Source organism: Pseudomonas sp. IB20, from assembly GCF_009707325.1.
GTDB lineage: Bacteria > Pseudomonadota > Gammaproteobacteria > Pseudomonadales > Pseudomonadaceae > Aquipseudomonas.
In genome coordinates this window covers 5,195,221-5,252,891 of record NZ_CP046103.1, presented here as the reverse complement: position 1 = coordinate 5,252,891, position 57,671 = coordinate 5,195,221, and the positions used below count along the sequence as shown (strand labels likewise).

The following is a 57,671-nucleotide window of genomic DNA, read 5'->3' as shown; positions in this document are numbered from 1 at the left end:
GATGCGCAACGCGAGACGCTGGCCAGTGCCGGGCTGTTGGTGTTGAACAAGGATGAGTCGCTGGATGCCGCGCAGCGCCAGGCCATTGAACAGCAATTACCCGACTGCCCGCTTTACTGGACGCGCCAGGCGCAATTGCCGCTCGAACGGTTGCCGGGCCTGAATGCGCAGGCCAACGCGGCTGTGGATAACTTCGACGTGCCCAAAGGCTTGGCGCAGCTGCCGGCTATCTGGGCCGACCCCGCGCAGCCCATCTGCCTCAGCCAGGCTCAAGAAGGCGGGTGGAGTATTGGATGGCGCTGGCACCCGAGCCAGTACTTTGCCACCCAGCGCTTGCATCACTGGCTGACAAGTCTTGAGTGGCGCCGTGCCAAACTGGTTATCCACAGCACCGAAGGTTGGGTCAGCGCCAATGCTGTGGATAACAGCACCCTCACCTGGAAACCCAGCGAATGGCGTCGCGACTCACGTATTGAATTGATCTTTGGCCAGCCACAGGACGTGGCCGCCTTGCAGCGTGCGTTAGCGGCCTGCCGTCAGTGACGGTTCTTGCTGGCGTGGTCCTGGCGCCATTGGCTCAGCTCGATCACTTCAGCGCTGGGCAGCGGCGTTTTGATCTCGAACGGGTAGGGCGCCAGTTCGATCTGCGCGCTGTGGGCGCCAAATTGGGTGATTGTCCCAGGATGGCGGGCTTCGCCGGTCACGGTGAACTCAAAGTTATAGATGCGCGCCAGACGGCGCCGACCATTGGCATCTTTCACAAAACCGATGCGCTTTAGCGCTACTGCGCCGTCGAGCAGTTCGATATCAAGCTTGGCGCAATGCTGCTTGACCCGCTCCAGCGCCCGCTCGCGCAGGCCGTGGTTGTGCCACACCCAAGCGGCGCAGGTCGCCAACAGCATCAATACGAAGATGTTTCCCAGGGTCAGCATGCAGTGAACTCCAACAAAGTGAGAGCAGCTTAACTGTGTCGCCGGCCTGTCGTATAGGCTGTGTTTAGTCGCATACTGCGCGGCCAGAATTTCAACGGCTTTACGGAAATCTCCCGCATGAAACGCACACCTCATCTGCTTGCGATCCAGTCTCATGTGGTCTTTGGCCACGCCGGAAACAGCGCGGCCGTATTCCCCATGCAGCGGGTCGGGGTGAACGTCTGGCCGCTCAACACGGTGCAGTTCTCCAACCACACCCAGTATGGTCAGTGGGCGGGCGAAGTGTTGGCGTCGCAGCAAATTCCGGCGCTGGTGGAAGGCATTGCCGCGATTGGCGAGCTGGGTAACTGCGATGCGGTGCTGTCCGGCTACCTGGGCAGTGCCGACCAAGGCCGTGCGATTCTTACCGGCGTGGCGCGCATCAAGGCCATCAACCCCAAGGCCTTGTACCTGTGCGACCCGGTGATGGGCCACCCGGAAAAGGGCTGCATCGTGCCCCAGGAAGTCAGCGATTTTCTGCTGGACGAGGCGGCGGCCATGGCGGATTTCCTCTGCCCCAACCAGCTGGAGCTGGACAGCTTTGCCGGGCGCAAGCCGCAATCGCTGTTTGATTGCCTGGGCATGGCCAGGGCGCTGCTGGCTCTCGGGCCCAAGGCCGTGCTGGTCAAGCACTTGGATTATCCGGGCAAGCTACCGGATGGCTTTGAGATGCTGCTGGTAACGGCTGAAGGCAGCTGGCACTTGCGTCGGCCGCTGTTGGCCTTCCCGCGTCAGCCGGTGGGCGTGGGCGACTTGACGTCGGGATTGTTCCTGGCGCGGGTGCTGTTGGGCGACAGCCTGTTGGCGGCCTTTGAGTTCACGGCGGCGGCGGTGCATGAAGTGCTGCTGGAAACCCAGGCCTGCGCGAGCTACGAGCTGGAACTGGTGCGCGCCCAGGACCGCATAGCCCATCCTCGAGTACGTTTTGAGGCGACACCGATCAGCTTTTAGGGATTAGTCTGATCGAGTACCGCAAGGGGCAGCGATAGGCTCGTGGCATGAACCAGCTGGATCAGCGCTTCGGCGTGTGTGCTCACTTTCCTCTTTGCGTGTTGGAATGAGCCTTACGGCCCGTCGGCTTTGATTTCCTGGTAGCGTTTTTCCAGCTCTTGGCGAATCTGCCGACGCTGCTGCGCCTGCACGAACCGGCGTTTGTCTTCGCTGTTCTGCGGCTGCAGCGGCGGTACGACGGCGGGTTTGCGCTGGTCGTCCACGGCCACCATGGTGAAGAAGCAGCTGTTGGTATGGCGCACCGAGCGCTCGCGGATGTTCTCGGTCACCACTTTGATCCCCACTTCCATCGACGTGTTGCCGGTGTAGTTGACCGAGGCGAGGAAGGTCACCAGTTCACCGACATGGATCGGCTCACGAAAAATCACCTGGTCGACCGACAAGGTCACCACATAGCGGCCGGCATAACGGCTCGCGCAGGCGTAGGCCACTTCGTCGAGGTACTTGAGCAGGGTGCCGCCGTGCACATTGCCTGAGAAGTTGGCCATGTCAGGGGTCATCAATACCGTCATCGACAGCTGGGCGTTTCCGGGTTCCATAGCACACTCACGGGTTGTAGGCATCGGTTGGGGAGGCACCTCTGTGGGTGCTGGAATCTTTGCAGCGCTCTCCCTTACGGGACGCCAGTGGGCGGCTTGCCGTCACGCGGTCACCGATCTGTTTCCATATATTGCACCGGCTTTTTGCCGGAAGTCGCGGTGTTAACCTTCAAAAGCCCGTCTCAGGGCATTTCTTACGACAAAGGCCGACTTTTCCTTCCGCTTATTGCGACCGTTCCAAGGTCCGGGTGGAAGTGGGAAAAGCGCCAGTACCCTTAAGGAGCCCCTCGCCATGCACGCCATCAGTTTTATCCAGGACTTGGCCGTGATCATGCTGGTGGCGGGGGTTGTCACCATCCTGTTTCACCGCCTCAAGCAGCCCGTGGTGCTGGGGTATATCGTTGCCGGGTTCATCATCGGCCCCCACACCCCGCCCTTCGGCCTGATCCACGACGAAGACACGATCAAGACCCTCGCCGAGCTGGGGGTGATCTTCCTGATGTTCTGCCTGGGCCTGGAGTTCAGCCTGCGCAAGCTGTTCAAGGTTGGCGCCACGGCGTTTATCGCCGCGTTCCTCGAGATCATTCTGATGATCTGGATCGGCTACGAAATCGGCCGCTGGTTCGACTGGAACACCATGGACTCGCTGTTCCTCGGCGCGATCCTGGCGATTTCCTCGACCACCATCATCGTCAAGGCGCTCAACGACCTGAAGATGAAAAACCAGCGCTTCGCCCAGCTGATTTTCGGCGTGCTGATCGTTGAGGACATCCTCGGTATCGGCATCATCGCCTTGCTGTCGAGCATTGCCGTGAGCGGTACGGTCAGTTCCGGCGAGGTGTTCTCCACGGTCGGTAAGCTCTCGCTGTTTATGATCGTCGCGCTGGTGATTGGCATTTTGCTGGTGCCGCGCCTGCTGGCCTACGTGGCCAAGTTCGAAAGTAACGAGATGCTGTTGATCACCGTATTGGGCCTGTGTTTCGGCTTCTGCCTGCTGGTGGTGAAGCTTGAATACAGCATGGTGCTGGGCGCGTTCCTGATTGGCGCGATCATGGCCGAATCTCGTCAGTTGATTAAGATTGAGCGTCTGATCGAACCCGTTCGCGACATGTTCAGCGCGATCTTCTTTGTGGCGATTGGCTTGATGATCGACCCACAGATCCTGCTGCAATACGCGTGGCCGATCGCGGTCATTACCGTGGCGGTGGTGTTGGGCAAGATGTTGTCCTGCGGCCTGGGGGCGTTTATCGCCGGCAACGACGGCCGCACCTCGCTGCGGGTGGGCATGGGGCTGTCACAGATTGGCGAGTTTTCCTTCATCATCGCCGCGTTGGGCATGACCTTGCAGGTGACCAGCGATTTCCTCTATCCAGTGGCCGTGGCCGTGTCGGCAATCACCACGTTGCTCACGCCGTACCTGATTCGCGGCGCCGACCCGTTGTCGTTGAAGATTGCGGCGGTGATGCCCAAACGCATGAGCCGGGTGTTTGGCATGTATGGCGAGTGGCTGCGCAGCATTCAGCCTCAGGGTGAGGGTGCAATGCTTGCGTCGATGATTCGCAAGATCATCCTGCAAGTGGGTGTAAACCTGGCGTTGGTGGTGGCGATCTTCTTTACTGGCAGCTTCTTCGCGGCACGCATCGGTGGGTACCTGGAGGGTTGGATCAGTGACCCAAGTTGGCAGAAGGCGTTGATCTGGGGCGGGGCGTTGTTGTTGTCGCTGCCGTTTTTGATTGCGGCGTATCGCAAGCTCAAGGCGCTGTCGATGTTGCTGGCGGAGATGAGCGTGAAGCCGGAAATGGCCGGGCGGCATACCCAGCGCGTGCGACGAGTGATCGCCGAACTGATCCCCATCCTCTCGCTGCTGGTGATTTTCCTGCTACTGGCAGCCTTGTCGGCCAGTATTTTGCCGACCAACAAGTTGCTGGCGCTGATCGCCGTGGTGGCGGCAGCGGTGGCGGCGGTGCTCTGGCGGTGGTTCATCCGCGTGCATACGCGGATGCAGGTCGCCTTGCTGGAGACCCTGGATAACCACAAAGATACGCCGGAGCACTAGAGGCCGGGGTGTGGGGCTCAGCTTTCCAGCCAGACGTCCCGCGCCCAGTGCCACACCGATTCCCAAGTTTCTTCGGTGACCAGTTCTTCTTCGCCGGACCACAGCACCACGGTGCCGTCTTCTTCGACGCAGTAGTAGTCGTCGCCGTCCTGGCAGATCGGGATCATGCTGCGGTCAACGCCGGCATCCCAGGCGTTGGCGGCAACGTCTGGCAGGTAGGTGTGGGACTGCGGGTCGGTGACGGTCACCGGCTCCAGGCTGCCATACACCACGTCGCTGACGGTCAGCAGGAATTCGCGGAAGACAAACGGGATGTCGATGAACAGTTGTTCCTCGATTTCCACCAGTTGGTCTTCGTCAGGCAGCTCCAGAGGCACCGGGACCGGTTCGTTGGCTTCACGCAATTGTTCGATGATTTCTTCCACGGCCGGGATCCTCTTGCTAGATGGCGCGGTTAATAGGGGCGTTTTATACAGTAGCTCGCTATAAGTGCAACCGTGAAATAGAAAACCCCGGAACATGTCCGGGGTTTTTATTACCAAGTGCTCAAACGCGCAGCGATCAGCCGTTCTGGCGGATACCGGCAACCAGCCATGGCTGGTTGTCGCCTTGCGGGCGTTCCATGTTCCAGCTTTCGCTGAACACTTCACCCTGGTCGAAACGCGAAGTCTTAGACACGCCGCTGAAGGTCAAAGTTGCGATGGTCTTGTCGGCGCGATCATCCACACCTTCCAGCTGTACGCGCAGGTCGTCGATGTAAGTCGACTGGAACGCATCGCCCAGGTCAGCGCGTTCGCGCTTGAGGAACTCCAGCAGTTGCGGGGTCACGAACTCGGAGATCTTATCCATTTCGTTGGCGTCCCAGTGTTGCTGCAGGGACTGGAAGTGGCTGCGTGCCGCTTCGACGAAACGCTCTTCGTTGAACCAGGCCGGTGCGTTGATAACCGGACGAGCGGCAGCAGGTGCAGCCGAACCGCCGAAGATCGAACCCATGGCTGGTTTTTGCTCGAACGCTTCACGCTGCATCGGCGCGCCGGCTGGAGCCAAGTGCTCCTGCTGCTTGCGGCGACGGGCGGCGATAAAGCGGAAGATCAGGAAGGCGATGACCGCCATGATCAGGATGTCGAAGATCTGCATACCCTGGAAGCCGCCGCCCATGAACATGGACGCGAGCAGGCCACCGGCAGCGATACCGGCCAGAGGGCCCAACCAGCGCGAAGCACCGCCAGCTTTGGCTGCTGCGCCAGCCGCACCGGTTGCACCCGCCGTTGCCGCTGCACCGCCGGCACCGGCGGCTGGAGCCATTTGGCTGGTCTGGTGAGTCGGCGCCGAGCCCATGCTTTTGCCGCCACCGAAGCGCTTGGCGTTGGCGTCGAGGCTCATCGTCAGGCCGATGCACAACGCCATGGCGATGCTAAGAAAACGTTTCATCAAGGGAATTCCCATTTGTGGATTGCACGCGCGCCATGTTGCACAGGTGTCGTGACACTGGCTAGCGGCATAATGTTTCGGGCTTTTACGTAAGACAAATCCCGAAAGGTCTGTAGGACTAGTTACAGATATTGGCCCGCGTTCCTCAAAAACAAGGACCGGAGCGTGGGAATGCTCAGGTCAGAGGGCTTCGAGCTTCGCGTAGCCCATCATCAGCCACTTGCTGCCTTCGGCGAAGTTCACCTGCACCCGTGCCTGGGCACCGGCGCCTTCGAAGTTGAGGATCACACCCTCGCCGAAGACCGCATGCTTGACCTGCTGGCCAAGGCTGAACGGCGTTTCCGGAATTTCGGAGCCGGCAAACATGCTGCTGGAGTTCTGCTGCTGGCCGCCGCCGAACGGGCGGCTGACGCTGTTGGACAAGCGCACTTCCTGGATCAAACCTTTCGGCACTTCACGTACGAAGCGCGACACCTTGTTGTAGGTCTCGCTGCCGTACAGGCGTCGGGTCTCGGCGTAGGTCATCACCAGGTTCTGCATGGCCCGGGTGATGCCCACGTAAGCCAAGCGGCGTTCTTCTTCAAGGCGGCCGGGCTCTTCCAGGCTCATCTTGTGCGGGAACAGGCCTTCTTCCATGCCCACCAGGAACACGTAAGGGAATTCCAGGCCCTTGGCGCTGTGCAAGGTCATCAACTGGACGCTGTCTTCATGCTCATCGGCCTGGGTATCACCCGCTTCCAGCGAAGCATGGCCGAGGAAGGCGGCGAGCGGGGTCAGCTCTTCATCGTCCTCAGTGTTCTCGAACGCGCGGGCGGCGCTGACCAGTTCCTCAAGGTTTTCTACCCGGGCCTGGCCTTTCTCGCCTTTTTCCGCTTCGTGATAGGCAATCAGCCCGGACTGTTCGATCACGGTCTGGGTCATCAAGTGCAGGGGCATTTCTGCGCACTTGGCGGCCAGGTTCTCGATCAGCTCGACAAACACGCCCAAGGCACCGGCGGCGCGGCCGGTCAGGCCTTTATTGGCGATCAGCAAGCGCATGGCTTCCCACATCGACACATCGGCGTGGCGTGCGTGGTCGCGAATGGCCTCGACGGTCTTCTCGCCAATGCCACGCGCCGGGATATTGATCACCCGCTCCAGCGCCGCGTCATTGCCACGGCCTTCCAGCAGGCGCAGGTAGGCCATGGCGTTCTTGATTTCCGCACGCTCGAAGAAGCGCTGGCCGCCATAGATGCGGTACGGGATGCGCTCGCGCAGCAAGGCTTCTTCCAATACCCGCGATTGGGCGTTGGAGCGGTACAGAATGGCGATATCGCTGCGCGCCAAGCCGGTTTTCAGCGCGCTTTCGATGGTTTCCACCACATAGCGCGCTTCATCGTGCTCGTTGAACGCGGCGTACAAGTTGATCGCTTCGCCTTCGCCGCCGTCCGTCCACAGCTCTTTGCCCATGCGCCCGGTGTTATTGGCGATCAGTGCGTTGGCAGCCTTGAGGATGCCGGCGGTGGAGCGGTAGTTCTGCTCCAGACGGATAGTGATCGCGTCCGGGAAGTCGTCGGAATACTGGTAGATGTTCTCGATCTTCGCGCCACGCCAGCCGTAGATCGACTGGTCGTCATCGCCCACCACCATCAGGCTGTCGCCGCCTTTGGCCAGCAAGCGCAGCCAAGCGTATTGCACGGCGTTGGTGTCCTGGAACTCGTCCACCAGAATGTGCCGGAAGCGCTTCTGGTAATGGGCCAGCAAGCCTGGGTTGTCTCGCCACAGGTCGAGCGCGCGCAGCAGCAGCTCGGAAAAGTCGATCACGCCGGCGCGCACGCAGGCGGCCTCGTACGCTTCATAAATGCTGCGCATGGTGGCCAGGAACAAATCGCCGCTGGCCTGGATATGTTGCGGGCGCAGGCCTTCGTCTTTCTGACCGTTGATAAACCACTGCGCCTGGCGGGCGGGCCAGCGCTGTTCATCGAGGCCCAGCTCGCGGATCACGCGCTTGACCAAGCGTTGCTGGTCATCGCTGTCGAGGATCTGGAAGGTCTGGCTCAGCCCCGCTTCCTGCCAATGCGCCCGCAACAGGCGGTGCGCCAGGCCGTGGAAAGTGCCCACCCACATGCCGGCCGGGCTGATGCCCATCAGCTGCTCGATGCGGTGGCGCATCTCGGCAGCGGCCTTGTTGGTGAAGGTCACCGACAGGATGGAGTGTGGGGACGCGTTTTCGACCTGGATCAACCAGGCGATACGGTGCACCAGCACACGGGTTTTACCGGAACCAGCACCGGCCAGGACCAACTGACGGCCAACGGGGGCTGCTACGGCCTGGCGTTGGGCATCGTTGAGGGAGTTCAGCAAAAGGGAGAGATCATCGCGCATCGGCGCATTCTAGGGTGCCCGGGGGAGTGGGGCAAATCCCAATGCCGGGTGGTCGCAAGAAACCTCAGGAAGCACTTCGGGCGGGGGGAAACATTCTGCCGAGATGGATGACCGGTTGGTCATAGGCTGCAGCCCGCGCAGTGTCTCGCTCGAGGTGTCTGGCTCCGGAGTTTGCGGCGGTTTGTCGCGCGGGTTTTATGACGTGGGGCAGTTTGGCCCACGCGCTTGCTTGTGTATGCTCCGTGCACGTTTCGGGCTCACCATTATAAGAACACTGCCTATGACTCTCAGTCCCGACCTGTTCGGCCCCTCGGCGGCGCCTGCGCAGATCATCCGTAAACATTACGCAACCGAGATGGCGGTCGAACGCACTCGCCTGCTGTACCAAGGGTCATTGCTGCCGACTTTATTGATGTTGGTGAATGGCCTGGTCTGCGCCTGGTTGCTGTGGAACCCCAAACAATATCTGTTGGACAGCGTCTGGCTGATCTGGCTGCTCGCGCTGGTGGCGTTGCGCGTGATCCAGGTGGCGGCCTTTGATTCGGCGATGCCCAGCCGTCAAGCCCAACCGATCTGGCGGCGCATGTTCATGCTCGGCTCGGCGGTCAGCGGCCTGACCTTAGCCACTGCCGCCATCGCCCTGGTGCCGGCGGACAGCTTCATGCAGCAGGCCTGGGTGTTCGGCCTGCTCGGTGCGGCGACGCTGTCGGCCAGCGTCGCCTATGCAGTGAGCCTGCCCGCGTTCCTGTCCTTTGCCGTGCCGTGTCTGGTGCCGGCCATCCTTTATCTGTTCTGGAAGGGCGCGCCTGCGCAACAAGGTTGGGGCGTGCTCGGCCTAATCCTGCTGGGCTCTTTGAGCCTGGTGGCGTGGCAGGTCAACCGCCTGACCCAGCGCGGGTTGTTGCGACGTTTCCAGAACCAGGCACTGATCGAGCATCTACAGCAGGCGCAGCAGCGCAGCGAACGGTTGAATCAGGAGCTGGTGCGCGAAGTTGAGCAGCGGCGCCAGGTCGAACAGGAATTACGCGAAGCCCAGACCGGCCTGCAAGACCGCATGGCGCAACGCAGCCAGGAACTGGACGCCGCCAGCCTCGCCCTGAATAAAAGTGAAGCGCGCCTGGCCATGGCCCTGCAAGCCAGCGAACTGGGGCTGTGGGACTGGAACCTGCAAACCGACGAAGTCCACCACACCCAACTCAAGGAACTGTTCGGCCTGGAACCTGAATACGTCACGGCGATGCTCAGCCACCTCAAGCCGCGCCTGCACCCTGACGACTTGCCGCTGCTCAAGCGCGCGCTGGTGGAGCACCTTAAGGGCCGCAGCGAGGACTATCAGGTCGAATACCGCGTGCGTCATGGCGATGGCCACTGGGTGTGGATCGAAGACCGTGGCCGCGCCGTGGAGCGCACGCCCGGCGGACGGGTCACGCGCATGCTCGGTACTCGCCGCGACATTAGCGCCGGCAAGGTCCTGGAGGAACAGCAGCGTCTGGCGTCGACCGTGTTCGAAGCGGCCAGCGAAGGCATCGTGATTCTTGACCCGGACTACGCGCTGATCGCCGTTAACCAGGCCTTCAGCCGCGTCACCGGTTTTGAAATCGATGACATGCTCGGGCGCAACGTGGTGGAGCTGCCCAGCACTCGCGATGCCCGCCGCCATTTCCCGGTGATTCGCCAGGCATTGCTCAGCCACGGCACCTGGCAGGGCGAGCTGGTGGAAACGCGCAAGAACGGCGAGCTGTACCCGCAATGGCTGCAACTGAACGTGGTGCGCGATGCTCGGGGAAAAGTTAGCCATATTGTCGGCTTCTTCGCCGATCTTTCGGCGCGGCGTGAATCCGAGGAGCGCATGCGCTACCTCACCCACTACGACGAGTTGACCGGCCTGGCCAACCGTTCGCTGTTCCGCGAACGCCTGCGCGAAGCCCATGCGCGCGTGCGCCAAGGCGGGCGCAGCCTGGCGCTGCTGCATATCAACCTGGACCGCTTCAAGTTGCTCAACGACAGCCTCGGCCATGAAGTCGCCGACCAGTTGTTGCAGAAAATGGCGCGCCGGCTGATCAACGCCTTGCCCGAAGCCGACACCATCGCGCGTCTGTCCGGGGATGAGTTCGCCGTGCTGTTCGACGCCTATGGCAACCTGTCGAGCCTCGCGCGTGTGGCTACTCGGCTTCTCGCCAAGCTGCGCGTGCCGGTGACGGTGGAAGGGCATGAGCTGGTGGTCAGCGCCTCTATTGGCGTCAGCCTGCTGCCGGATAATGCGCGGGAAATTTCCGCACTGGTCACCCAGTCGAACATGGCCATGCAACACGCCAAGCACTTGGGCGGCAATAACTTCCAGTTCTACACCGAGAGCCTGCAGGCCAGCACGCTGGAGCGTTTGCAGCTGGAGAACCACCTGCGCAAGGCCATCGAAGAACGCCAGTTGGCGGTGTTCTACCAGCCGAAACTGTGCCTGGCTACCGGCAAGCTGAACGCCGCCGAGGCGCTGATTCGCTGGGAACACCCGCAGTGGGGCATGGTGCCGCCGGCGGACTTTATCGGCCTGGCCGAAGAAACTGGCTTGATCGTACCGCTGGGCGAATTCGTGCTGCGCCAAGCCTGCTGGCAAGCCTGTGAGTGGCAGCGCCAGGGGCTGGCGCCGATTCGGGTGTCGGTGAACCTTTCCGTGCATCAACTGCGCCAAGGCAAGCTGGTCAGCCTGGTGCGTCAGGTGCTCGAAGAGACCGGCCTGGACCCGCAATACCTCGAGCTGGAGCTGACCGAAAGCCAACTGCTCGACAGTGTCGAACACATCATCGCCACCTTCCAGCAACTGCGCGACCTGGGCGTGAAGCTGGCCATCGATGACTTTGGCACCGGCTATTCGTCCCTCAGCTACCTCAAGCGCATCCCCGTGGACTACGTGAAGATCGACCAGACGTTTATTCGCGGGCTGGGCCAGGGCCGCGAGGACGCCGCCATTACCCGCGCCATCATCGCCATGGCCCATGGGCTGGCGCTCAAGGTGGTTGCCGAAGGAGTGGAAGATCAGCAGCAGTTGGATTTCCTGCGCGGGGAACACTGCGATGAAGTGCAGGGCTACCTGATCAGCCGGCCGATGGAGGCGCAAGGGCTAGCAGAATTGTTACGCAAAAATGCAGACTTTCCTTAAAGCGCGCCAGGCCGCCCGTGTGGCTACATGCCGGCCCCCCGCTGATTCAAAGGGCATCAGGGCGATTTAGTGATGCATCGGACGGGCAAAACGGTAATTCTTGTAGTATAACTACAAGCTTGCTACATCCCTGGCACCTGCCAATAACAAGAGTCCTGCCCTTTGAACCTGTTGCAACATATCGCCCAGTCGCGCCACCTGTTACGCAAATCGGAACTCAAGGTTGCCGATCACGTGCTGCTTGACCCTGCGGCCGTGATGCACAGTTCCATGGCCGACCTGGCCCACAGCGTGGGCATCAGTGAGCCGACCATCGTGCGCTTTTGCCGCGCCATCGGTTGCTCCGGGTTCCAGGACTTGAAACTCAAGCTGGCCCAGAGCCTGGCAGCGGGGGCGAGCTTCGGGCAATTTGCGATTCACGAAGACGATTCTGTTGCTGACTACAGCCTGAAAATCTTCGACACCACCTTGCACACCCTCATGGAAGTGCGCGAGAAGCTCGACCCGGTGGAGTTGCAGAAGGCCGTGACCGCGATGTCCCAGGCCCAGCGCGTCGAGTTTTACGGCTTCGGTGCTTCCGGCGCCGTGGCTGCCGATGCCCAGCACAAATTCTTCCGCCTGTTGCTCACCGCAGCGGCCTACAGCGACCCGCACATGCAGGCGATGTCGGCGGTTACGTTGAAACCGACCGATGTGGCCATCTGCATTTCTCAGTCCGGCCGCTCCAAAGACCTGCTGATCACCGCCAACCTGGTGCGTGAAAGCGGCGCGACGCTGATTACCTTGTGCCCAAGCCAGACGCCGTTGGCGGAGCTGTCTACCGTCAACCTTGCGATCGATGTGCACGAAGACACCGAAATCTACACGCCACTGACCTCACGCATCGCCCACTTGGTGGTGATTGACGTGCTGGCGATGGGTGTAGCCATGGCGCGCGGGCCGAGCCTGGTCAACCACCTCAAGAGCGTGAAGCGCAGCTTGCGCAGCCTGCGGTTGTCGCCTAAGTCCGTCAAAGCCCTCGACGACTGATCAAAGGCTGAGCGCGGTCAAAAATGTGGGAGCTGGCGTGCCTGCGATTACGGTCTGCCAGTTGCCATATTGGGTGGCTGATGCATCGCCATCGCAGGCAAGCCAGCTCCCACATTGGCTTTGCGCCAATTTCCGAATATTCATCGTCCTGTAACCCGCGCGCCGCCAAACCGTCATCCCCCGCGCCCATCCTGACCTCCCCGTACTCGCATTGGGAGACTCAACATGGCCCGGCAATACGAAGACAGCAGCACCGTCAAAACCCGTCGTCAGCAGGAAGACCAGCGCCGCATGGCGTTCCGTCGTGCAATCGAAGACCGTTGTGAGGAGCGCCAATTACTCCAGAGCATCAGTGACTACCCGGAACTCCACTGGCAGGCACCCGCGGCTGCCCAGCGAAGCGTTCAGCCAACGCGCTGATCTGCACCCGCTCGCTGCGGATAAAGCCCAGGAACGCATGGGCCACTGGTGACAGGCGCTTGGCCTTGGCCTGCACCAGGCACCAACTGCGGTACAGCGGCAGTTCTTCCACCGGCAGCTCCTTGAGCCCGCCGATGGCCAGTTCCAGGTTGACCGCGTGGCGCGTCAGCAGCGCCACGCCCAACCCCGCGCTCACACACTCACGCTGCGCCTCGGCCGAGGCCACTTCCACCGTCTGGGTGAAGTGCACGCGTTTCTCCTTGAAGTACTCCTCGCAAGCCAGCCGCGTGCCGGAACCCGGCTCGCGCAGCAGCAGCGTGTAAGGCTCCAGGTCCTGCAAGCGCAGCGGGCCTTGCAGGCTCAAAGGATGATCGAGCGGCGCCACGGCGACAATCGGGTTGTTCAGAAACGGCAGAAATTCCAATCCCATGTCCTGGGGCACCATGGACATGATCACCAGATCATCGCGGTTATCCGAAAGCCGGCGAATCACCTGGGCGCGGTTGACCACCGTCAGGTGCAATTGCACTTCCGGGTGCTGGCGCTTGAAGGCGGCAAACAGGTGGGGCACGAAGTACTTGGCGCTGGATTCGATCGCCAACTTCAGCTGGCCCTGCAGCGAGCCTTGCATGTCCGACAGCTGCATATCGAGGTTTTCCAGGCGCCCGAAAATGTCGCGGCTGGCCCGTTGCAAGGCTTCGGCGGCTTCGGTCATGTAGAGCTTTTTGCCGACGTAATCGAACAGCGGCTGGCCGACCAGCTCTTCTAGCTGGCGAATTTGTAGGCTAACGGCTGGTTGTGTGAGGGACATTTCCTCGGCGGCACGGCTGTAGGAACGCAAATCACAGACTTCATTGAAGATCTGCAATTGCCGTAATGTCATACGCATCAATGACTTACGCACTATTTAAATCCTCTCGCCCCAAGCTGTCCGGCCAACTATAAGTCTTTACTTATACACAACCCAATAATTATTGATTTTTGTTAATCCTCCGGTGCGCATAGTGTGTGTCTCGCGACTGTCATGAAACATTTGGTCACGCGCCGACTCGGATCCAGCGGGTCGAAGAACGCAGCAATCGGCTCAAGGGAATTTCCAAGTGATAAAAAAGATCCTGATCGCCAACCGGGGTGAGATTGCCGTACGAATCGTGCGTGCCTGCGCCGAGATGGGCATTCGCTCGGTCGCGGTTTACTCGGACGCCGACCGCCATGCGTTGCACGTAAAACGTGCTGACGAAGCCCACAGCATTGGTGCCGAGCCCCTGGCCGGCTACCTGAACCCGCGCAAGCTGGTGAACCTGGCCGTGGAAACCGGTTGTGATGCGCTGCACCCCGGTTACGGTTTCCTATCGGAAAACGCCGAGCTGGCAGACATCTGCGCCGAACGTGGGATCAAATTCATCGGCCCGTCGGCGGAAGTGATCCGCCGCATGGGCGACAAGACCGAAGCGCGCCGCAGCATGATCAAGGCCGGCGTGCCAGTGACGCCCGGCACTGAAGGCAACGTTGCCGACATCGCTGAAGCCCTCACCGAAGGCGACCGCATTGGTTACCCGGTGATGCTCAAGGCCACCTCCGGTGGCGGCGGTCGCGGTATTCGTCGTTGCAACAGCCGCGAAGAACTCGAACAAGCCTTCCCTCGCGTGATCTCCGAAGCCACCAAGGCATTCGGCTCGGCGGAAGTGTTCCTGGAAAAATGCATCGTCAATCCCAAGCACATCGAGGCGCAGATCCTCGGTGACAGCTTCGGCAATGTGGTGCATTTGTTCGAGCGCGACTGCTCGATCCAGCGCCGTAACCAGAAGCTCATTGAAATCGCCCCAAGCCCGCAACTCACCCCGGAACAGCGCGCTTACATCGGCGACCTGTCGGTGCGCGCGGCCAAGGCCGTGGGCTACGAGAACGCCGGTACCGTGGAGTTCCTGCTCGCCGAGGGCGAGGTGTACTTCATGGAAATGAACACCCGGGTGCAGGTGGAACACACCATCACCGAAGAAATCACCGGCATCGACATCGTTCGCGAGCAGATCCGCATCGCCTCGGGCCTGCCGCTGTCAGTGAAACAGGAAGACATCCAGCACCGTGGTTTCGCGTTGCAGTTCCGTATCAACGCCGAAGACCCGAAGAACAACTTCCTGCCAAGTTTCGGCAAGATTACCCGTTACTACGCGCCCGGCGGCCCCGGCGTGCGTACCGACACGGCGATCTATACCGGCTACACCATCCCGCCGTTCTACGACTCCATGTGCCTGAAACTGGTGGTGTGGGCGTTGACCTGGGAAGAAGCCATGGACCGCGGCCTGCGTGCCCTGGACGACATGCGCCTGCAGGGCGTGAAGACCACCGCCGCCTACTACCAAGAAATCCTGCGCAACCCGGAATTCCGCAGCGGCCAATTTAATACAAGCTTTGTGGAAAGCCACCCTGAGCTGACCAACTACTCGATCAAGCGCAAACCCGAAGAGCTGGCCCTGGCCATCGCCGCCGCCATCGCCGCCCACGCAGGCCTGTGAGGAATATTCCAATGTCTAAAAAAATCTTCGTAACCGACAAGCTGGCCATCGCCGCCGCCATCGCCGCCCACGCAGGCCTGTGAGGAATATTCCAATGTCTAAAAAAATCTTCGTAACCGACACCATCCTGCGCGACGCCCACCAATCGTTGCTGGCGACCCGCATGCGCACCGACGACATGCTGCCGATCTGCGACAAGCTCGACAAAGTTGGCTACTGGTCTCTGGAAGTTTGGGGCGGCGCAACCTTCGACGCCTGCGTACGCTTCCTCAAAGAAGACCCGTGGGAGCGCCTGCGCCAGCTGCGCGCCGCGTTGCCCAACACCCGCCTGCAGATGCTGCTGCGCGGCCAGAACCTGCTGGGCTACCGCCACTACAGCGACGACGTGGTCAAAGCCTTCGTCGCCAAGGCTGCCGTGAATGGCATCGACGTGTTCCGCATCTTCGACGCGATGAACGATGTGCGTAACCTGCGCGTGGCTATCGAGGCGGTGAAAGCCGCCGGCAAACACGCCCAAGGCACCATCGCCTACACCACCAGCCCGGTGCACACCATCGAAGCCTTTGTGGCCCAGGCCAAGCAACTGGAGTCGATGGGTTGCGACTCGATCGCGATCAAGGACATGGCCGGCCTGCTGACCCCGTACGCCACCGGTGAACTGGTCAAGGCGCTGAAAGCCGAACAAAGTCTGCCCATCTTTATTCACTCCCATGACACGGCCGGCTTGGCCGCGATGTGCCAACTCAAGGCCATCGAAAACGGTGCCGACCACATCGACACGGCGATCTCCAGCTTCGCTTGGGGCACCAGCCACCCGGGCACCGAGTCGATGGTTGCCGCCCTCAAAGGCAGCGAATTCGACACCGGCCTCGACCTGGAACTGCTGCAGGAAATTGGCCTGTACTTCTACGCCGTGCGTAAGAAGTACCACCAGTTCGAAAGCGAGTTCACCGCCGTCGACACCCGCGTGCAAGTCAACCAGGTACCGGGCGGGATGATCTCCAACCTGGCCAACCAGTTGAAAGAGCAGGGTGCTCTGAACCGCATGAGCGAAGTGCTGGCCGAAATCCCACGGGTACGGGAAGACCTCGGCTTCCCGCCGCTGGTGACGCCGACCTCGCAGATTGTCGGCACCCAGGCGTTCTTCAACGTGCTGGCCGGCGAGCGCTACAAGACCATCACCAACGAAGTGAAGCTCTACCTGCAAGGCGGCTACGGCAAGGCGCCGGGCACTGTGAACGAAAAACTGCGTCGCCAGGCCATCGGCAGCGAAGAAGTGATCGACGTGCGTCCAGCCGACTTGCTCAAGCCGGAAATGACCAAGCTGCGCGGCGAAATCGGTGCGTTGGCCAAGTCCGAAGAAGACGTGCTGACCTACGCAATGTTCCCGGACATCGGCCGCAAGTTCCTCGAAGAACGTGACGCCGGCACCCTGACGCCCGAAGTGCTGCTGCCGATTCCGGAAGCCGGCGGCGTTGCCCGTGCCGGTGGCGAGGGTGTACCGACTGAGTTCGTTATCGACGTACACGGCGAAAGCTACCGCGTCGATATCACCGGTGTCGGCGTCAAGGCCGAAGGTAAGCGCCACTTCTACCTGTCCATCGATGGCATGCCGGAAGAAGTGGTGTTCGAACCGCTCAACGAGTTTGTCAGCAGTGGCGGCAGCAAGCGCAAGCACGCCACCGAGCCCGGCCATGTCAGCACGGCGATGCCGGGCAACATCGTCGACGTGCTGGTCAAGGAGGGCGACGTGGTGAAAGCCGGCCAGGCCGTGTTGATTACCGAAGCCATGAAGATGGAAACCGAAGTGCAGGCTGCGATTGCCGGCAAGGTCAGCGCCGTTCATGTGGCCAAGGGCGACCGGGTAAACCCTGGCGAAATACTGATTGAAATCGAAGGCTGATTAACAGTCTTCGAGGCTAACGTTTAATCCTCGGGGGGGCAGGTGCCCCCCTTTTTTTTCGCCTGCGTATTGAGGGCGTGCTCGGTTAAGTGTGGCTTGCCTGCGAGCCCCAGGCCTGGCTGCGGCTGTTGGTACCGGCTTGGGCGCTGTAGGTTAGACCGACGCTATGTTGTGTCGACAAGGCAAGGTCCAGGCCGGTTTGCAGGTCCAGGCTGTTACGGTCCAGAGACGTACCTGTGATGGTGAACGCGTCAATGAGCGGCGCAGCGCGAGAGGATTGGCGTACTTGGCTTTCGACTTCGCCGTAGAGGTGTTTCCAGCTCGTACTCAAGTGTGGTGTGAGGCTCATCCGGTTGTCGAAGTGGTACACCGTGGCCAGGCGCAGGCCGAAGGTGCTGCTCAGGTTTTTCTGAGTTTGTGAGCCAACGTTCAGCGCGGCCAGGCCACCTGTTTCCTTGAAGCTGTCGCGGTGATAGCGCTGAAACCCAAGGCCTGCGAAGGGCTCCATGTACAAGTCTTCACTGCCCAGTAGATAGCCCAGCTCGGAGAACACGGTTTGGCTTTGGGCGTTGTAGTTGCCCTTGAGCTGCTCCTTGTATTCAAACAGGGTGACGTTGCGCTTGTTCTGCCCGGTATGGTCGCTGTAGACCGCACCCAGGCGCAGGGCCAACGGCCCATCCTGACGCACGGCGTATCCACCCAGGTGCCAGCTGTCCAGGTCGGCGGAAAAGCGTTTTGCGTCAAAGTGGCTGGTGGATTTTGCGCCCATCACACCTACGCGCCAGGCGTGATCCAGCGCCCAGTCGGCGCCCAGCAACAAACCTTGGGTGCCATATTTCAGACCGGCGCTGCCGCGTTGTTTGTCGAGGCTGGCGTCGTTGCCAAGGCCTTGCGCCCAGAAATGTCCGTTGTCGTCAGTGGGCAGGGTGCGCAGGGTTGAGAGCAGTTGGGTACCGAGCTGCTGCGTGGCGTTTTGGGTGGCGGCAGCCAAGTTGGCATTCTGGCTGCCGGCTAACTGTTCGAGGATGGCGCCGATCCCACCGGGGTGTTTGCTCAACGTGTCCGTGAGTGTCTCTAAGTCCTTGAGGTCTTGCGAGTCCAAATCATCAGGCTCCAGCAAGCCCATCAACGCAGGTTCCAGAACCTTCGCGATTTGCAGGCCATTGTACGAGGTGGCCTGGCCGGTAAGGTCCCCTTTGACCGGTGCTGCTTGCTGTGGGGGCCTTTGCAGCCAGTTGTCGTCAATCGCGTCGTAGGGGTGAGATGTGTACGGCGCGTACTCGATATCGCCTCGCGCCTGTGCGTAGGGAAGGCTGGTGGCGCTGAGCGCAAGGGCCAGGACAAGGGCAAGTCTGTGATGTGTAAAGGGCATGTAATCCCAACCTCTGATGAGTGAGGCCGGGAATTTAGCGAGATGGCGAGGTGATAACTGTCAGGTCATCGACCCCTGTTTTGCGGGAGTTGTCTCTAGTACGGCGCGATTAAAAACGCATCAGCCATTGGCCTGTCAGCGCATGGTTGCGGCTGTTGCTGCCCAGTTCGCCGGTGTAGCCAAGGCCCAGGCTGGGCGGGAAGCGCGAGCCCAAAGCTTGGAATCGCTACTATCTAGAGTGTTTTGCAACGTCAGGCTCGGCACTCGGCCAGTGTTTTCAGTTGGCCGGAACCACTCTGGTTCGCCTGCGACAACCACTCCTCAAACCCTGCCCCAACCGTCGGCCATTCCGAATCCAGGATCGAATACCACGCGGTATCGCGGTTCTGCCCTTTGACCACCATGTGCTGGCGGAACACGCCTTCAAAACTGAAGCCCAAGCGCTCCGCCGCGTATTTGGAGCGGGCATTGCCGTTGTTGCACTTCCATTCCAGGCGACGGTAGCCCTGCTCGAACGCGTACTTGGCCAGCAGGTAGACCGCCTCGGTGCTTTTCGGCGAGCGCTGCATCGGTGCGCCGAAGGTGACGTGGCCGATTTCGATGCGGCCCTGGGCCGGGACGATGGACATCAGGCTGAGGATGCCCTGCACGTCGCCGCTTTGGCGGTCGATCACGCTGAAGAAATACGGTTCGCTGTGCTGGGCATGGTTGTTGAGCCAGGCATCGAACGCGGTGCGTTCGGCAAACGGGCCGTAGGGCAAATAGTCCCAGAGCTTCGGGTCGGCGCCGGGGCCTTCGAGGGCTTGCCACAGGCCGTCGCCATGGCGCGCGGGGTCGAGTTTTTCCAGGCGGATAAAATGCCCTTCGAGCAGTTCAACGGTGGGCGCTGGGACGCCTTTCCAGTCGGCGGGTGAGATAGGCATGCTGCGCTCCTTAAAGACCTTTGCGAAATTGGATAAAGCCAGGACGTTCGGCAATGCGTTCGTAGAGTTGGATCGCCGTGGCATTGGTCTCGTGGGTCAACCAGTGGACCTTGCAGCAACCATCGGCCTTGGCGGTGGCGTAGACGAATTCGATCAGCTTGCGGCCCACGCCGGTGCCGCGTTGGGCCGGGTCCACCAGCAGGTCCTGCAGGTAGCAGGAATTCTCGATGCTCCAGTTGGAGCGGTGGTAGATGAAGTTGACCATGCCCACCGCCTTGCCGTCCTGCCAGGCCAGGGCCGAGTGGGTCGGCTCGTTGGCATCGATCAAGCGTTGCCAGGTGCTTTGGCTAACGGCGTCGGGCAGTTCGGTGTTGTAGAACGTCAAGTACGCCTGCCACAGCGGCAGCCACGCGGCGTGGTCGGCGGCAGTGACCTGGCGGATGTCGATCTGGCTCATTCTGAAGCTCCTTGGGGAATAAAGCGCGCGAGGGTCTGGTCGCGCACATCGATGCTGGCAGCCAGGCCCTCGCGCACGCCGTTGATATCAGCTTGGCTGCGGTTCTGGCTGAGTTTGCGCTTGCCGATCAGGCGCTCGATGGGCAGGGCGAAACCGACGATGGCCTTGAGCATGCCGTCAATGTAGTCGGCCGGGGCGTCGCTGACTTTCCACGGCTGGGCGCGGCCGCCTTCGTGGCGATCGGTGAGTGCCGTGACCAAGGCGAGTAAACGCTCGGCGTCGGTAAATACTTCTGCCTTGCCGTACGCATGCACCGCGATGTAATTCCAGGTCGGCACCACTTTGCCGTGCTCGGCCTTGGCCGGGTAGAACGCCGGGCTGATATAGGCATCGGCGCCGGCAAAAATGACCAGGGCTTCGCTGCCATTTTGCAGGTCACGCCACTGCGGGTTGGCTTTGGCCAGGTGCCCGTAGAGCGTGCCGTTCGGGCCTTCATCAGGGTTCAGCAGCAGCGGCAAGTGGCTGGCTTGCAGGCCTTGCTCACCAAAGGTCACCAACTGCGCCAAGCGCGCGTGCTGGATCAGCTGGTGCAGTTCGGGCAAATCGTCGAGAGCAAAAGCGCGGGGTCTGTACATGGAAATATTCCTTGGCGAATGCCTGCATCCTAGGCAGGCTAATGGTTCGTTGTAAGAGCCATCTAGCGCCAATTTCATAGGTCCAATATGCCGTCGATCTCGCCGCCACTGTCATTCAACCCTGCAGGTATCGAGCTGGATCGCCGCCAGGGGCTGACGCGCCAGCTGTATGACGCCTTGCGCCAGCGGGTGCTGGATGGGCGGCTGGTCAGCGGCACACGCTTGCCCGCCACCCGTGACTTGGCGGCGGCGCTGTCGATCTCGCGAAACAGTGTGGTGCGCGCCTACGATCAGCTGTATGCGGAGGGGTTTATTGAGAGCCGGGTCGGCGATGGTACTTATGTAGCCCAACTGCCCACGGCAAAAAAACTATCCACAAAACTATCCACAGGGTTTTCAACAGGCTTATCCCCAACCTTATCCACAAAGTGGGCGGATTTGCCGGAAGATCTGGACAGTGAAGTTATCCACAGCGCGGGTTTGACGCGGGTAAAAAATAACCACCTGTCCCTGCCTCCCTCGGGGCCGCCTCGGGCGTTTCGTGTGGGTGTGCCGGCCTTTGATCTGTTTCCGTTTGAGGTATGGGCCAAGCTGAATGGGGCGTTCTGGCGCAAGCCTGACTTGCAACAGCTCTGCTACGGTGACCCGGCTGGTGACGGCCGTCTGCGCGGTTTGATCGCCGCTTACCTGCGCAGCTCGCGAGGCATGCAGTGCACCGCTGAGCAAATTGTGATCACCTGCGGCGCGCAACAGGCAATTAGCCTTTGTGCACAGTTGCTGGTAGAGCCCGGCGATGGGGTGGCGGTGGAGAATCCAGGCTATCGCGCGGCAGGCCATGCGTTCGCTTTGGCCGGCGGGCGATTGCAGGGTGTGCCGGTGGATGGCGAGGGTATCGATTGCCAGGTGCTCAACACGCTCAAGGATTGCCGTGTGGCCTATGTCACGCCGTCCCATCAATACCCATTGGGCGTGGTAATGAGCCTGGCGCGGCGTTTGGAGTTGCTGGCCTGGGCCGAGCGTGCAGGCGGCTGGATCATCGAGGACGACTACGACGGCGAATACCGCTACAGCGGCGCGCCTCTTTCACCTTTGGCGGCGCTGGATCGCAGTGGGCGAGTGCTGTACGTCGGCACCTTCGGCAAGGTGGCGTTCCCCGCCTTGCGTCTGGGTTACCTGGTACTGCCGCAAGGATTGGTGGACGCCTTTACCCGCCGGCGCGCCGTGGACATGCGCCATTCCGAAGTCAGTACCCAGGCGGTGATGGCGGAGTTCATGGCGGCCGGGCATTTCCAGCGGCACATTCGCCGGATGCGGCGTGCCGCATTGAGCCGACGCAACGCCTTGCTCGCCGGTTGGCCCAGTGGCTTGCCAGGTGTCGGCGAACTGCCCAGTGTCGCCGCCGGGCTGCACTTGACGGTGCGCGTGGACAGCTTGGCGCGCGAGCAGCAATTGCTGGCCCAGGCGCATGCGGCGGACGTCGAGGTCAACGGTTTGAGCAGCTATTGGCTACCCCAATCCACCACGCCCGCCGATCAGCGTGCCGGGCTGGTGCTGGGCTTCGCCGCGGTGCCTGAGGCGGACATCGCCCTGGCGCTGGAGCGCTTACGGCAGGCATGGGGCACCCGCCATTCGCCTATCGGTTCAGGTCCCTGACTTGATCTTGGTCCAGGCCCGCGTCCGGGCTCGTTCCGCGTCACGCCCCAGTGGTTTGAGGGTGTAGAGCGTGTTCATGGCGGCTTCGGTCGGGTACAGGTTGGGGTTATTGCGGATCGCCGGGTCGACCAGTTCGGTGGCGTCCTTGTTCGGGTTGGGGTAGCCGACAAAGTCGCTGACCGGTGCGATCACCTGCGGTTGCAGCAGGTAGTTGATAAAGGTGTAGGCGTCCTGCGGGTTTTGCGCGCCCTTGGGAATGGCGAGCATGTCGAACCAGATCGGCGCGCCTTCTTTGGGCAGGCGCATGTCCACGGTCACGCCATTTTTGGCCTCTTTGGCGCGGTTGGCGGCCTGGGAAAAACTGCCCGAATAACCAACAGCCACGCAGATGTCGCCGTTGGCGATATCGGCCATGTATTTGGACGAGTGGAAGTAGGTGATGTACGGGCGGATCTTCATCAGCAGCGCTTCGGCCTTGACGTAATCCTTGGGGTTGCTGCTGTTGGGGTCCAGGCCCAGGTGCTGCAAGGCCAGGGGCAGGAGCTCCGAAGGTGAATCCAGCAACGCCACACCGCATTGCTTGAGCTTGCTGATGTTCTCTTCCTTGAAGATCAGGTCCCAACTGTTTACCGGCGCGTTATCGCCCAGCGCTGCTTTTACTTTGGCCGGGTTGAAGCCGATGAGGATGGTGCCGTACATGTAGGGCACGGCAAATTTATTGCCAGGGTCGTTAGCCTCGATCAGCTTCATCAGCTTGGGGTCGAGGTGGTTCCAGTTCGGCAACTGGCTGCGATCCAATGGCTGGAACACGCCGGCTTCGATCTGTTTGGCCAGGAACACATTGGAGGGCACCACCACGTCATAGCCGGAGTTGCCGGTGAGCAGCTTGGCTTCCAGGGCTTCGTTAGTGTCGAAGATGTCGTACACCAGCTTGATCTTGGGGTTCTGTGCCTTGAAGTCTTCAAGCGCCTTGGGCGTGATGTAATCGAACCAGTTGTAGACCTTCAGGGGTTTCTCTTCGGCGTGGGCCGCGCCGCCGATAACCGCAGCACAGAGGACGAGCGACTTGAGCATGTTCATTGGGCGGACTCCTCAAAACCTTCGAGCACGTTGACGGCGTTGATGCCGATTTCTTCCACGGCGTAGCCACCTTCCATCACAAACAGCGTCGGCTTGCCCAGTTGGGCGATGCGCGCACCCATCGCCAGGTAGTCGGGGCTGTCGAGTTTGAACTGTGAAATGGGGTCGTCCTTGAACGTGTCCACACCCAAGGACACCACGATGACATCGGCGCCGTAGCGCTCGATCTCCCGGCAGGCTTGCTCTAGGGCTGCGCTCCAGCGCTCCCAACCGGAACCTGCGGCCAGCGGATAGTTGAAGTTGAAACCAACGCCTGCGCCTTCACCCAGCTCATCGGCGTAGCCCAGGAAGAACGGGAACTCCGCCTCCGGGTGGCCGTGGATCGAGGTGAATAGCACGTCGCTGCGGGCATAAAAAATCGACTGGGTGCCGTTACCGTGGTGGTAATCCACATCGAGGATCGCGACTTTTTTATAGCCTTGGTCGAGAAACGCCTGGGCGGCAATCGCCGCGTTGTTGAGGTAGCAATAACCGCCCATCAAATCGCTGGCGGCGTGATGCCCCGGCGGGCGACACAGGGCAAAGGCGGCGTTGGCACCTTGCGCGATGGCCTGTTGTGCCGTGAGCGCCACTTGCGCCGCGCTATACGCCGCTTGCCAAGTGCCGGCGGTAATCGGCGCACCGCCATCAAAGCTGTAATAACCCAGCTGGCCATGCAGGCTGGTGGGGATGACTTGGCGCAAGGTGCGGGCGGGCCAGGTGTAGGGCAACAGGTCGCCGTCCTTGCCGAATTGAGTCCAGCGCTGCCAGGCACCTTTGAAGAAGTCGAGGTAGTCGCGGCTATGAATGCGGTGCAGCGGCGCCAGGCCAAAGTCCTGCGGCGCCTGCACCGGGCCCAGGTCGCGGTCCTTGACCCGTTGCAGCACATGGTCGGCGCGCGAGGGCATTTCGAAGCAGGGCATCAGTTGCCCGTCCATCAATTCGCAACGGCCGTGATGCAGGTGGTGATCGTCCGAGTAGATCGTCAGCATTTGTTGTTCTCCGCAGGCTGTATCAGTGGATGCAGTCTTGCGGCGGATGCGGTTTATGAGAATGGCAGGAGCGGCCAAAAGGGGATGAATATGGCCAAATTGTCTGTCCGAAATTCGCCCCTCAATGGGGCATCATGGTCGAAATTGGCCAAATTGGCTCGGCGCCACGCCGCTCCAGCGCACAAAGGCATGCCTGAAACTGGCGGTTTCACTGAAGCCCAACAGCTCGGAAATTCGATAGATCGGCAGTTCATCGGCGCCCAGCAACTGTTTGGCGCGTTCAAAGCGCACGTCGTCCAGCAGCCCCTGATAGCTGCAACCCAAATCATGCAGGTGTCGGCGCAAGGTGCGCGGTGAGCAGTTCATCTGCTCGGCCAGCCCATCAACACCTGGCGCGGCGTGCAGCTGTGCGCTGAGCAATTGGCGAACCCGTTCTAGCCACGCCTGGCGCCCGGTGAACTCGGTGTTCTGTTTGCGGCAGCGTTCGGCGATTGCCCGGTGGGTGATGGCATCCGCCAACGGCAGCGGGTGGTCGAGCCAGCGCCGATCGAAAGCGAACCCATTGGCGTGGGCTGAAAATTCCAGCGGGCAGTCGAAGTACTCTGCATAACGCCCCTGATAGTCGGGGCTTGAGTATTCAAAACGCGCGCGCAGCAGCGGTAGAGGCTGGCCGAGCAGGTCGTCACAAATGACTTTCAGCGAGACCAGGCACAGCTCGACATTGAACGCAGCCAGCGCGGGGGCCTCGCGGTAATCGCTGGCGGTGAACCAGATGCGTTGTCCGTCTTGCTCCAGGCTCAATTCAAACAGTGTTCCCAGTAGCGCCGGGTAGCGCAGCGCGAGGCGCAAAGCGTCACCGAAGGTGGCACTGGTGAGCAGGGCGTAACCGAGCATGCCATAGGACGACACATGCATGCGTCGCCCCAGTTCCAGGCCAACGTCCCGGCGCAAGGCCACTGCGTTGGCACACACGCGCATCTCTTGGTGGGTGGTGATACGTGTGTCGGCGCGCTGCAGGTCGGCGCTGCAGATGCCGCTGCCGGCCAGCAACGCTTCGAAGGCCACGCCTTCGGCCTTGAAGGTGTCCAACACCCGCGAGACGGCATTGAGGGTAGTCAGGTGTGAATGTAGCATGCTGTCGCGGGCAAGACGGGATGGGAGGTACTTATCTAGGGTGCGAGTCCGTACCCAGGTCCAGCTCCACCAAGCGGCGGATTTCGTGTGTGGCAAGGCCTGCGCCGATCAACGCATGGAGCTTGCCGAAGGCTGCTTCGCGGGTCATGCCGCCGCCGGACAGTACGCCAACGCCGCGCAAACGGCTGCCGGCTTCGTACACATCCAGCTCCACGCCGCCTTCATGGCATTGGGTGATTGCCACCACTGCAATCCCTTTATCCCGTGCGCGCTGCAGGCCGGCGAGAAACGCCGGGTTGTCGCTGGGCCCTGTGCCGCTGCCAAAACATTCGAGGACCAACGCCTGGATGCCACTGTCGATCAACGCATCCAGTTGCCCGGCGGCGATGCCTGGTACCAGCGGCAATACACCGACGTTGGCCAGGGCCTTGGGTTGGCGATAATCCAGAGCTGCTGGAAGTGCATCGGCCTTGGCTGCGCCGCCGTTGCGTTGCAGTGCGGCAAATGGATGGCGGCCGAAGCTGCGGATTTTTGCGCAGCGGGTCGGCGCCATCAGCGCGCCGTGGAAGTACAGGTGCACGCCCGGTGTCAGGCCTTCGCCCAAGGCTTGCAGGGCGCCGCTGACGTTTTCCCAGGCATCGCTGTCGGGCACGCCGGCGGGCAACATGGAGCCGGTGAACACCACCGGTGCCGGCAGGCCCAGCAATTGGAAACTCATGGCCGCTGCGCTGTAGGCCAGGGTGTCGGTGCCGTGCAGGATCAGCACCGCGTCGCAGCCCTCGTCCACGGCCTCGATCACGGCGACGCGCAGGCGCTGCCAATAGGCCGGGGTCATGTTGGCGCTGTCAATCAGTGGCGACATTTCGCGAAAGCGCCAGGTGGGCACTGGCAGGTTGGCAAGCTGTTCGCGCATGCGCGCTTCAAAACCCGACGCAGGCGCCAGGCCGTTGGCGCTGGCCTGCATGCCGATGGTACCGCCGGTGTAGAGCACCATCACATTGTTAGCTGGTTGCATTGAACAATCTCCTGAACGAAAAACGCCGCCGGGCCCTGAGCATGCCCAAGGCCGGGCGGCGTGTCATCTATCTAGGCTTACGACGCTTAGCGTTGCGCTTGAGCGTTGAGTTCAGCCGATGCTTGAGCGCCAGGCTCAGGCTTCGCCGGGTTCGCAGGCCAGGCCTTGCGGTCCAGGTCCAGGTCAGGGAACTGGCTGGAGTCGAACACCGGGGTCTTGATGCCCGCTGCGCGCTGGTTGTCGTAGTCATTCAGGATGCGCATGGCGATCTTGAACAGGAACGCCAGGGCGAACAGGTTGACGAACGCGAGCATGGTCATGGTGATGTCGGCGAAGGCGAACACGGTGCCAAGGTTCTCGATGGAACCCCAGAAAATCAGCACCAGCACCAGTGCGCGGTAGCCCATCAACACCTTGCGGTTGTTGCCGACCAGGAAGCGCAGGTTGCTCTCGCCCAAGTAGTAGTTGTACATGATCGAGGTGAATACGAACAACGCCAGGGCCACCGAGATGAACATCCGGCCCCAGTCGCCGACCACGGCCGCCAGGGAGTTCTGGGTCAGGGCAATGCCGTCGCCTTCAAAGCCTGGGGTGTAGAAACCGGAGAGCAGGATAAGCAGCGCGGTGCAGGTGCAGATCACGAAGGTGTCGAGGAACACGCTGAACGCTTGCACCACGCCTTGGGCGATCGGGTGTTCTACCGAAGCCACTGCGGCCACGTTAGGCGCACTGCCCAAACCGGCTTCGTTGGCGAACACGCCGCGCTTCACGCCCATGATGATCGCGCTGCCTACCAGGCCACCGAAGGCTTGGTCGAGGCCGAACGCGCTCTTGACGATGGTCGCGAGCATGGCCGGCACGTGGTCGAATTGCAGCACGATCACGTACAGGGTCACGGCGATGTAGACCAGGGTCTTGACCGGCACCAGCAGGTCGGCAATCGAGGCGATGCGCTTGATCCCACCGATGAACACCAGGCCCAGCAATACGGCCAGCGCGAGGCCGGTGTAGGTGGTGTCGAGGCCGAAGGCGTTGTTCAGCGAGTGCGTCACGGCGTGGGCTTGCAGGCCGTTGAAGGCGAAACCGAAGGTCACCAGCAACAGGAACGCCATGACCATGCCCAACCAGCGTTTGTGCAGGCCGTGCTGAATGTAATAGGCCGGGCCGCCACGGTAAGTGCCTTCAGCGTCAGTGCGCTTGTACAGCTGGCCGAGGGAGCATTCGATAAAGCTCGAAGACATGCCCACCAGTGCGGTGACCCACATCCAGAACACGGCACCCGGGCCACCCAGGGTCACGGCAATGCCGACACCGGCGATATTACCGGCACCCACGCGGCCGGCCAGGCTGAGCATCAGCGCCTGGAACGAACTGAGTTGGCCGGCGCTGCTCTTCAGGCTGTCTTTAAACACCGAGAACATGTGGAAAAAGTGACGCAACTGTACGAAACGCGAGCGGATCGTGAAGTAACCGCCGAGCCCGACAATGAGCACGATCAGTACTTTCCCTGAGAGGAAGTCGTTGATGACTTCGAGCATGGAGTGTTCCTCGCTGATTTTTCTAATGGCAAACGCAGGACGGTTCGACGCATCGCTCAGCACCAGGCAGTGCACGACGCTTCGACCCAATCCTTTTGCGGGTGTTGTTATTCATGCGGTTTCGCGCTGTATCCGGGCCTCGTTACCGACGGCCGCAGACGCGAAGAGGGGCGGCACTATACCTAGGCGAGCGTGATCCGTCTGCACGGGGCGATTAAAGGTTTCAGCCAAGCTGTTGCAGGCAAGGAGGGTTTGCAGGGCGATATTGGAGTTTTTATGCGCGTCATTTCACAACCTGGAGGCAAAAAAAAGGGCCTGAAGAACGAGCCTCCTAGGCGAGCGTGATCCGTCTGCACGGGGCGATTAAAGGTTTCAGCCAAGCTGTTGCAGGCAAGGAGGGTTTGCAGGGCGATATTGGAGTTTTTATGCGCGTCATTTCACAACCTGGAGGCAAAAAAAAGGGCCTGAAGAACGAGCCTTCAGGCCCTCAAAAGGTGAGAGGTGTCTAGTCCCTCATCCTGGTGAGCAGTGCAACAAACGTTAGGCCTTCAGCGGGACCAAACGTGGGGCAATCATGTTTTCGGGGCGCAGGATGTCGTCGAGCATGGCGTCGTCGAGCAAGCCTTCTTCGCGCACCAGTTCCAGCACGCCGCGGCCGCTTTCAAGGGCGATGCGGGCGATGCGGGTGGCGTTTTCATAGCCGATGTACGGGTTCAGCGCAGTCACCAGACCGATGGAGTGCTCCACCAGTTCGCGGCAGCGCGCTTCGTTGGCGGTGATGCCGACGATGCAGTGTTCGCGCAGCATGTCCATGGCGCGTTGCAGCAGGCGGATCGAGTCGAAGATCTTGAAAGCGATCAGCGGCTCCATCACGTTCAGCTGCAATTGGCCGCCTTCGGCTGCCATGGTCAGGGCCAGGTCGTTACCGATAACTTGGAACGCGACTTGGTTGACCGCTTCCGGGATCACCGGGTTGACCTTGCCGGGCATGATCGAGCTGCCTGGCTGGCGTGCCGGCAGGTTGATCTCGTTGATGCCGGTGCGTGGGCCGCTGGACAACAGGCGCAGGTCGTTGCAGATCTTCGACAGCTTCACCGCAGTACGCTTGAGCATGCCGGAGAACAGCACGAAGGCGCCCATGTCGGAGGTGGCTTCGATCAAGTCGGCAGCCGGTACCAGCGGCTGGCCGCTGATCAGGGCCAGGCGCTGTACGGCCAGGGCCTGGTAACGCGGGTCGGCGTTGATGCCGGTGCCGATGGCGGTGCCGCCCAGGTTAACTTCGGTCAACAGCTCCGGAGCCAGGGTTTTCAGGCGGGCCAAGTCTTCACCAAGGGTGGTGGCGAAGGCACGGAATTCCTGGCCGAGGGTCATCGGCACGGCGTCTTGCAATTGGGTGCGGCCCATTTTCAGCACGTGGCTGAACTCGACGCCTTTGGCGGCGAACGCCTGGATCAGGCTGTCGAGGCTGGCCAGCAGCGCGTCATGGCCCAGCAGCAGACCCAAACGGATCGCAGTCGGGTAGGCGTCGTTGGTCGACTGCGCCATGTTCACGTCGTTGTTAGGGTGCAGGTACTGGTACTCGCCCTTGTTGTGGCCCATGGCCTCCAACGCGATGTTGGCGATGACTTCGTTGGCATTCATGTTGGTTGAAGTGCCAGCGCCGCCTTGAATCATGTCCACCACGAACTCTTCGTGGAAATCGCCGCGGATCAGGCGGGCACAGGCTTCGCTGATGGCAGCGTGCTTGGCTTCGCTGAGCTGGCCCAACTCGCGGTTGGCGTCAGCGGCTGCCTGCTTGACCATTGCCAGGCCGACCACCAATTTCGGGTAATGCGAAATCGGAACGCCCGAGAGGCGGAAGTTATTCACCGCTCGCAGGGTTTGGATGCCGTAATACGCTTGAGCAGGTACTTCAAGTACGCCAAGCAGGTCTTTTTCTGTGCGGAATGATGCAGCGGAGGACATGACGGAAATCATCTCGATATGGACCCGGAACTGGCCGGAACGCTGCGAATGCTAGGCTTGTGGGAGTTTTTGGGCCAATGCTGTTAAACACTGGCCTATGCACAAACGGCATAATGTAGGTGTGACCCAGCTATCATGACGGGCGTGTGTGCCAAAATGGTGCGTACCCGTGGGAGGAAGTGATGAACCTTGAGAGCAAATGGCTGGAAGACTTCAGCGCCTTGGCGGCTACCCGCAGCTTTTCCCAGGCGGCGGAGCGGCGCTTTGTCACTCAGCCGGCGTTCAGCCGACGTATCCGCAGCCTGGAGGCCGCACTGGGCCTGACCTTGGTCAACCGCTCGCGCACGCCAGTCGAACTGACGGCGGCGGGGCAACTGTTCCTGGTCACCGCGCGCACGGTGGTCGAACAGCTCGGTGAAGTCCTGCGCCATTTGCATCACTTGGAAGGCGGTCAGGGCGAGGTCATGCAAGTGGCGGCGGCCCACTCCCTGGCGCTGGGCTTCTTCCCGCGCTGGATCGCGCAACTGCGCAACGAGGGCCTCAACATCGCCACACGGCTGGTCGCCACCAACGTCGGCGACGCCGTGCACGCCCTGCGCGAAGGCGGCTGCGATTTGATGCTGGCGTTCTACGACCCCGACGCGGCCTTGCAGATGGACCCGGAGATCTTCCCGTCGCTGCACTTGGGCAATACCGAGATGCTCCCGGTGTGCGCCGCGGATGCCGAGGGCAAGCCATTGTTCGACCTGGAAGGCGAGGGCAGTGTGCCGCTGCTGGCCTACAGTGCCGGTGCATTTCTCGGGCGCTCGGTGAACCTGTTGCTGCGTCAGCGCGCCCTGCGGTTTACCACTATCTATGAGACCGCCATGGCCGACAGCCTCAAGAGCATGGCGCTAGAAGGGTTGGGCATCGCCTGGGTGCCGCAACTGAGTGTGCGGGCAGAGTTGGCCCGAGGCGAGTTGGTGGTGTGCGGTGGCCCGCAATGGCACGTGCCGCTGGAGATTCGCCTGTATCGCTGCGCGTTGGTGCGTAAGGCGAACGTGCGGTTGTTGTGGCGCAAGTTGGAAGGTGGGGCGGCGCAGAGTCCTCCCGTTGAGCGCGGTTAGTGTGGGCGCTGGCTTGCCTGCGATGCGCGCACCTCGGTACATCAGGCATATTGAGGTGATGCTATCGCAGGCAAGCCAGCTCCCACATTGATCCCGTTCCCATGGTTTATCGGCGGTGTTTTCGCTGACCTGAAAGTCAATAAAACCGCCGGTTTGCACGGCTAGACAGATGGTCATTCCAGGGGCTGTTTATCTGAATTATTACGGTATACTGCGCGGCCTTCGGCCGGTCCAACCGGCCAAATTTCGTACAACAAGCCACGCCGGATTTCCCGCGTGGCTTGTTGTTTTTTGACGCGCCTGCGGGCGCCCAGAGAGAAGAGGCACGACGATGAGTGCATTGGTTGGCGTGATCATGGGCTCCAAGTCCGATTGGTCCACCCTTAGCCACACCGCCGATATGCTGGAAAAACTCGGCATTCCGTATGAAGTGAAAGTGGTCTCTGCCCACCGCACCCCGGATTTGCTGTTCCAGTATGCCGATGAAGCAGAATCCCGTGGCATCGAGGTGATCATCGCCGGTGCCGGCGGTGCAGCGCACCTGCCAGGCATGTGTGCGGCCAAGACCCACCTGCCGGTGCTCGGTGTGCCGGTGCAGTCGTCGATGCTCTCGGGTGTGGATTCGCTGTTGTCCATCGTGCAGATGCCCGCCGGTATTCCAGTGGCCACCTTGGCGATCGGCAAGGCCGGCGCGATCAACGCGGCTTTGCTGTCCGCCAGCATCCTGGGCGCCAAGCACCCGCAGTTCCACGCGGTGCTGAAAAAATTCCGTGCTGAGCAGACAGACAGCGTCCTGGACAATCCAGACCCACGCATCGCCTGAGGTTATTGATTGATGAAAATCGGTGTAATCGGTGGCGGCCAACTGGGTCGCATGCTGGCTTTGGCGGGAACCCCGTTGGGGATGAACTTCGCTTTCCTGGACCCGGCGCCGGACGCTTGCGCGGCGGCCCTCGGTGAACACCTGCGTGCTGACTACAGCGACCCGGACCATCTGCGCCAACTGGCCGATGAAGTCGACTTGGTGACTTTCGAATTCGAAAGCGTCCCGGCCGAAACCGTGGCCTTCCTGTCGCAGTTCGTACCGGTGTACCCGAGCGCTGAAGCCTTGCGCATCGCTCGCGACCGCTGGTTCGAAAAGAGCATGTTCAAGGACCTGGGCATTCCGACCCCGGCCTTCGCCGACATCCAGTCCCAGGCTGACCTGGACGCTGCTGTTGCCAGCATCGGCCTGCCGGCTGTGCTGAAAACCCGCACCTTGGGTTACGACGGCAAGGGCCAAAAAGTCCTGCGCACCGCCGCCGATGTGGTCGGTACCTTTGCCGAATTGGGCAGCGTCGCCTGCCTGCTGGAAGGCTTCGTGCCGTTCACCGGTGAAGTCTCGCTGATCGCCGTGCGTGCCCGTGATGGCGAAACCCGCTTCTACCCGTTGGTGCACAACACCCACGATAGCGGCATCCTCAAGCTGTCCGTGGCCAGCACCGACCACCCACTGCAAGCCCTGGCCGAAGACTATTCCAGCCGTGTGCTCAAGCAGCTGGATTACGTCGGTGTGATGGCGTTCGAGTTCTTTGAAGTCGACGGTGGCCTCAAGGCCAACGAAATCGCCCCGCGCGTGCACAACTCCGGGCACTGGACCACCGAAGGCGCCGAGTGCAGCCAGTTCGAAAACCACCTGCGGGCGGTGGCGGGGTTGCCGTTGGGCTCCACGGCCAAGGTCGGCGAGAGCGCCATGCTCAACTTCATCGGTGTTGTGCCGCCGGTTGAGCGTGTGATTGCGATCGATGACTGCCACCTGCACCACTACGGCAAGGCTTTCAAAGCCGGGCGCAAGGTCGGTCATGCCAACCTGCGCTGCAAGGACCGCGCGACGCTGCAAGCGCAAATCCTCAAGGTCGAAGCGCTGATCGCCGAGCAATAAGCCAAGGGTCGTCGGGAACCATTGGTCACCGTCGTCTCTCTGATTGCAGGATGCCAAAGCCTGACTAGGCTTTGGCATGGCTCACATTCAATCAGAGGGAAATGCCATGGGTATCATCGGAACCATCTTCATCGGCTTGATCGTCGGTCTGCTCGCGCGTTTCCTTAAGCCTGGCGACGACAGCATGGGCTGGATCATGACCATCCTGCTGGGTATCGCAGGTTCCTTGGTCGCCACTTACGGTGGCCAGGCTCTGGGCATCTACCAGGCGGGCCAGGGCGCAGGCTTCATCGGCGCGCTGATCGGCGCCATCGTGCTGCTGGTGATCTACGGTCTGCTGCGAAAAAAATAATTTAGCCACAAAGCCCTCTGCGCTGCGCAGGCGCAGAGGGCTAGAATGCTCGCCACCTGTATTTGTCGAGCCTTTCCATGCGCCGTCTTCTGTTGACTCTCCTCTTGCTGGGCTCTGGCCTGGCGCACGCTGGCGAACTGCCGGAAACCGACTGGCTCGACCTGATGCCGCTGTCGGACCAGAAAGCTCTCGAAGCCATGCCCGAGATCGACCACAACTCGCCCGAAGCCCAAGGCACGTTCACCGACACCGGTGGCTTGAAACAAAGCAAGGGCTTGCCGGCGGTGATGTATTCGACCAAAACCGTGGCCGCCATGAACGGCAAGAACATCCGTATCGGCGGCTACCCGGTGCCGCTGGAAACCGATGCCAAGGGCCGCAGCACGCTGTTCTTCCTCGTGCCGTACCCGGGTGCCTGCATCCACGTGCCGCCACCGCCGCCTAACCAGTTGGTGCTGGTGCGTTATCCCAAGGGGCTGAAGCTGGATGATATCTACACGCCGCTGTGGGTCACCGGCACCTTGAAGGTGGAGAAGGTCAATAACGACCTCGCCGATGCGGCGTATGCGTTGGATGCGGGGAAGGTGCGGGTGGTGAAGGAATCGGATCTCTAAGCCCACAACACCCCTCTATGTGGGGGCAGGCTTGTGTGGGCGCTGGCTTGCCTGCGATAGCTCGCGCGCCCGGCTGCCACACAAGCCAGCTCTCACATTTTTGATTGGGTTTACAGGGCGATACCGGCGATGCTCACGCCAAGCGTATGGCTTTCACCCGGCGCCAAGCTCACCACGTCATCCAGCACATTCGCCGTCTCGATGCACAGCATGCCCTGCCAGCCATCATCGGCCATGTCGTCAAAGGCCTTGGCACGTTCGGTCCAGGGGTTCCAGACCACCGTCGAGTTCGAACCCTGGCTGGTCAGCTGGATGCGGCGCTGCCAGTCTTTATCGACAATGCTCAACTGCGCCGGGGTATCCAGGTAAATACGGTCGGTCTCGGCACTGAAGTGCAGCAGGCCGGATTGCTGTTTGTGGCTCCAGCCATCGGCGGTGTCGATATACGCCCGCCCGTCGAGGCCTTCGACCTGCACGTTGCGCACATCGCTCACGGCGAAATAGGTGTGCAGCGCCTGGCTGAGGGTCACGGTGTCGGTGCCACGGTTGTGGCTGGTCAGGCGGATATGCAGTTGCTCGTCCAGCAGCAGGCTCAGCTTCAGGTCGACCTGATGCGGCCAGGCAGGGAAGCCGCCCGCAGGCACCGGCAGTACCAGGTCGACGCGCAATGCATCGCCTTCAAACGCGGTCCCGGCCAGTTCCCACAGTGCCGTGCGCACAAAACCGTGGGCACCGGCAGGCTGATCGCTCTGGCGCATCGCCTTGACGCTCTGCGGGTTGCGGTCGAACACGCCAAACCACGGCCAGCACACCGGCACGCCGGTACGAATGCCTTTGCCCTGTTTGAACACGGCCTCAGGGTTAGGCCAGATCAGCGGCTGCTCGCCCTGGCGCTGGTAACTGAAGATGTGCGCGCCTTGTTGGGCCACCATCACTTCGGCGCCGTTGTGGCGGATGCGCCAGCAGTCCAGCGCGTCGATTTTCACGGTTTCAACGTGGGGCGTAGGCATAGCAGTGCTCTCAAATGGCAGGCAATGGGGCAATTGACCGTCAAAACCCGGCGATGTTTAACGCGCGCGCGATGGCACCGAGCGCGTACGGCCGCTGCCGTCGATGGCGACGAACACGAAAACCGCCTCGGTGACCTTGCGCCATTCGCTGGACAACGGGTCGTCGCTCCACACTTCGACCATCATCTGGATCGAGCTGCGGCCGATTTCCAAGGCCTGGGTATAGAAGGACAGTTGCGCGCCGACGGCTACCGGCACCAGGAACGCCATGCGATCTATCGCCACGGTGGCAACACGCCCACCGGCAACCTTACTGGCCATGGCCGTGCCGGCCAGGTCCATCTGTGAGACCAGCCAACCGCCGAAGATATCGCCAAAACCGTTGGTTTCACGCGGCAGCGCGGTGATTTGCAGGGCGAGATCGCCTTGCGGAATTGGATCTTCTTGTTCGAGTTCGATCATGCGAGGGTGCCTCTGACCCGTGACGCGTCATGGGTAGTTCAAGTGGATAGCCGTCTTCTGGAAAAACGTTTCAGCACCAACATACACCGCTCGATGCGTTTCTCGTAAGGCGTACTAAAGGGAAACTCTGCCAAATCGGCTGGATGGCACCAACGACGTTTTGGCACAGCAGCCTCTCAAGACTGCGGGTCTTGCGCTTGCAGGGGCCGAGTATATCGAGACGCCGGCGCCGCGACGACCTCCCGATACTCATTTGGTCGGCAAATCGCGGCTGTTATGCGGCTTTTTCGCGCAACTGTGTTTCTGATTGCGGTGAAAGCGCAGGAATGGGGAATATTTCGCCCTTCTGAACTGTTATTCGGTAGGCGCTGTGCTTTTTCAAGCGATTTGCTATCTTGCCAAACCTGCCGCAAGTCCCGGGCTTGCCGTTCTGATTACTATAAGAGAAGCCTTGCCATGTCCTCCGTGCCCGCAAGCAGCGCGCAACCGTCGCGCCCGCTGACCCGCAACGACTACAAAACTCTGTCGCTGTCTGCTTTGGGCGGGGCGCTGGAGTTTTACGACTTCATCATCTTCGTGTTTTTCGCCACCGTGGTCGGAAAACTGTTCTTCCCCGCCGACATGCCTGAATGGCTGCGCATGATGCAGACCTTCGGCATCTTCGCAGCCGGCTACCTGGCACGCCCGCTGGGCGGCATCATCATGGCGCACTTCGGCGACCTGCTGGGCCGCAAGAAAATGTTCACCCTGAGCATCTTCATGATGGCCGTGCCGACCCTGATCATGGGCCTGCTGCCGACCTACGCGCAGATCGGCCTGTGGGCGCCGATCCTGCTGCTGTTGATGCGCGTCATTCAGGGCGCGGCGATTGGCGGTGAAGTACCGGGCGCCTGGGTGTTCGTCTCCGAACACGTGCCGCCGCGCCACATCGGCTACGCCTGCGGCACCCTGACCAGCGGCCTGACCGCGGGCATCCTGCTGGGCTCGCTGGTGGCCACCGCCATCAACACGCTTTACAGCCCGGAGCAGGTGTCGGATTACGCCTGGCGTATCCCGTTCCTGCTGGGTGGTGTGTTCGGCCTGCTCTCTGTGTACCTGCGCCGCTGGCTGCATGAAACGCCGATTTTCGCCGAGATGCAGCAACGCAAGACCCTGGCTGCCGAACTGCCGTTACGTGCGGTATTGCGCGATCACCGTGGCGCCATCGTGCTGTCGATGCTGCTGACCTGGTTGCTGTCGGCCGGTGTTGTCGTGGTCATCCTGATGACGCCAACCGTGCTGCAAACCGTCTACCACTTCAGCCCCACCGTTGCGTTGCAAGCCAACAGCATGGCCATCGTCACCCTGAGCCTGGGCTGCATCGCCTCCGGCGCCCTGGCCGACCGCTTTGGCGCGGGCCGTGTGCTGGTCAGCGGTTGCCTGTTGTTATTGGCGACGTCATGGACGCTGTACCACAGCCTTCTTGACCACCCGAACTGGCTCTTCCCGCTGTACACCCTGACCGGCCTGTTTGTTGGTGTGATCGGCGTGGTGCCTTACGTGATGGTGAAAGCCTTCCCGCCGGTGGTGCGTTTCAGCGGGTTGTCGTTTTCCTACAACGTCGCCTACGCCGTGTTTGGTGGTTTGACGCCGCTGGCAGTGTCGCTGCTGATGAAGGAAAGCCCGATGGGCCCTGCTTACTATGTCGCCGTGCTGTGCGTGATGGGGATGTTGGTGGGTGGGTACCTGTGGAAGCGCGGACGCTAACCCGCAGCTTGAAGACCATTCCTACACAGAGGTGTAGGAATGGTCATAGATTACAGCGTATTTCTGAAACACCGCTTCAAACGCTCCAACCTCCTCGCAAGCCCCAGCTCTATTGATCTTTATCCTTCCTGCCAGGTTTTTCACGAATACTGGCCTTTCATCTAATTGTCACATTCCGGACATAGAGTGTTCACACGGCCTACCGATACTTGGCCCCGATCCAACTATCCCTATCTGCTAGGAGCAAGGCATGAAACTGAAACGTTTGATGGCGGCAATGACTTTTGTCGCTGCTGGCGTTGCGACCGCTAACGCGGTAGCCGCTGGTGTTGACCCGGCAATGCCGGCTTACACCAAGACCACCGGTGTCTCGGGCAACCTGTCCAGCGTTGGTTCCGACACTCTGGCTAACCTGATGACCCTGTGGGCTGAGTCCTATAAAAAGGAATACCCGAACGTCAACATCCAGATTCAGGCTGCCGGCTCCGCCACTGCTCCACCTGCGCTGACTGAAGGCACCTCTAACCTGGGCCCGATGAGCCGCAAGATGAAGGACACCGAACTGGCTGCCTTCGAGCAGAAGTACGGCTACAAGCCAACCGCTATCCCGGTAGCTGTGGATGCCCTGGCCGTGTTCGTGCACAAGGACAACCCGATCCAGCACCTGACCATGGAACAAGTCGACGCGATCTTCTCCTCGACTCGCCTGTGCGGTGCTAAAGCCGACGTGAAAACCTGGGGCGACCTGGGTGTGACCGGCGACCTGGCCAACAAGCCAGTTCAGCTGTTCGGTCGTAACTCGGTATCCGGCACCTACGGCTACTTCAAAGAAGAAGCCCTGTGCAAAGGCGACTACAAGCCAAACGTGAACGAACAACCAGGCTCGGCTTCGGTTGTGCAGTCGATCAGCTCCTCGCTGAACGGCATCGGTTACTCGGGCATTGGCTACAAAACCGCTAGCGTGAAGACAGTAGCCCTGGCCAAGAAAGGCAGCACTGACTTCATCGAAGACACCGAAGAAAACGCCCTGAACGGCAAATACCCGCTGTCGCGCTTCCTCTACGTGTACGTCAACAAAGCCCCGAACAAGCCTCTGGCCCCGCTGGAAGCTGAGTTCGTGAAGCTGGTTCTGTCCAAACAGGGCCAGGAAGTTGTAGTCAAAGACGGCTACATCCCACTGCCGGCCAAAGTGGCCGCCAAGGCCCTGGCTGACCTGGGTCTGAAAGAAGGCAACTAAGCCTGTAATACCAGGTGTAGACGCATGCTTTTCGGTGGGAGCGGGCTTGCCCGCGATGCTGGCGACGCGGTTTAGAGTTGAAACCGTATTGACGCCATCGCGGGCATACCCACCCCCAGACTACCCGTCTACACCCCTAATTTTTTAGTCCGCTGCCAGCTCTGCTACGCGGCGGATTTCTTGCGTCACTGCATTGTCATCTTTCTGTCATACAGGATCGCTAGGGTGTGCGCATGAATGATCTGGCCAATTCCACCATGACGACGACTTCTCCCCCCAAGCGCATTGACTTCAATACGCCTGAGTTGCAACGCAAGCGCCGCATTCGCGCGCTCAAAGATCGCCTGACCCGTTGGTACGTGTTGATCGGCGGCCTCGCCGTCCTCGGTGCCATCACCCTGATTTTCTTCTTCCTTGCCTACGTCGTCGCGCCCTTGTTCCAAGGTGCCTCGCTGACCAAGGAAGACGCGCTGACGCCTGCCTGGATTCAGGACGCCGGCAAGCCGTTGATGATCTCCCTCGAAGAACAGAACCAGGTCGCCATGCGGGTTTCCGACAAGGGCCAGGCGCTGTTCTTTAATGTGGAGACCGGCGCCGAACTCAAGCGTGTCGACTTGCCGCTGCCGGCAGGCGCCAGTGTTGCGTCCATCGGTGAAGACCAACCGGGCAGCCCGCTGGTGATCCTCGGTCTCTCCAACGGCCAGTCCCTGGTGTTCCGCCACACCTATAAGGTGTCTTACCCGGACGGCAAAAAAACCATTACGCCGGCAATTGAATACCCTTACGGCGAAGCGCCGATCGTGCTGGATGATGCCGGCCGCCCGCTGGAACACGTCGCCCTCAACGCCACTGACTCCTCGCTGGTGGTGGCAGGCTCCGCCGGTTCGCACCTGAACGTGCTGGCCCTGAGCCGCGAAGAAAACATGATGACTGGCGAAGTCACCAGCGAGCAGAAGCGCATCGAGCTGCCGCAAATGACTGAGCCGGTGAAGGCGATCTTCATCGACCCACGCCAGCAGTGGCTGTATGTGATCAACGGTCGCGCCCTCGCCGATGTATTCAGCCTGCGCGACAAGAGCCTCAACGGTCGCTACAAACTGCTCGAAGACGGCAATGCCGAAATCACCGCCAGCACTCAACTGGTGGGCGGTATCTCGCTGATCGTCGGTAACTCCAAGGGCGGCCTGGCCCAATGGTTCATGGCCCGCGACCCGGATGGCGAGCAGCACCTGAAACAGATCCGCACCTTCCAGATGGGCACCACGCCGATCGTGGAAATCACCGCAGAAGAACGTCGTAAAGGCTTCACCGCCCTCGACGCGTCCGGCAAGTTCGGCGTGTTCCACAGCACCGCCCACCGCACGCTGTTGGTGGACCCGGTGGTCGACGGCCAAGGTGTGTTCGGCCTGTCGCCACGCGCCAACCGCGTGATCGTCGAAGCCGGCGGCAAGCTGCAACCGCTGCTGCTGGACAACCCGCACCCGGAAGTGTCCTGGAGCGCGTTGTGGAGCAAGGTCTGGTACGAAAACTACGACGAGCCTAAGTACGTCTGGCAATCGACCGCCGCCAACACCGACTTCGAACCCAAGATGAGCCTGGCACCGCTGACCTTCGGTACATTGAAGGCCGCGTTCTACGCCATGCTGCTGGCCGCACCCCTGGCCGTTGCCGCCGCGATCTACACCGCGTACTTCATGGCCCCGAGCCTGCGCCGCAAGGTCAAGCCGGTGATCGAACTGATGGAAGCGATGCCGACGGTGATCCTCGGCTTCTTCGCCGGCCTGTTCCTGGCGCCGTATGTCGAAGGGCATCTGCCGGGGATTTTCAGCCTGCTGATGCTGTTGCCGATTGGCATCCTGGTGGCCGGTTTTGTCTTCAGCCGCTTACCTGAGTCGATCCGCCTGCGCGTTCCCGATGGCTGGGAAAGCGCAATCCTGATCCCGGTGATCCTGTTTGTGGGCTGGCTCTCGCTGTACATGAGCCCATACCTGGAAACCTGGTTCTTCGGCGGCGACATGCGCATGTGGATCTCCCACGACCTGGGCATCACCTACGACCAGCGCAACGCCCTGGTAGTCGGCCTGGCCATGGGCTTTGCGGTGATCCCGAACATCTACTCCATCGCCGAAGACGCCGTGTTCAGCGTGCCGCGCGGCCTGACTCTGGGCTCGTTGGCCCTGGGCGCCACGCCATGGCAGACCATGACCCGCGTTGTCATCCTGACCGCCAGCCCGGGGATTTTCTCGGCGTTGATGATCGGCATGGGCCGCGCAGTGGGTGAAACCATGATCGTGCTGATGGCCACCGGTAACACCCCGGTGATGGAGATGAACCTGTTCGAGGGCCTGCGCACATTGGCGGCCAACGTCGCGGTGGAAATGCCCGAGTCGGAAGTCGGTGGTAGCCATTACCGCGTGCTGTTCCTCTCGGCGCTGGTGCTGCTGTTGTTCACCTTCATCATGAACACCCTCGCCGAGCTGATTCGTCAGCGTCTGCGCAAGAAATACTCGTCGCTTTAAGAAAGGTAGAAGTCTGTGAAACAGAACTCCCTGAATGGATGGTTCAAGAGCGGCGCCCCAGGCGTCTGGATCAGCGGTGGCGCGGTGTCCATCGCGGTCATCATGACCATTGGTTTGCTGGCCGTGATTGCGGTGCGTGGCTTGGGCCACTTCTGGCCGGCTGACCTGATCCAGGCCAACTACAACGTGCCGGGCCAGGAAAACCATATCGTCATCGGCGAAGTGGTGCAGAAGGAAGAAGTACCGCGCGAGCGCCTGAAAAGCGCTGGCCTGCCGGTGCCCGACCAAGGCCCGGAATTCATGACCCGCGAGCTGATCAAGGTCGGTAACCGCGACCTGAACGGCAATGACTTCACCTGGATTGTTGGCGAATGGCTCAAGGACCAGACCAAGCCTGCGAACCTGATGGCGATCGAGCGACGTGAGTGGGGCAACTTCTACGGCACCCTGGTCAACGTCAAGCAGGACGGCAAGGTCATCGCCGAAGGCGAGGCCGCGTGGCCAGAGCTGCAAGCCCGTGTCGACCGTGTGAACAAGTTGGCTGCTGAGCTCAAGAGCTTGGAAAAAACCGACATCGGCGCGATCAACGCCGGGCTGGAACGCATCCGCCTGCACGGCCGCAAGCTGGAGCTGGAAGGCAAGCTCGATGCCACCGCTCAAGCGGATATGGACAGCGGCCGCGCCGAATTGAACGCCCGTTACCAGGACATCGAAGCGCGCCTGGCCGACTTGCACGCCCAGTTCAACCGTGACGCCCTGACGGCTCGCGATGGCAATGGCAAAGAAGTCGAAATTGGCATCGGCAAAGTGGTGCACGCCTACCAGCCGAACGCCATGGGCACGATGACCAAGATCGGCTTCTACTTCAGCAAGGTCTGGGAATTCCTCAGCGACGACCCACGTGAAGCCAACACCGAAGGCGGGATCTTCCCGGCGATTTTCGGCACCGTGATGATGACCCTGATCATGGCGATGATCGTGACCCCGTTCGGCGTGCTGGCGGCCGTGTACCTGCGTGAGTACGCCAAGCAGAACACCCTGACCCGGATTATCCGCATCGCGGTGAACAACCTGGCGGGCGTACCGGCCATTGTTTACGGCGTGTTCGGCTTGGGCTTCTTCGTGTATGTACTGGGTGGCTCGGTTGACCGCCTGTTCTTCGCCGAAGCCCTGCCGGCACCGACCTTCGGTACGCCGGGCCTGCTGTGGGCCTCGCTGACCCTGGCGCTGCTGGCGGTGCCGGTGGTGATTGTGGCGACCGAAGAAGGGTTGGCGCGAATTCCTCGCACCGTGCGTGAAGGCTCGCTGGCGCTCGGCGCGACCAAGGCGGAAACGCTGTGGAAGATCGTGCTGCCGATGGCCAGCCCGGCGATGATGACCGGCATGATCCTCGCCGTGGCCCGCGCCGCCGGTGAAGTGGCGCCGCTGATGCTGGTAGGTGTAGTGAAACTGGCGCCGTCGCTGCCGTTGGATGGCAACTACCCGTACCTGCACCTGGACCAGAAGATCATGCACTTGGGCTTCCATATTTATGACGTCGGCTTCCAGAGCCCCAACGTCGAAGCCGCACGACCGCTGGTGTACGCCACAGCCTTGCTGTTGGTGCTGGTGATTGCCACGCTCAACTTGTCGGCGGTGTGGATCCGTAACCACCTGCGCGAAAAATACAAAGCGCTGGACAGCTAAAGCTATTAGCCACAAGCGGCAAGCTACAAGCCGCTTTTGCTCAAATCTTGCAGCTTGCAGCTAGAAGCTGGCAGCTACGAACGGAGTGAGACCATGCAACACGAAACCCACACCCACGGCATCAACATGTCGGCCCTGGGTCGCGACAAGCAGAGCCTGAGCCTGGCCCAGGAAACCGTGGCCATCGAAGTGCCAGGCCTGAGCCTGTACTACGGTGAAAAGCAGGCGCTGTTCGACGTCAGCATGAACATCCCGAAACAGCGCGTGACCGCCTTCATTGGTCCGTCCGGCTGCGGTAAGTCGACGCTGCTGCGTACCTTCAACCGCATGAACGACCTGGTCGACGGTTGCCGCGTAGAAGGCGCGATCAACCTCTACGGCACCAACATCTATCGCAAAGGCGAAGACGTTGCCGAGCTGCGTCGTCGCGTGGGCATGGTGTTCCAGAAGCCCAACCCGTTCCCCAAGACCATCTACGAAAACGTGGTGTACGGCCTGCGCATCCAGGGCATCAACAAAAAACGCATCCTCGACGAAGCGGTTGAGTGGGCCTTGAAAGGCGCCGCACTGTGGGACGAGGTCAAAGACCGCCTGCATGAATCGGCACTCGGCCTGTCCGGCGGCCAGCAGCAGCGTCTGGTGATCGCCCGTACCATCGCCGTGGAGCCGGAAGTGCTGCTGCTCGACGAACCGTGCTCGGCACTCGACCCGATCTCGACGCTGAAAGTCGAAGAGCTGATCTACGAGCTCAAGTCCAAGTTCACCATTGTCATCGTGACCCACAACATGCAACAGGCGGCGCGGGTTTCCGACTACACCGCGTTCATGTACATGGGCAAACTGGTGGAGTTCGGCGACACCGATACCCTGTTCACCAATCCGGCGAAGAAGCAGACCGAAGACTACATCACCGGTCGTTATGGCTAGTTGGAGCAGCTGCGAGCCGCACGCTTCAAGCGGCAAGTAAAAGCAGTTCAATGCAACGACACATATCAACTTGCAGCTTGTAGCTTGCGGCATACAGCTTTTGTGGAGCAAAACCATGATTTCGAAGGAAGGCTTAACCCATCACATCTCCGCGCAGTTCAACGCCGAGCTTGAGGAAGTGCGCAGCCACCTCCTGGCGATGGGCGGGCTGGTGGAGAAGCAAGTCAACGACGCCGTCACTGCGCTGATCGAGGCCGACTCGGGCCTGGCCCAGCAAGTGCGTGAGATCGACGACCAGATCAACCAGATGGAACGCAACATCGACGAAGAATGCCTGCGCATTCTGGCGCGTCGTCAGCCGGCGGCGTCCGACCTGCGTTTGATCATCAGCATCTCCAAGTCGGTGATCGACCTGGAGCGCATCGGTGACGAAGCCACCAAAATCGCGCGCCGCGCCATCCAACTGTGCGAAGAAGGCGAAGCGCCGCGTGGTTACGTGGAAGTGCGCCACATCGGCGACCAGGTGCGCAACATGGTGCGCGATGCACTCGACGCGTTTGCCCGGTTCGACGCCGAACTGGCGTTGTCGGTGGCTCAGTACGACAAGACCATCGACCGCGAATACAAGACCGCACTACGCGAGCTGGCCACCTACATGATGGAAGACCCGCGCTCTATCTCGCGGGTCTTGAACATTATCTGGGTACTGCGTTCACTGGAGCGTATCGGCGACCACGCGCGCAATATCTCGGAACTGGTGATCTACCTGGTGCGCGGCACCGACGTACGGCACATGGGCCTCAAGCGCATGAAGGCCGAAGTTGAAGGCACGGCTGATCAAATTCCTAATGTTCCGGGCAAATCTGACGATAAGTAAGTTGCCCGAGAAATTAACGCCCGGCCTTTGGTCGGGCGTTTTTGTTTGTGGCATCTGAATTTTTTGCGCAGTGGGCGCGATAAAGTCCCTCTGTGACCAGCGAGTTTTGGCAAAATGCCACCTGTCAGGCGTTCTGCGTGCCGAAGTTTTTATAGGATGAAGGGTCGATGAGTAAAGTCAGTGTGTTGGTGGTGGATGACGCCTCGTTTATCCGCGACCTGGTGAAGAAGTGCCTGCGCAACTACTTCCCGGGGATCAAGATTGAAGACGCGGTGAACGGCAAAAAGGCGCAAACCATCCTGATGCGCGAGACCTTCGATCTGGTGCTGTGCGACTGGGAAATGCCCGAGATGTCCGGCCTTGAACTGCTGACCTGGTGCCGTGAGCAGCCTCATCTCAAAGCCATGCCGTTCGTGATGGTGACCAGCCGTGGCGACAAGGAAAACGTGGTCCAGGCGATTCAGGCCGGGGTTTCCGGCTACGTCAGCAAGCCGTTCACCAACGAACAGTTGCTGAACAAGGTCAAACAGGCGCTGCACAAGATCGGCCGCCTCGACGCGCTGATCGCCAGTGCGCCGACCAAGATGAACTCGGCCTTCGGCAATGACTCCCTCAGCGCCCTGACCGGCGGCAAGCCTGAAGCGGTCAAGCCGGCACCGGTAGCGGCGGCGCCAAGCAAAGGCCTGCTCAACAGCCCGTCCGTGCAAGCGGCTCCAACCGCCCCGCCGGCTGGCGGTCGTGGCCAGGGCCAGTTGCGCCTGCCCAGCGGCACCCAGCAATGCGTGATCAAGGCGCTGAGCATCAAGGAAGCGCTGCTGGTGGTGCGTCGCGGTGAAGTCCTGCCTCAGGTACTGGAAAGTGCAGTATTGGACCTTGAGCAAGGCGACAACGCCGAAGTCGCACGCCTCAACGGCTACCTGCACGCCATTGTCGCCTACGAGCCCAAGCCCGACAGCGACTGGCTGCAACTGACCTTCCGGTTCATCGACCAGGACGCACAGAAGCTCGATTACATCTCCCGCCTGATCGCCCGTGGCACGGCGCAGAAGCACTTTGTGCCGGGTGCGTGATCACCTCAATTGCGGGAATCGACCGACCGTCTGATTCCCGTTAGCTGGATTGATTTATATCTGTTTCGATAGAGCCTCTCGATAACGCATCAATGTTAACGAGTCTTTGCTATGCCTTGAAACAAAGCGCCACTTTTCAGTTGGACCTTTTGCAGCAGGGCGAACAGCCTTTTGATTGCAAGCCGATGAATTATATCTGTTTCGATAGAGCCTCTCGATAACGCATCAATGTTAACGAGTCTTTGCTATGCCTTGAAACAAAGCGCCACTTTTCAGTTGGACCTTTTGCAGCAGGGCGAACAGCCTTTTGATTGCAAGCCGATGAAAACCATTGGGAGGGGCGTCAGTGATATTCGGATCACTGAGGACTCAGGAGCGTTTCGAGTGTTCTATGTGGTCAATCGGCCGCAAGCGGTCTATGTGCTGCACGCGCTGCGCAAGACCACACAGAAAACCGAAGGGCGGGATATCGAACGGGCTCGTGCCAGATTGCAGGACATAGGTTAAGCCCATGACAGACTCAAAAATCTACACCGAACGTTTCAGCTGCGTCTGGGATACTCCTGAGCAAGCCGCCAATATGCGCCTGCGCTCAAAATTACGGGTGGAACTGTGCAACACCATCCGTCGCTGGGAGTTCTCTCAGGAGGATGCGGCGCAAAGGCTCGGTATTAGCCCGCCTGACGCTTACTTAGAGTTGTCATGATCCCTTGCAAGCCTGCGGTTCAGTCATCTGCGCGTACCGAGGCCGGGCTGGTATCGATCCCTTACGAGTTCAACCAGCCGGTTGGCACATTGCCCAACTTTGCGTTGGGCAATTGAGGGTCAATCCAGCAACAGCACTTTGGCCAACACGATCTTCGGGCCTTTCATCTTCTTGATGATGATCCGTAAGCCTTCAACTTCAAGCACTTCTTCCTCTTCAGGCACCCGCTTCAGGGTGTCGTAGATCAGCCCGGCCAGGGTTTCGGCTTCGATGTGGTCCAGGTCGACGCCCAGCAGGCGTTCCACTTTGAACAGCGGCGTGTCGCCACGCACCAGCAGTTTGCCCGGCTGGTAGGCGAGGATGCCGCGCTCAGCCTTGCGGTGTTCGTCCTGGATATCGCCGACCAACACTTCCAGCACGTCTTCCATGGTCAGGTAGCCGATGATCTTGCCGTCAGCTTCCTCCACCAGGGCAAAGTGCGCGCCGCCTTTGCGGAACTGCTCCAGCAGCTGCGACAACGGCATATGCCGCGATACGCGTTCCAGCGGGCGGGTCAGTTCGGCCAGGTTGAACGACTCGGGGATGTGGTCCAGCGCCGCCAGTTCCAGCAGCAAATCCTTGATGTGCAGCAGGCCCACAAACTCGTTACGCACGGCGTCATACACCGGGTAACGGCTGAATTTGTGGCGGCGGAACAGCGCCAGGATTTCTTTGAGCGGGGCGTTGAAGTCCAGGGTGACCAGGTCTTCGCGGGAGTTGGCCCAGTCCACCACTTCCAGCTCGCCCATTTCCACGGCGGAGGCGAGTACACGCATGCCTTGGTCGCTCGGGTCCTGGCCACGGCTGGAGTGCAGGATCAGCTTGAGTTCTTCGCGGCTGTAATGGTGCTCATGGTGCGGGCCAGGTTCGCCTTGGCCGGCGATACGCAAGATGGCGTTGGCACTGGCGTTGAGCAGGTAGATCGCCGGGTACATCGCCCAGTAGAACAGGTACAGCGGCACCGCGGTCCACAGCGACAGCAGCTCGGGTTTGCGGATGGCCCAGGATTTAGGCGCCAACTCACCGACCACGATGTGCAGGTAGGAAATCACGAAGAAGGCGGCAAAAAACGACACGCCCTTGATCACTTCCGGCGACTCGACGCCTACGGCGCCCAGCATCGGCTCGAGGATGTGCGCAAAAGCCGGCTCACCGACCCAACCCAGGCCCAGGGAGGCGAGGGTGATACCCAGCTGGCAGGCTGACAGGTAAGCGTCGAGCTGGCTGTGCACGGTGCGCAGGATCTGCCCGCGCCAGCCGTTCTTGTGGGCGATGGCTTCGACCCGGGTGGCGCGCAGTTTGACCATAGCGAATTCCGCCGCAACGAAGAAACCGTTGAGCAGTACCAGGATCAGTGCAAAAAGAATCATGCCGAAGTCGGCGAAGAGTGTAGCGAGGGTGATGCCAGGGGAAGGGTCCATGATGGGGTTTTGCAGGTTCCGTGTGTTCAATAAGGGTGACAGACAGGCCTGAAAGGCAGGCGCAAGTCGGCCAATGTAGCGGCTGATGGGGCGCTTGCCTAGTGCCCGCTGCCGGGCGGGACCTGCAATGCATTCCTGGAAACGATACAAATCCAATGTGGGAGCAGGCTTGCCTGCGATAGCGGACTGTCAGTCGGCGTATTTTCAGCTGACCCACCGCCATCGTAGGCAAGCCAGCTCCCACACTTAGTCCAGTGTCGTTCTCAGGCTATTCATCTGTGCCGATCACCCGCGAACGCGTCACCTGCGCGGGTGGGAAGTGGCAGGTAAACGTGCTGCCCTGCCCCAGCACGCTGCTGATTTCCAGGCGCGCGCGGTGGCGCAGCAGCACGTGTTTGACGATGGCCAGGCCGAGCCCGGTGCCGCCGGTGTTGGAGTTGCGGCTGGAATCGACGCGGTAGAAGCGCTCGGTCAGGCGCGGCAGGTGCTTGGCGTCGATGCCGATGCCGGAGTCCTGCACGCTCAGGTGTGCGCCGTGCTGGTCGGCCCACCAACGGATGCGGATATTGCCCTTGTCCTGGGTGTACTTCACGGCGTTGAACACCAGGTTAGAAAACGCGCTGCGCAACTCGCCCTCGCTGCCTTTGAGCAGCACCAGCGGGTCGGCTTCCAGGGTGATCTGCTGCCCGCGCTCGCCGGAAAGCGCCTGGGCGTCGTTCTTGATGGTCTGCAACAGGCTTTGCACCGCTACCGGATGGTTGTCTGACGGGTAATCGGTGGCCTCAAGCTTGGCCAGCAACAGCAGGTCGTTGAGCAGGGTTTGCATGCGCGAGCCTTGCTGCTGCATCTGCTGCAGGGCACGGCTCCAGCGCGGGTTGATCTCCTCGACGTTGTCCAGCAGCGTCTCCAGATAGCCGCAGATTACCGTCAACGGCGTGCGCAGCTCGTGGGAGACGTTGGCGACGAAGTCTTTGCGCATCTGTTCCAACTGGTGGATGCGCGTCACGTCGCGCACCAGCATCAGGTGCTCATTGTTGCCGTAGCGAGTCAGGTACAGCTGGATGCGCACGCGGTCGTTGGTGGGCGAGGGGATTTCCAGGGCTTCTTCGTAGTTCTCCTGTTCGAAGTACTCCTTGAAGCGCGGGTGACGCACCAGGTTGGTCACCGGCTGGCCGCTGTCCTGGGGCGTCTTAAGGCCCAGCAGGGTTTCGGCCGCGCGGTTCCACCATTCCAGGTTGCCGTCGCTGTCGAGCATGATCACCGCGTCTTTGAGCGCGGCGGTGGATTCCTGCACCCGGTCGATCACCGCCTGCAGGCGCCCACGCACGCGTTGGTCGCGGCGTTGCAGGTGGTAGATGCTGTCGAACACCTCGCCCCACAGGCCGTAGCCGTCGGGAGGTGCTTCTTCGGGTTTGTGCTGGCGCAGCCATTCATGCAGACGCAGCAGCTGTTTGAGGGTCCAGCCCAGGTACAGGCCGATACCCACAGCCAGGCTCCAGCCGTAATAGCCGCTGACCAGGCCTACCACCAGGCAGCCGGTGATCAACAGCAGCATGTGGCGGATCAGGGTGCCATGCCAGTTCTGGTTCACTTAAACGTGCGTCCTTGTCAGCTGTTAGGAGCAGTTCTGGTTCACTTAAACGTGCGTCCTTGTCAGCTGTTAAGGAAAGGGAGGGCTGGCTCAGCCTTTGGTGGAAAAGCGGTAGCCGGTGCCGCGCACGGTTTGTACCAGATTCTCGTAGGCATCGCCCAAGGCTTTGCGCAGGCGGCGGATATGCACATCCACGGTGCGCTCTTCCACATACACGTTGCCGCCCCACACTTGGTCCAACAGTTGGCCACGGGTGTAGGCGCGTTCCTGGTGAGTCATAAAAAACTGCAGCAGGCGGTATTCGGTCGGGCCCATCTCGGCCGGTTTGCCGTCGATGGTCACACGGTGGCTGATCGGGTCCAGAATCAGGCCGTCGACTTCGATCGGCGCTTCGCCATCAGTCGGTCCGGCACGGCGCAGTACGGCTTTGAGGCGCGCGACCAGTTCCCGTGGGGAAAAAGGCTTGGTGATGTAGTCATCAGCGCCGACTTCCAGGCCCTGGATCTTGTTGTCCTCTTCGCCCTTGGCGGTGAGCATGATGATCGGGATGTCCCCAGTCAGCTCGTCACGCTTGAGGCGCCGGGCCAGCTCGATGCCAGAGGTGCCGGGCAGCATCCAGTCCAGCAGGATCAGGTCCGGCTTGCGGTCGACGATAATGGCATGGGCCTGCTGGGAGTTCTCCGCCTCCAGGCAGTCGTAGCCGGCCATTTCCAACGCAACGGCGATCATCTCGCGGATGGGCGCTTCGTCGTCAACAATCAGAATGCTCCTGCCAACCATGCTCAAAATCCTCTTGTCATTTAACTGTCTTGCGCCGCATTAGATAACGGAATTATTGCAGTCGTGTGACAGTAATTTAGTCGCTTGGGCAATTATTGGCACTCTGGACTACCCTTTGGGTCCGAATCCTGACAACCACAAAAGGAAGGTTCCGATGACTCAAAGTACTTTCTCCTGGAAAGCCCTGCTGGTAACGGCCGCGTTGACGCTGCCGACACTGGTATTTGCGGCTGAGCCAGGGATGACCAAAGACGGGATGTTGGTGGACCACAATGGCATGACGCTCTACACCTTTGCCAAGGACGCCGATGGCAAATCTATGTGCAACGACAAGTGCGCCACCAACTGGCCGCCGCTGATGGCTGAATCCACCGACACTCCCATGGGCAAGTGGACCGTGATTACCCGTGACGATGAAAAGAGCCAGTGGGCCTACAGCGGCAAGCCGCTCTACACCTTCGTTATGGACAAGAAGGCCGGTGACATGACCGGCGACGGCAAAATGGACGGAGCCTGGAAGGTCGCCAAGCCCTGATCGCTTAGCGGCTAGCAGCCTCGCCACAGGATCAACGAAACCCATAATCCGCCACAATCCCTACAAAAATCGCCAACCCCGCCCAGTGGTTATGCAAAAACGCCTTGAAGCATTTCATGCGGTCCTTGTCCCGTGTGTACCAGAACTCCCAGGCAAAACAGCCTGCCGCCGCCAGCAACCCGAGGTGGAACCAGCCGCCGAGCTCGAACCGCATGCCTGCCAGCAACAGGCAGACCAGCGATAAACCTTGCAGGGTAAGAATGATCACGCGGTCGGCATCGCCGAACAGGATCGCCGTGGACTTCACGCCGATCTTCAGGTCATCGTCGCGGTCCGTCATCGCGTAATAAGTGTCATAGCCCACCGTCCACAACAAATTGGCGATGTACAGCAGCCATGCCGTGGCAGGCAGGTGGCCGGTCTCGGCGGTGAACGCCATCGGCATGCCCCACGAAAACGCCGCGCCCAGCACCACTTGTGGGTAATAGGTGTAGCGCTTCATGAACGGGTAGCTCGCCGCCAGCGCCAGGCCGCCCAACGACAGCAGGATGGTCGTGGCGTTGGTCAGCAGCACCAGCAGGAAGCTGATGCCCATCAGCACCGCAAAAAACACCAGCGCTTCTTTGGAACTGATCTTGCCGCTGACCAGCGGGCGTTGCTCGGTGCGCTTCACATGGCCGTCGACCTTGCGGTCAGCCCAGTCATTGATCACACAGCCGCCGGCGCGGGTCAGCACCACGCCCAGGACGAAAATCACGATGTTGATAAGAGAAGGCGAGCCTTTACCGGCGATCCACAGCGCCCACAGTGTTGGCCACAGCAGCAGGTAGATGCCGATGGGCTTGTCCATGCGGGTCAACTGAATGAAATCCCAGGCCCTGGGGTTCAGGTGGTTCAGGGACTTGAGCAGACGTTGATACATCAGCAGTTCTCCGGATGGTCATGCAGTGCATGCCAAAAGCTCGGCAGGAAGATTTCCGCCACCAGCACGCTCAGCGGCCCGCGATCAAAGCGCGAGCGGCGCCCCCACAGGCCGTCGGCCTGGTCCGCGGGCGGCAGCCATTGCCTTGGGTAGTGGCACACCTCGATGGCCTGGCGGGTGAAGGCGTGGTCGCAGAACAGCAACTCGCCCAGCGAACGGCTGCCCAGCTCGTCCATGTGCAAGCCGTCGCCCTGCAAGGCACTGCGTGCCGCCACGCTGCGGGCGAACACCCACGGCTGGCCGTGCCCGCGCAAATACACCTCGCGCACCCATCCGATGCTAGCAGGGGCCAAGCCCAGCGCTGCGCATTCATCCTCGCGCAACGGCTGCCAGCCTTCGAACAACGGCGTCACGCTGAAACCGTCGTTGGACAGCCACGTGAGCCGGCGTGTCAGCGAGCCTTCGTCGAACAGCCAATTGAGTGCCAAGGGCGCGGGCAATGGGCTCAGAAGGCTCTGGGTCAGCCATTGGCAAGCATCGGGCGGGGCGATTGAGTGCGGCACGGTGAGTCAGTATTGGCAGCAAAAGAGGCGGCGAGCTTACCATGGCGTCCTGAGCTTTTGCCGTGCTGAACCGGCCGTTTGCGCCGAACATGCTTGCATCTGCCGGCCCCGATCAGTACAAAACGCCCTGAGCCGCACGGCAACGTTGGTCTATCGACCGTCGGCCAAGATGCCTGGACCCTGAGGAAGTAAGTAATGAAGAAGTGGCAATGTGTAGTGTGCGGCCTGATCTACGACGAAAAAGACGGCTGGCCGGATGACGGTATCGCTCCGGGCACCCTGTGGCAGGACGTCCCGGAAGACTGGCTGTGCCCGGACTGCGGCGTGGGCAAAATGGATTTCGAAATGATCGAAATCGGTTAATCATCGATTTAAGAAACGTACTACAAGGAGAAAGGAATGAACGCACCTGTCGTGATCATCGGCACAGGGTTGGCCGGTTACAACGTGGCCCGGGAGTTTCGCAAGCTCGACAGCGAGACCCCGTTGCTGCTGATCACCGCGGATGACGGGCGCTCCTACTCCAAGCCCATGCTCTCCACCGGCTTTGGCAAGAACAAGGAAGCCGATGGCTTGAGCATGGCTGAACCGGGCGCCATGGCCGAGCAACTCAAGGCCGAGGTGCGCACCCACACGCGCATCAGCGGCATCGACCCGGGCCACAAACGCCTGTGGATCGGCGAGGAAGCCGTGGCCTACCGCGACCTGATCCTGGCCTGGGGCGCAGAAACCGTGCGTGTCCCGGTCGAAGGCGACGCGGCTGAGCTGATTTTCCCGATCAACGACCTCGAAGACTACGCGCGCTTTCGTGCCGCCGCCGCCGGCAAACGCCGCGTGCTGCTGCTCGGCGCCGGTCTTATCGGCTGTGAATTCGCCAACGACCTGATCCTCGGTGGCTATGAAATCGACTTGGTGGCCCCGTGCGAGCAAGTCATGCCGACCCTGCTGCACCCGGCAGCGGCCGCAGCCGTGCAAGCCGGGCTGGAAGGCCTCGGCGCGCGTTTCCACCTGGGCCCGGTGCTCAACCGCCTGCAGCGCACGGCTGATGGCCTGGAAGCGCACCTGTCGGACGGTGAAGTGATCCACTGCGACCTGGTCGTCTCGGCCATCGGCCTGCGCCCGCGCGTGGACCTCGCCGCCGCCGCCGGCCTGCAGATCAACCGTGGGATCATGGTGGACCGTCACCTCAAGACCTCCCACGCCAACATCTACGCCCTCGGCGACTGCGCCGAGGTCGATGGCCTGAACCTGCTGTACGTGATGCCGCTGATGAGCTGCGCCCGCGCCCTGGCCCAAACCCTGGCAGGCAACGCCACGGCGGTGAGCTACGGACCGATGCCGATCACTGTGAAAACCCCGATCTGCCCACTGGTGGTTTCCCCGCCGCCACGCGGTACCGAAGGCGTGTGGAGCGTCGAAGGGCAGGGCGCCGACATCAAGGCCTTGTGCCGCGACGCCAGCGGCCGCCTGCTCGGCTACGCGCTGACCGGCAGCGCCGTGATGGAAAAACTGGCTTTGAACAAAGAACTTCCGCCGTTACTGGCGTAAATACCGGTCGTTCTGTCGGAATCAGCACGTTCTTACCCGTAGAAAGGTCGCCTCGAGACTGGCGGAGCGTGCGAGGGCATGCCATCCTCACTCCCGTCTGCCGCAGAGTAGAGCCTGCGGCGCCTTGGGCGCTGCTCCATAAGAGAGCAGCACGGACATAACAACAAAAAACCGTCAAAGAGGCTTCACTTATGCGTAAACCAGAACTCGCAGCCGCCATCGCTGAAAAAGCAGACCTCACCAAAGAACAGGCCAACCGCGTCCTCAACGCCGTTCTCGAAGAAATCACCGGCGCCCTGCACCGCAAGGACAGCGTCACCCTGGTGGGCTTCGGCACCTTCCTGCAACGCCACCGCGGCGCCCGCACCGGCAAAAACCCGCAGACCGGTGAGCCGGTGAAGATCAAGGCGAGCAACACCGTTGCGTTTAAGCCGGGCAAGTCGCTTAAAGACAGCGTCAACCCGTAAGAGCGGTACCGTCTGAAGGGAGGCGGGATGGGGAAAAAATGGGCACGCCGACTGGGTCGGGTGCCCATTTTTTGTGGGGGCTGATTGGCGCTTTTAACCAGTGCCTTTCACGCTTGGTTTTTATAGGGGGTGAATGATCGCTCAGCGTTATAGAAACCTAGCCCTTTGTCGCCTTTGAATTTTCTTTCGATCATAGCGTCAGCCAGCTCTTGAGAAATCAATAGGTCTCCCGAATCACATTCGCGTGCGATTGCGCGCATTCCTGTGGGCAGGAATATTTTGTCCGGCTTTGTAAATCGAACCCTGCCAATTTGAGCAGAGGATGATTTTTTGTACTGGCATGTTTGTCGCTCAGTATGTGGTGGTCCTGATATCCCTGTTTTTTCAGGCGACCAATACGTCGATTTATAGATGACGTACAACTCCAACCCAATGGGTCAATCCAACCGTATGGGTTTGCTGCATAAAGATAAAGATTGATCCCACCTGCCAACCCAATCGGATCCGGCGTCGTAAACCGCCCGACATCCGGATCATAAAACCTGAACGTATTGAAATGCAGCCCCGTCTCCCGGTCCAGGTACTGCCCCTGAAACCGTAGGTTCTGCTCCTCAATGTAATAAGGCTCGCGCACTTCCTCCAGCGTGTTGCCCCACACCCGATAAGTCGCCTGCCAAACGCTGTGCCCGTCGGTTTCGGTCAGCTGCTCCGGCAAGCCGTTCAGGTCGTTGTGGTAGTAACGAATTTTTTGCAGCGGCCCGGCACCGTCGACGCGGGCCAGGGGTTGGTAGCCTTCATCTTCATAGACGTAAAGGCTGGTCTGACTGTGTTTATGCTCCTGCAATAACCGCAGTCCATCCCACATGAACCGGGTTTCGCCCAATGGATAACCATCACTGCCATGCTCGGCTTTTTCAATCCGCCGTCCCAGCGGGTCGTAGACCATCCTGACCACGCTGCCGTTTTCATTGCGCACTTCAACCAACCGGTTTTCCGCGTCATACGCAAACCGCTGCACACCGCGCTTGGCGCTTCGCTTCTCGATCATCCGTCCAAACGCATCGTAGCGATAACGCTTGTCCTGATACGTCAGCAGCTTGTTATGCACCACCAACCCGGCGCCTGCCTGCGGGCCGTCGAGCAGGTTGGCGGCGGCTCGTAGGCGAAGGTTTCGCGCTGGCCGTGCAGGCTGTCTTGGCTTGCGATGATGCGGCCGGTGGAGTCGTAGTGCAGCAACTGGCGATGTTGCGCAGCGGGTTGCTGGTCGAGTTTGCCGATCAGGTTGTCGGCGGGGTCGTATTCGAACTGCTTTTGCGTCGCGGCGGGCATCAACGAGGGCTGGCTGTTAAGGCGGCGTTGGCGAGAGCGCAGGCGGCCGCTGCGGTCGTATTCGCTGCGGGTGCTGAGTTGGCCTTGGGTGCGCAGCACTTCGCGGTGCAGACGGTCGCGCTCGAAGTCGCTGATAACCTGGCCGTCGAGGTTGATCTGGTGCAGGTGGCCGCTGCCGTAGTACAGGCGGTTGAGCCAGCGGCCGTCCGGCAGTTGGGTCTGGATCAGGTTGCCGAGTTCGTCGTAGTGGTGTTGCAGGTTGCCGCCAGCACTCTGTTCGGCAAGCAACTGGCCGACAGCGTCGTAGGCGAAAGCCAAGGCTTGGGCGTTGCCCTGCAAGTCGGTGAAGGTGACGGCTTTGAGCTGATCGACTGCATCGTAGCTGTAGTCGGTGCGGCCATCGTCGGTGGTTTTGGCGACCAGTCGGCCGACTGCATCGCGTTCCAGTCGGTGGACGATAGGCGCCGGTGGCGTCTCGGGCATCACCGCCAGGCCATTGCCGTAAGGCGCTGGAACGGCCGTCACCGCCGTGATGTTGTCGAGCAAGTCGTAGTCGTAGCGCTTGGCGCTGCCATCGAGGTCTTGCTGCTCAGTCAGCCGATCCCCGGCGTCCCACGCAAACCGATAGCTTTCACCGTTCTCATTGACCAGCGCTTGCAGTCGCCCGTAGCTGTCGTAGCCGAACTGCACCTGCCGACCATGGGCGTCGGTGCGCTGGCGTACCTGGCCTCGCCGGTTGTGTTGATAGAGTGTGGTATGCCCGGCGGGATCGGTGTAGCCCACCAACTGCCCACTGGCATCGCGCTGGTATTGCTCGGTGCGGCCATCCGGTAATTGGCTGCTGAGCAAACGCCCCTGGGCGTCATAGCTGAACTGCGTGCGTTCACCCAGGGCATCGGTGATGACCTGCAAATAGCCCCGCTCGTCGTAGCTGAAACGCGTCGGGTAGCCCGAGCAGTCGATATGCTCGACCAACTGCCCAAACGGGTTCCAGCGCAGTTTTTTGCTTTTGCCAGTGGCGTCGATGATTTCTACTGGCTGGCCGTGCGCGTCATAGCGGTAACGGGTGATATAGCCCAGCGGATCGGTCTCGGCGACGCAGTTACCGCGCGGGTCATAGCGATACTGCCAGCTGTTGTCGGCAGCGTCGGTTTCCACCAGCGGCAGCGCCCAGTGTTCCAGCCACAAGGTGGAATCGCTGCGCCCCAGCGGGTCGGTCTCGCCGATCAGGTTGCCGCTCTCGTCGTAGCTGTAGGCATAACGCCCGCCCTGCGGATCGGTGGCGCTGAGTAATTGGCGCTCATCGTTCCATTCGAACAGCCAGGTTTGGCCGAGGTTGTCGCTGTACTGAGTGATCTGGTGCTGAGTGTTCCAGTGGCGGATGCTGACGCGCTGCAAGCCATCGGTGATGCGTGTGGTGCCGGCTTGCAGGTCATAGTCGAATTGGTAGGTGTCGCCTTCATCGGTCCAGTGCCGCACCACGCGCCATTCCAGGCCCTCAATCAACGCCCAGTCATAGAAGCAGCGCAATCCTGTCGGCAGCTGGTGCTCGACCATACGGCGCCCGGAATCATAGGAAAAACGCCGTTGTACTTGGCCGGTTGCGTCGCGTACCTGCGCCAGGTTGCCCGCAGCATCATAGCCATAGCTGACCAGCACTTCACGGCGTTGATCCGGGTACAAGCGTTCGATGTGGGTCAGATGGCCTTGATCACGGATCAGCTCAACCTGCACCAGATCAAACGTATCGCGCAGACGAACCAGGCATCCGGCATCGTCGTAGTCGAGATGGATGCGGTTGTCATTGCGATCACCGAGCTGGCTCAGGCGCAATCGCGACGGGTTTGCTGGTGCAGGCTCAAACAGGCGGTAAACGCCGTCATCGCTTTCGATCAGCAACTGCCCATTGAGGTGTCGCCGCACCGCCAGCCCTTCACCGGCGCTGAACACTGCGGCGCCCAAGGCAATCGAGCCCATGTCGATAGGCCGGCCCTGTTCATCGGTGTAGACAAGCGTATCGCCGCCTTCGGGGTGGGGCAGTACGTC

General features: G+C 60.8%; 49 protein-coding genes and 3 pseudogenes (2 of these 52 only partly in view). 28 read left to right on the top strand and 24 right to left on the bottom strand.

The genetic code is table 11. From position 1 onward, the window contains the following. Positions 1-543: the 3' portion of a CobW family GTP-binding protein gene (locus tag GJU48_RS24550; RefSeq protein ID WP_094949020.1), read on the top strand. Its footprint begins 420 nt before the window's first position; only the last 543 of its 963 coding nucleotides appear in the window; its start codon lies beyond the left edge, outside the window; its stop codon occupies positions 541-543. Here the strand turns inward: GJU48_RS24550 and GJU48_RS24545 are convergent. Beyond that, complete coding sequence (locus tag GJU48_RS24545; RefSeq protein WP_094949019.1) at positions 537-932, bottom strand: DUF3301 domain-containing protein; 396 nt, start codon at positions 930-932, stop codon at positions 537-539. The genes GJU48_RS24550 and GJU48_RS24545 overlap by 7 nt on opposite strands. Before the next feature lie 117 nt (positions 933-1,049). On the opposite strand from GJU48_RS24545, the gene pdxY reads away from it, so the two are divergent. Beyond that, complete coding sequence (gene pdxY, locus GJU48_RS24540) at positions 1,050-1,922, top strand: pyridoxal kinase PdxY (protein ID WP_094949018.1); 873 nt, start codon at positions 1,050-1,052, stop codon at positions 1,920-1,922. A gap of 113 nt (positions 1,923-2,035) precedes the next feature. Here the strand turns inward: pdxY and GJU48_RS24535 are convergent, their stop codons facing one another. Further along, positions 2,036-2,521: an acyl-CoA thioesterase gene (locus tag GJU48_RS24535; protein WP_094949016.1), complete on the bottom strand. Its 486-nt coding sequence runs from the start codon at positions 2,519-2,521 to the stop codon at positions 2,036-2,038. Positions 2,522-2,813: 292 nt separating this feature from the next. Here GJU48_RS24535 and GJU48_RS24530 point away from each other — a divergent pair, with 292 nt between their 5' ends. After that, entirely contained in the window at positions 2,814-4,577 is a 1,764-nt protein-coding gene (locus GJU48_RS24530; RefSeq protein WP_094949015.1) for a cation:proton antiporter, read from the top strand. Positions 4,578-4,594: 17 nt separating this feature from the next. Here GJU48_RS24530 and GJU48_RS24525 read toward each other — a convergent pair whose 3' ends face one another. The 3 genes from GJU48_RS24525 to uvrD form a co-directional block, all read right to left on the bottom strand. Next, entirely contained in the window at positions 4,595-5,002 is a 408-nt protein-coding gene (locus GJU48_RS24525; protein WP_017739032.1) for an SMI1/KNR4 family protein, read from the bottom strand. A gap of 136 nt (positions 5,003-5,138) precedes the next feature. Beyond that, complete coding sequence (locus GJU48_RS24520; RefSeq protein ID WP_094949014.1) at positions 5,139-6,008, bottom strand: Tim44 domain-containing protein; 870 nt, start codon at positions 6,006-6,008, stop codon at positions 5,139-5,141. A gap of 180 nt (positions 6,009-6,188) precedes the next feature. After that, entirely contained in the window at positions 6,189-8,372 is a 2,184-nt protein-coding gene (uvrD, locus tag GJU48_RS24515) for a DNA helicase II (protein ID WP_094949013.1), read from the bottom strand. Between the two features lie 280 nt (positions 8,373-8,652). Between uvrD and GJU48_RS24510 the strand changes: the two genes are divergently transcribed. The 3 genes from GJU48_RS24510 (at position 8,653) to GJU48_RS25435 (ending at position 12,975) form a co-directional block, all read left to right on the top strand. Further along, complete coding sequence (locus GJU48_RS24510) at positions 8,653-11,526, top strand: GGDEF domain-containing phosphodiesterase (protein ID WP_094949012.1); 2,874 nt, start codon at positions 8,653-8,655, stop codon at positions 11,524-11,526. Positions 11,527-11,688: 162 nt separating this feature from the next. Next, a complete protein-coding gene (gene hexR / locus GJU48_RS24505) occupies positions 11,689-12,555 on the top strand; it encodes a transcriptional regulator HexR (RefSeq protein ID WP_010168370.1) in 867 nt (288 codons plus the stop codon). 225 nt (positions 12,556-12,780) lie between these two features. Further along, the gene (locus GJU48_RS25435; protein WP_082895969.1) at positions 12,781-12,975 is read left to right on the top strand and encodes a PA3496 family putative envelope integrity protein; all 195 of its coding nucleotides are present in this window, start codon (positions 12,781-12,783) and stop codon (positions 12,973-12,975) included. Here the strand turns inward: GJU48_RS25435 and GJU48_RS24500 are convergent. Further along, on the bottom strand, positions 12,905-13,879 hold the full coding sequence (locus GJU48_RS24500; protein WP_094949011.1) for a LysR family transcriptional regulator: 975 nt from the start codon (positions 13,877-13,879) through the stop codon (positions 12,905-12,907). The two genes, GJU48_RS25435 and GJU48_RS24500, sit on opposite strands and share 71 nt — an antisense overlap. Before the next feature lie 196 nt (positions 13,880-14,075). On the opposite strand from GJU48_RS24500, the gene GJU48_RS24495 reads away from it, so the two are divergent. Then, on the top strand, positions 14,076-15,491 hold the full coding sequence (locus GJU48_RS24495) for an acetyl-CoA carboxylase biotin carboxylase subunit (RefSeq protein WP_003213442.1): 1,416 nt from the start codon (positions 14,076-14,078) through the stop codon (positions 15,489-15,491). Between the two features lie 94 nt (positions 15,492-15,585). After that, on the top strand, positions 15,586-17,394 hold the full coding sequence (gene oadA / locus GJU48_RS24490; RefSeq protein ID WP_094949010.1) for a sodium-extruding oxaloacetate decarboxylase subunit alpha: 1,809 nt from the start codon (positions 15,586-15,588) through the stop codon (positions 17,392-17,394). A gap of 85 nt (positions 17,395-17,479) precedes the next feature. Here the strand turns inward: oadA and GJU48_RS24485 are convergent, their stop codons facing one another. The 4 genes from GJU48_RS24485 to GJU48_RS24470 form a co-directional block, all read right to left on the bottom strand. Then, positions 17,480-18,766 (bottom strand): autotransporter outer membrane beta-barrel domain-containing protein, encoded by a 1,287-nt coding sequence (locus GJU48_RS24485; protein WP_155296089.1) that lies wholly within the window; start codon positions 18,764-18,766, stop codon positions 17,480-17,482. Between the two features lie 251 nt (positions 18,767-19,017). Then, on the bottom strand, positions 19,018-19,689 hold the full coding sequence (locus GJU48_RS24480; RefSeq protein WP_094949006.1) for a GNAT family N-acetyltransferase: 672 nt from the start codon (positions 19,687-19,689) through the stop codon (positions 19,018-19,020). 10 nt (positions 19,690-19,699) lie between these two features. Beyond that, positions 19,700-20,146: a GNAT family N-acetyltransferase gene (locus GJU48_RS24475; protein WP_094949005.1), complete on the bottom strand. Its 447-nt coding sequence runs from the start codon at positions 20,144-20,146 to the stop codon at positions 19,700-19,702. Next, a complete protein-coding gene (locus GJU48_RS24470; protein WP_094949004.1) occupies positions 20,143-20,781 on the bottom strand; it encodes an FMN-binding negative transcriptional regulator in 639 nt (212 codons plus the stop codon). Before GJU48_RS24470 ends, GJU48_RS24475 begins: the two co-directional genes overlap by 4 nt. A gap of 87 nt (positions 20,782-20,868) precedes the next feature. On the opposite strand from GJU48_RS24470, the gene pdxR reads away from it, so the two are divergent. Then, on the top strand, positions 20,869-22,434 hold the full coding sequence (gene pdxR, locus GJU48_RS24465) for a MocR-like pyridoxine biosynthesis transcription factor PdxR (protein WP_094949003.1): 1,566 nt from the start codon (positions 20,869-20,871) through the stop codon (positions 22,432-22,434). Here the strand turns inward: pdxR and GJU48_RS24460 are convergent. The 6 genes from GJU48_RS24460 to aspA all read right to left on the bottom strand — a co-directional run bounded on the left by GJU48_RS24460 (position 22,423) and on the right by aspA (position 30,197). Further along, on the bottom strand, positions 22,423-23,514 hold the full coding sequence (locus GJU48_RS24460; protein ID WP_094949002.1) for a polyamine ABC transporter substrate-binding protein: 1,092 nt from the start codon (positions 23,512-23,514) through the stop codon (positions 22,423-22,425). The genes pdxR and GJU48_RS24460 overlap by 12 nt on opposite strands. Next, complete coding sequence (locus GJU48_RS24455; protein ID WP_094949001.1) at positions 23,511-24,545, bottom strand: histone deacetylase family protein; 1,035 nt, start codon at positions 24,543-24,545, stop codon at positions 23,511-23,513. Before GJU48_RS24455 ends, GJU48_RS24460 begins: the two co-directional genes overlap by 4 nt. Positions 24,546-24,677: 132 nt before the next feature. Then, positions 24,678-25,679, bottom strand: a complete 1,002-nt coding sequence (locus tag GJU48_RS24450; protein WP_155296088.1) for an AraC family transcriptional regulator — start codon at positions 25,677-25,679, stop codon at positions 24,678-24,680. Positions 25,680-25,710: 31 nt separating this feature from the next. After that, positions 25,711-26,694 (bottom strand): asparaginase, encoded by a 984-nt coding sequence (locus tag GJU48_RS24445; protein WP_094948998.1) that lies wholly within the window; start codon positions 26,692-26,694, stop codon positions 25,711-25,713. Positions 26,695-26,780: 86 nt separating this feature from the next. Then, entirely contained in the window at positions 26,781-28,232 is a 1,452-nt protein-coding gene (locus GJU48_RS24440; RefSeq protein WP_094948997.1) for an alanine/glycine:cation symporter family protein, read from the bottom strand. A gap of 540 nt (positions 28,233-28,772) precedes the next feature. Next, positions 28,773-30,197, bottom strand: a complete 1,425-nt coding sequence (aspA, locus tag GJU48_RS24435; RefSeq protein ID WP_053258714.1) for an aspartate ammonia-lyase — start codon at positions 30,195-30,197, stop codon at positions 28,773-28,775. A 182-nt stretch (positions 30,198-30,379) separates the two neighbouring features. Here aspA and GJU48_RS24430 point away from each other — a divergent pair, with 182 nt between their 5' ends. The 5 genes from GJU48_RS24430 to GJU48_RS24410 all read left to right on the top strand — a co-directional run bounded on the left by GJU48_RS24430 (position 30,380) and on the right by GJU48_RS24410 (position 34,190). Then, the gene (locus tag GJU48_RS24430; RefSeq protein ID WP_094948996.1) at positions 30,380-31,303 is read left to right on the top strand and encodes a LysR substrate-binding domain-containing protein; all 924 of its coding nucleotides are present in this window, start codon (positions 30,380-30,382) and stop codon (positions 31,301-31,303) included. Positions 31,304-31,634: 331 nt separating this feature from the next. Next, positions 31,635-32,126: a 5-(carboxyamino)imidazole ribonucleotide mutase gene (gene purE / locus GJU48_RS24425; RefSeq protein WP_003195648.1), complete on the top strand. Its 492-nt coding sequence runs from the start codon at positions 31,635-31,637 to the stop codon at positions 32,124-32,126. A gap of 12 nt (positions 32,127-32,138) precedes the next feature. After that, positions 32,139-33,224 carry a 5-(carboxyamino)imidazole ribonucleotide synthase gene (locus GJU48_RS24420; RefSeq protein ID WP_083356067.1) on the top strand — a complete coding sequence of 362 codons (1,086 nt, stop codon included), beginning with the start codon at positions 32,139-32,141 and terminating at the stop codon, positions 33,222-33,224. Between the two features lie 106 nt (positions 33,225-33,330). Next, positions 33,331-33,576, top strand: coding sequence for a GlsB/YeaQ/YmgE family stress response membrane protein (locus GJU48_RS24415; protein WP_010168336.1), 246 nt, complete (start codon positions 33,331-33,333; stop codon positions 33,574-33,576). 77 nt (positions 33,577-33,653) lie between these two features. Next, entirely contained in the window at positions 33,654-34,190 is a 537-nt protein-coding gene (locus GJU48_RS24410; RefSeq protein ID WP_094948995.1) for a DUF3299 domain-containing protein, read from the top strand. A 110-nt stretch (positions 34,191-34,300) separates the two neighbouring features. Here the strand turns inward: GJU48_RS24410 and GJU48_RS24405 are convergent, their stop codons facing one another. Together GJU48_RS24405 and GJU48_RS24400 are read right to left on the bottom strand one after the other, a co-directional pair. Then, positions 34,301-35,200 (bottom strand): D-hexose-6-phosphate mutarotase, encoded by a 900-nt coding sequence (locus GJU48_RS24405; RefSeq protein ID WP_094948994.1) that lies wholly within the window; start codon positions 35,198-35,200, stop codon positions 34,301-34,303. Between the two features lie 57 nt (positions 35,201-35,257). Then, a complete protein-coding gene (locus tag GJU48_RS24400; protein WP_010566936.1) occupies positions 35,258-35,662 on the bottom strand; it encodes an acyl-CoA thioesterase in 405 nt (134 codons plus the stop codon). 456 nt (positions 35,663-36,118) lie between these two features. Here GJU48_RS24400 and GJU48_RS24395 point away from each other — a divergent pair, with 456 nt between their 5' ends. The 10 genes and pseudogenes from GJU48_RS24395 to GJU48_RS24350 all read left to right on the top strand — a co-directional run. Beyond that, positions 36,119-37,408 (top strand): MFS transporter, encoded by a 1,290-nt coding sequence (locus GJU48_RS24395; protein WP_094948993.1) that lies wholly within the window; start codon positions 36,119-36,121, stop codon positions 37,406-37,408. Positions 37,409-37,658: 250 nt separating this feature from the next. Then, on the top strand, positions 37,659-38,645 hold the full coding sequence (locus GJU48_RS24390; protein ID WP_094948992.1) for a phosphate ABC transporter substrate-binding protein PstS: 987 nt from the start codon (positions 37,659-37,661) through the stop codon (positions 38,643-38,645). A gap of 485 nt (positions 38,646-39,130) precedes the next feature. Beyond that, positions 39,131-41,164 carry an ABC transporter permease subunit gene (locus GJU48_RS24385; protein ID WP_176462889.1) on the top strand — a complete coding sequence of 678 codons (2,034 nt, stop codon included), beginning with the start codon at positions 39,131-39,133 and terminating at the stop codon, positions 41,162-41,164. A gap of 15 nt (positions 41,165-41,179) precedes the next feature. Further along, a complete protein-coding gene (gene pstA / locus GJU48_RS24380) occupies positions 41,180-42,850 on the top strand; it encodes a phosphate ABC transporter permease PstA (RefSeq protein WP_094948990.1) in 1,671 nt (556 codons plus the stop codon). Between the two features lie 93 nt (positions 42,851-42,943). Next, positions 42,944-43,777 carry a phosphate ABC transporter ATP-binding protein PstB gene (pstB, locus tag GJU48_RS24375; protein WP_056860879.1) on the top strand — a complete coding sequence of 278 codons (834 nt, stop codon included), beginning with the start codon at positions 42,944-42,946 and terminating at the stop codon, positions 43,775-43,777. A 115-nt stretch (positions 43,778-43,892) separates the two neighbouring features. After that, positions 43,893-44,654, top strand: a complete 762-nt coding sequence (phoU, locus tag GJU48_RS24370; RefSeq protein WP_094948989.1) for a phosphate signaling complex protein PhoU — start codon at positions 43,893-43,895, stop codon at positions 44,652-44,654. Positions 44,655-44,821: 167 nt separating this feature from the next. Then, positions 44,822-45,724: a response regulator gene (locus GJU48_RS24365; RefSeq protein WP_094948988.1), complete on the top strand. Its 903-nt coding sequence runs from the start codon at positions 44,822-44,824 to the stop codon at positions 45,722-45,724. Between the two features lie 255 nt (positions 45,725-45,979). Beyond that, a pseudogene (locus GJU48_RS24360) lies at positions 45,980-46,231 on the top strand (type II toxin-antitoxin system RelE/ParE family toxin); the annotation flags it as partial. A gap of 4 nt (positions 46,232-46,235) precedes the next feature. After that, complete coding sequence (locus GJU48_RS24355; RefSeq protein WP_094948986.1) at positions 46,236-46,430, top strand: XRE family transcriptional regulator; 195 nt, start codon at positions 46,236-46,238, stop codon at positions 46,428-46,430. A 35-nt stretch (positions 46,431-46,465) separates the two neighbouring features. After that, a pseudogene (locus GJU48_RS24350) lies at positions 46,466-46,546 on the top strand (peptidase); the annotation flags it as partial. Positions 46,547-46,549: 3 nt separating this feature from the next. Here the strand turns inward: GJU48_RS24350 and GJU48_RS24345 are convergent. From GJU48_RS24345 to phoB, 3 genes are all read right to left on the bottom strand, one after another. Then, entirely contained in the window at positions 46,550-47,890 is a 1,341-nt protein-coding gene (locus tag GJU48_RS24345; RefSeq protein ID WP_083356076.1) for a hemolysin family protein, read from the bottom strand. Between the two features lie 268 nt (positions 47,891-48,158). After that, positions 48,159-49,445 (bottom strand): phosphate regulon sensor histidine kinase PhoR, encoded by a 1,287-nt coding sequence (gene phoR / locus GJU48_RS24340; protein ID WP_242156154.1) that lies wholly within the window; start codon positions 49,443-49,445, stop codon positions 48,159-48,161. 126 nt (positions 49,446-49,571) lie between these two features. Continuing rightward, positions 49,572-50,261: a phosphate regulon transcriptional regulator PhoB gene (phoB, locus tag GJU48_RS24335; RefSeq protein ID WP_003195617.1), complete on the bottom strand. Its 690-nt coding sequence runs from the start codon at positions 50,259-50,261 to the stop codon at positions 49,572-49,574. A gap of 154 nt (positions 50,262-50,415) precedes the next feature. Between phoB and GJU48_RS24330 the strand changes: the two genes are divergently transcribed. Next, complete coding sequence (locus GJU48_RS24330; RefSeq protein WP_094948983.1) at positions 50,416-50,796, top strand: COG4315 family predicted lipoprotein; 381 nt, start codon at positions 50,416-50,418, stop codon at positions 50,794-50,796. A gap of 31 nt (positions 50,797-50,827) precedes the next feature. Here the strand turns inward: GJU48_RS24330 and ubiA are convergent, their stop codons facing one another. After that, complete coding sequence (gene ubiA, locus GJU48_RS24325) at positions 50,828-51,718, bottom strand: 4-hydroxybenzoate octaprenyltransferase (RefSeq protein WP_094948982.1); 891 nt, start codon at positions 51,716-51,718, stop codon at positions 50,828-50,830. Then, on the bottom strand, positions 51,718-52,281 hold the full coding sequence (locus GJU48_RS24320) for a chorismate--pyruvate lyase family protein (protein WP_094948981.1): 564 nt from the start codon (positions 52,279-52,281) through the stop codon (positions 51,718-51,720). The genes ubiA and GJU48_RS24320 overlap by 1 nt, the downstream gene beginning before the upstream one ends. Positions 52,282-52,476: 195 nt before the next feature. Here GJU48_RS24320 and GJU48_RS24315 point away from each other — a divergent pair, with 195 nt between their 5' ends. The 3 genes from GJU48_RS24315 to GJU48_RS24305 all read left to right on the top strand — a co-directional run bounded on the left by GJU48_RS24315 (position 52,477) and on the right by GJU48_RS24305 (position 54,296). Continuing rightward, positions 52,477-52,644, top strand: a complete 168-nt coding sequence (locus tag GJU48_RS24315) for a rubredoxin (RefSeq protein WP_003213373.1) — start codon at positions 52,477-52,479, stop codon at positions 52,642-52,644. Positions 52,645-52,680: 36 nt separating this feature from the next. Then, positions 52,681-53,829 carry an NAD(P)/FAD-dependent oxidoreductase gene (locus tag GJU48_RS24310; protein ID WP_058421114.1) on the top strand — a complete coding sequence of 383 codons (1,149 nt, stop codon included), beginning with the start codon at positions 52,681-52,683 and terminating at the stop codon, positions 53,827-53,829. A 191-nt stretch (positions 53,830-54,020) separates the two neighbouring features. Further along, positions 54,021-54,296, top strand: a complete 276-nt coding sequence (locus GJU48_RS24305; RefSeq protein ID WP_003213368.1) for an HU family DNA-binding protein — start codon at positions 54,021-54,023, stop codon at positions 54,294-54,296. Between the two features lie 400 nt (positions 54,297-54,696). Here the strand turns inward: GJU48_RS24305 and GJU48_RS24300 are convergent. Further along, positions 54,697-57,671 (bottom strand): annotated as a pseudogene (locus tag GJU48_RS24300) (RHS repeat-associated core domain-containing protein); its annotated part runs 1,059 nt beyond the window's last position; the annotation flags it as partial.

Coding starts and splice junctions, on each gene's coding strand:
- pdxR (WP_094949003.1), top strand. CDS start 20,869: ATGCCGTCGATCTCGCCGCCACTGTCATTCAACCCTGCAGGTATCGAG.
- aspA (WP_053258714.1), bottom strand. CDS start 30,197: ATGTCCTCCGCTGCATCATTCCGCACAGAAAAAGACCTGCTTGGCGTA.
- GJU48_RS24310 (WP_058421114.1), top strand. CDS start 52,681: ATGAACGCACCTGTCGTGATCATCGGCACAGGGTTGGCCGGTTACAAC.
- GJU48_RS24455 (WP_094949001.1), bottom strand. CDS start 24,545: ATGCTGACGATCTACTCGGACGATCACCACCTGCATCACGGCCGTTGC.
- pdxY (WP_094949018.1), top strand. CDS start 1,050: ATGAAACGCACACCTCATCTGCTTGCGATCCAGTCTCATGTGGTCTTT.
- GJU48_RS24530 (WP_094949015.1), top strand. CDS start 2,814: ATGCACGCCATCAGTTTTATCCAGGACTTGGCCGTGATCATGCTGGTG.
- GJU48_RS24305 (WP_003213368.1), top strand. CDS start 54,021: ATGCGTAAACCAGAACTCGCAGCCGCCATCGCTGAAAAAGCAGACCTC.
- GJU48_RS24315 (WP_003213373.1), top strand. CDS start 52,477: ATGAAGAAGTGGCAATGTGTAGTGTGCGGCCTGATCTACGACGAAAAA.
- oadA (WP_094949010.1), top strand. CDS start 15,586: ATGTCTAAAAAAATCTTCGTAACCGACACCATCCTGCGCGACGCCCAC.
- GJU48_RS24450 (WP_155296088.1), bottom strand. CDS start 25,679: ATGCTACATTCACACCTGACTACCCTCAATGCCGTCTCGCGGGTGTTG.
- GJU48_RS24400 (WP_010566936.1), bottom strand. CDS start 35,662: ATGATCGAACTCGAACAAGAAGATCCAATTCCGCAAGGCGATCTCGCC.
- GJU48_RS24395 (WP_094948993.1), top strand. CDS start 36,119: ATGTCCTCCGTGCCCGCAAGCAGCGCGCAACCGTCGCGCCCGCTGACC.
- GJU48_RS24445 (WP_094948998.1), bottom strand. CDS start 26,694: ATGCAACCAGCTAACAATGTGATGGTGCTCTACACCGGCGGTACCATC.
- GJU48_RS24410 (WP_094948995.1), top strand. CDS start 33,654: ATGCGCCGTCTTCTGTTGACTCTCCTCTTGCTGGGCTCTGGCCTGGCG.
- pstB (WP_056860879.1), top strand. CDS start 42,944: ATGCAACACGAAACCCACACCCACGGCATCAACATGTCGGCCCTGGGT.
- GJU48_RS24545 (WP_094949019.1), bottom strand. CDS start 932: ATGCTGACCCTGGGAAACATCTTCGTATTGATGCTGTTGGCGACCTGC.
- GJU48_RS24390 (WP_094948992.1), top strand. CDS start 37,659: ATGAAACTGAAACGTTTGATGGCGGCAATGACTTTTGTCGCTGCTGGC.
- phoR (WP_242156154.1), bottom strand. CDS start 49,445: ATGCTGCTGTTGATCACCGGCTGCCTGGTGGTAGGCCTGGTCAGCGGC.
- phoB (WP_003195617.1), bottom strand. CDS start 50,261: ATGGTTGGCAGGAGCATTCTGATTGTTGACGACGAAGCGCCCATCCGC.
- phoU (WP_094948989.1), top strand. CDS start 43,893: ATGATTTCGAAGGAAGGCTTAACCCATCACATCTCCGCGCAGTTCAAC.
- GJU48_RS24470 (WP_094949004.1), bottom strand. CDS start 20,781: ATGTACAGACCCCGCGCTTTTGCTCTCGACGATTTGCCCGAACTGCAC.
- GJU48_RS24475 (WP_094949005.1), bottom strand. CDS start 20,146: ATGAGCCAGATCGACATCCGCCAGGTCACTGCCGCCGACCACGCCGCG.
- GJU48_RS24520 (WP_094949014.1), bottom strand. CDS start 6,008: ATGAAACGTTTTCTTAGCATCGCCATGGCGTTGTGCATCGGCCTGACG.
- GJU48_RS24480 (WP_094949006.1), bottom strand. CDS start 19,689: ATGCCTATCTCACCCGCCGACTGGAAAGGCGTCCCAGCGCCCACCGTT.
- uvrD (WP_094949013.1), bottom strand. CDS start 8,372: ATGCGCGATGATCTCTCCCTTTTGCTGAACTCCCTCAACGATGCCCAA.
- GJU48_RS24535 (WP_094949016.1), bottom strand. CDS start 2,521: ATGGAACCCGGAAACGCCCAGCTGTCGATGACGGTATTGATGACCCCT.
- purE (WP_003195648.1), top strand. CDS start 31,635: ATGAGTGCATTGGTTGGCGTGATCATGGGCTCCAAGTCCGATTGGTCC.
- GJU48_RS24440 (WP_094948997.1), bottom strand. CDS start 28,232: ATGCTCGAAGTCATCAACGACTTCCTCTCAGGGAAAGTACTGATCGTG.
- ubiA (WP_094948982.1), bottom strand. CDS start 51,718: ATGTATCAACGTCTGCTCAAGTCCCTGAACCACCTGAACCCCAGGGCC.
- GJU48_RS24485 (WP_155296089.1), bottom strand. CDS start 18,766: ATGCCCTTTACACATCACAGACTTGCCCTTGTCCTGGCCCTTGCGCTC.
- GJU48_RS24460 (WP_094949002.1), bottom strand. CDS start 23,514: ATGAACATGCTCAAGTCGCTCGTCCTCTGTGCTGCGGTTATCGGCGGC.
- GJU48_RS24330 (WP_094948983.1), top strand. CDS start 50,416: ATGACTCAAAGTACTTTCTCCTGGAAAGCCCTGCTGGTAACGGCCGCG.
- GJU48_RS24420 (WP_083356067.1), top strand. CDS start 32,139: ATGAAAATCGGTGTAATCGGTGGCGGCCAACTGGGTCGCATGCTGGCT.
- GJU48_RS24430 (WP_094948996.1), top strand. CDS start 30,380: ATGAACCTTGAGAGCAAATGGCTGGAAGACTTCAGCGCCTTGGCGGCT.
- GJU48_RS24345 (WP_083356076.1), bottom strand. CDS start 47,890: ATGGACCCTTCCCCTGGCATCACCCTCGCTACACTCTTCGCCGACTTC.
- GJU48_RS24365 (WP_094948988.1), top strand. CDS start 44,822: ATGAGTAAAGTCAGTGTGTTGGTGGTGGATGACGCCTCGTTTATCCGC.
- GJU48_RS24405 (WP_094948994.1), bottom strand. CDS start 35,200: ATGCCTACGCCCCACGTTGAAACCGTGAAAATCGACGCGCTGGACTGC.
- GJU48_RS24415 (WP_010168336.1), top strand. CDS start 33,331: ATGGGTATCATCGGAACCATCTTCATCGGCTTGATCGTCGGTCTGCTC.
- GJU48_RS25435 (WP_082895969.1), top strand. CDS start 12,781: ATGGCCCGGCAATACGAAGACAGCAGCACCGTCAAAACCCGTCGTCAG.
- GJU48_RS24355 (WP_094948986.1), top strand. CDS start 46,236: ATGACAGACTCAAAAATCTACACCGAACGTTTCAGCTGCGTCTGGGAT.
- GJU48_RS24510 (WP_094949012.1), top strand. CDS start 8,653: ATGACTCTCAGTCCCGACCTGTTCGGCCCCTCGGCGGCGCCTGCGCAG.